General features: G+C 40.1%; 55 protein-coding genes and 2 pseudogenes (2 of these 57 running past the window's edge). 43 read left to right on the top strand and 14 right to left on the bottom strand.

Annotated elements, in window-relative coordinates:
• Together DK207_RS03325 and DK207_RS03320 are read left to right on the top strand one after the other, a co-directional pair.
• On the top strand, positions 1 to 1,438 hold the 3' portion of the coding sequence (locus tag DK207_RS03325; protein ID WP_109439976.1) for an RHS repeat-associated core domain-containing protein. 3,212 nt of this gene lie to the left of the window's left edge; the window shows 1,438 of its 4,650 coding nt (coding positions 3,213-4,650); its start codon lies off the left edge, out of view; it ends in the stop codon at positions 1,436 to 1,438.
• On the top strand, positions 1,428 to 1,886 hold the full coding sequence (locus tag DK207_RS03320) for a hypothetical protein (RefSeq protein ID WP_109439975.1): 459 nt from the start codon (positions 1,428 to 1,430) through the stop codon (positions 1,884 to 1,886). The genes DK207_RS03325 and DK207_RS03320 overlap by 11 nt, the downstream gene beginning before the upstream one ends.
• Before the next feature lie 243 nt (positions 1,887 to 2,129).
• Here DK207_RS03320 and DK207_RS03310 read toward each other — a convergent pair whose 3' ends face one another.
• Genes DK207_RS03310 through folE2 form a run of 4 tightly spaced genes read right to left on the bottom strand, consistent with a single transcriptional unit; the run spans position 2,130 to position 5,373 of the window.
• Positions 2,130 to 3,485, bottom strand: a complete 1,356-nt coding sequence (locus DK207_RS03310) for a dihydroorotase (protein WP_109439974.1) — start codon at positions 3,483 to 3,485, stop codon at positions 2,130 to 2,132.
• Positions 3,475 to 4,035 carry a carbonate dehydratase gene (locus tag DK207_RS03305; protein ID WP_109439973.1) on the bottom strand — a complete coding sequence of 187 codons (561 nt, stop codon included), beginning with the start codon at positions 4,033 to 4,035 and terminating at the stop codon, positions 3,475 to 3,477. The genes DK207_RS03310 and DK207_RS03305 overlap by 11 nt, the downstream gene beginning before the upstream one ends.
• Positions 4,036 to 4,057: 22 nt before the next feature.
• Positions 4,058 to 4,477: a phosphoribosyl-AMP cyclohydrolase gene (gene hisI / locus DK207_RS03300; protein ID WP_109439972.1), complete on the bottom strand. Its 420-nt coding sequence runs from the start codon at positions 4,475 to 4,477 to the stop codon at positions 4,058 to 4,060.
• On the bottom strand, positions 4,471 to 5,373 hold the full coding sequence (gene folE2 / locus DK207_RS03295) for a GTP cyclohydrolase FolE2 (RefSeq protein ID WP_109439971.1): 903 nt from the start codon (positions 5,371 to 5,373) through the stop codon (positions 4,471 to 4,473). Before folE2 ends, hisI begins: the two co-directional genes overlap by 7 nt.
• Before the next feature lie 110 nt (positions 5,374 to 5,483).
• Here folE2 and DK207_RS03290 point away from each other — a divergent pair, with 110 nt between their 5' ends.
• Genes DK207_RS03290 through zigA form a run of 3 tightly spaced genes read left to right on the top strand, consistent with a single transcriptional unit; the run spans position 5,484 to position 7,841 of the window.
• Positions 5,484 to 6,197, top strand: a complete 714-nt coding sequence (locus DK207_RS03290) for a D-Ala-D-Ala carboxypeptidase family metallohydrolase (protein ID WP_109439970.1) — start codon at positions 5,484 to 5,486, stop codon at positions 6,195 to 6,197.
• Between the two features lie 6 nt (positions 6,198 to 6,203).
• Positions 6,204 to 6,602, top strand: coding sequence for a transcriptional repressor (locus DK207_RS15865; protein ID WP_213066229.1), 399 nt, complete (start codon positions 6,204 to 6,206; stop codon positions 6,600 to 6,602).
• A 15-nt stretch (positions 6,603 to 6,617) separates the two neighbouring features.
• Entirely contained in the window at positions 6,618 to 7,841 is a 1,224-nt protein-coding gene (gene zigA / locus DK207_RS03285; RefSeq protein WP_213066228.1) for a zinc metallochaperone GTPase ZigA, read from the top strand.
• Positions 7,842 to 7,891: 50 nt separating this feature from the next.
• On the opposite strand, the gene pcaU is transcribed toward zigA, so the two are convergent.
• The gene (gene pcaU / locus DK207_RS03280; protein WP_109439969.1) at positions 7,892 to 8,716 is read right to left on the bottom strand and encodes an IclR family transcriptional regulator PcaU; all 825 of its coding nucleotides are present in this window, start codon (positions 8,714 to 8,716) and stop codon (positions 7,892 to 7,894) included.
• Positions 8,717 to 8,964: 248 nt separating this feature from the next.
• Here pcaU and DK207_RS03275 point away from each other — a divergent pair, with 248 nt between their 5' ends.
• The 21 genes and pseudogenes from DK207_RS03275 (at position 8,965) to DK207_RS03175 (ending at position 33,186) form a co-directional block, all read left to right on the top strand.
• Entirely contained in the window at positions 8,965 to 9,651 is a 687-nt protein-coding gene (locus tag DK207_RS03275; protein ID WP_109439968.1) for a 3-oxoacid CoA-transferase subunit A, read from the top strand.
• Positions 9,652 to 9,662: 11 nt separating this feature from the next.
• Complete coding sequence (locus tag DK207_RS03270) at positions 9,663 to 10,316, top strand: 3-oxoacid CoA-transferase subunit B (RefSeq protein ID WP_109439967.1); 654 nt, start codon at positions 9,663 to 9,665, stop codon at positions 10,314 to 10,316.
• Between the two features lie 132 nt (positions 10,317 to 10,448).
• Positions 10,449 to 11,657, top strand: coding sequence for a 3-oxoadipyl-CoA thiolase (gene pcaF, locus DK207_RS03265; protein WP_109439966.1), 1,209 nt, complete (start codon positions 10,449 to 10,451; stop codon positions 11,655 to 11,657).
• Between the two features lie 8 nt (positions 11,658 to 11,665).
• Positions 11,666 to 13,021 carry a 3-carboxy-cis,cis-muconate cycloisomerase gene (gene pcaB / locus DK207_RS03260; RefSeq protein ID WP_109439965.1) on the top strand — a complete coding sequence of 452 codons (1,356 nt, stop codon included), beginning with the start codon at positions 11,666 to 11,668 and terminating at the stop codon, positions 13,019 to 13,021.
• A complete protein-coding gene (gene pcaD / locus DK207_RS03255; protein ID WP_109439964.1) occupies positions 13,018 to 13,803 on the top strand; it encodes a 3-oxoadipate enol-lactonase in 786 nt (261 codons plus the stop codon). The genes pcaB and pcaD overlap by 4 nt, the downstream gene beginning before the upstream one ends.
• Before the next feature lie 42 nt (positions 13,804 to 13,845).
• Complete coding sequence (locus tag DK207_RS03250) at positions 13,846 to 15,198, top strand: MFS transporter (RefSeq protein ID WP_109439963.1); 1,353 nt, start codon at positions 13,846 to 13,848, stop codon at positions 15,196 to 15,198.
• A 26-nt stretch (positions 15,199 to 15,224) separates the two neighbouring features.
• A complete protein-coding gene (gene pcaC, locus DK207_RS03245) occupies positions 15,225 to 15,638 on the top strand; it encodes a 4-carboxymuconolactone decarboxylase (protein WP_005089936.1) in 414 nt (137 codons plus the stop codon).
• A 10-nt stretch (positions 15,639 to 15,648) separates the two neighbouring features.
• Positions 15,649 to 16,374: a protocatechuate 3,4-dioxygenase subunit beta gene (gene pcaH / locus DK207_RS03240; protein ID WP_109439962.1), complete on the top strand. Its 726-nt coding sequence runs from the start codon at positions 15,649 to 15,651 to the stop codon at positions 16,372 to 16,374.
• Between the two features lie 12 nt (positions 16,375 to 16,386).
• Positions 16,387 to 17,016 carry a protocatechuate 3,4-dioxygenase subunit alpha gene (gene pcaG, locus DK207_RS03235; protein WP_109439961.1) on the top strand — a complete coding sequence of 210 codons (630 nt, stop codon included), beginning with the start codon at positions 16,387 to 16,389 and terminating at the stop codon, positions 17,014 to 17,016.
• Positions 17,017 to 17,107: 91 nt separating this feature from the next.
• Positions 17,108 to 17,941: a type I 3-dehydroquinate dehydratase gene (aroD, locus tag DK207_RS03230; protein ID WP_162540199.1), complete on the top strand. Its 834-nt coding sequence runs from the start codon at positions 17,108 to 17,110 to the stop codon at positions 17,939 to 17,941.
• A gap of 20 nt (positions 17,942 to 17,961) precedes the next feature.
• Entirely contained in the window at positions 17,962 to 19,422 is a 1,461-nt protein-coding gene (locus DK207_RS03225; protein ID WP_109439959.1) for a right-handed parallel beta-helix repeat-containing protein, read from the top strand.
• Between the two features lie 59 nt (positions 19,423 to 19,481).
• Positions 19,482 to 20,810 (top strand): carbohydrate porin, encoded by a 1,329-nt coding sequence (locus DK207_RS03220; RefSeq protein WP_109439958.1) that lies wholly within the window; start codon positions 19,482 to 19,484, stop codon positions 20,808 to 20,810.
• Positions 20,811 to 20,826: 16 nt separating this feature from the next.
• On the top strand, positions 20,827 to 23,250 hold the full coding sequence (locus DK207_RS03215) for a glucose/quinate/shikimate family membrane-bound PQQ-dependent dehydrogenase (protein WP_109439957.1): 2,424 nt from the start codon (positions 20,827 to 20,829) through the stop codon (positions 23,248 to 23,250).
• A gap of 190 nt (positions 23,251 to 23,440) precedes the next feature.
• Complete coding sequence (hutC, locus tag DK207_RS03210; protein ID WP_109439956.1) at positions 23,441 to 24,193, top strand: histidine utilization repressor; 753 nt, start codon at positions 23,441 to 23,443, stop codon at positions 24,191 to 24,193.
• Positions 24,190 to 24,627: pseudogene (locus tag DK207_RS03205) on the top strand (HutD family protein); the annotation flags it as partial. The gene hutC and the pseudogene DK207_RS03205, both read left to right, overlap by 4 nt.
• Positions 24,628 to 24,888: 261 nt before the next feature.
• Entirely contained in the window at positions 24,889 to 26,565 is a 1,677-nt protein-coding gene (hutU, locus tag DK207_RS03200; RefSeq protein ID WP_109439994.1) for a urocanate hydratase, read from the top strand.
• An 88-nt stretch (positions 26,566 to 26,653) separates the two neighbouring features.
• On the top strand, positions 26,654 to 28,192 hold the full coding sequence (gene hutH, locus DK207_RS03195) for a histidine ammonia-lyase (RefSeq protein WP_109439955.1): 1,539 nt from the start codon (positions 26,654 to 26,656) through the stop codon (positions 28,190 to 28,192).
• 64 nt (positions 28,193 to 28,256) lie between these two features.
• Complete coding sequence (locus tag DK207_RS03190; RefSeq protein ID WP_109439954.1) at positions 28,257 to 29,669, top strand: amino acid permease; 1,413 nt, start codon at positions 28,257 to 28,259, stop codon at positions 29,667 to 29,669.
• Between the two features lie 50 nt (positions 29,670 to 29,719).
• On the top strand, positions 29,720 to 30,928 hold the full coding sequence (hutI, locus tag DK207_RS03185) for an imidazolonepropionase (protein ID WP_109439953.1): 1,209 nt from the start codon (positions 29,720 to 29,722) through the stop codon (positions 30,926 to 30,928).
• A 29-nt stretch (positions 30,929 to 30,957) separates the two neighbouring features.
• Complete coding sequence (hutG, locus tag DK207_RS03180) at positions 30,958 to 31,878, top strand: formimidoylglutamase (protein ID WP_109439952.1); 921 nt, start codon at positions 30,958 to 30,960, stop codon at positions 31,876 to 31,878.
• Between the two features lie 36 nt (positions 31,879 to 31,914).
• Positions 31,915 to 33,186: a Glu/Leu/Phe/Val family dehydrogenase gene (locus DK207_RS03175; RefSeq protein ID WP_109439951.1), complete on the top strand. Its 1,272-nt coding sequence runs from the start codon at positions 31,915 to 31,917 to the stop codon at positions 33,184 to 33,186.
• Positions 33,187 to 33,252: 66 nt separating this feature from the next.
• On the opposite strand, the gene DK207_RS03170 is transcribed toward DK207_RS03175, so the two are convergent.
• Both DK207_RS03170 and DK207_RS03165 read right to left on the bottom strand, forming a co-directional pair.
• Positions 33,253 to 34,080, bottom strand: a complete 828-nt coding sequence (locus tag DK207_RS03170; protein ID WP_109439950.1) for an SDR family oxidoreductase — start codon at positions 34,078 to 34,080, stop codon at positions 33,253 to 33,255.
• A gap of 35 nt (positions 34,081 to 34,115) precedes the next feature.
• Entirely contained in the window at positions 34,116 to 34,832 is a 717-nt protein-coding gene (locus tag DK207_RS03165; RefSeq protein WP_109439949.1) for an enoyl-CoA hydratase/isomerase family protein, read from the bottom strand.
• Between the two features lie 116 nt (positions 34,833 to 34,948).
• Between DK207_RS03165 and DK207_RS03160 the strand changes: the two genes are divergently transcribed.
• Positions 34,949 to 36,013, top strand: coding sequence for an AraC family transcriptional regulator (locus tag DK207_RS03160; protein ID WP_109439948.1), 1,065 nt, complete (start codon positions 34,949 to 34,951; stop codon positions 36,011 to 36,013).
• Here DK207_RS03160 and DK207_RS03155 read toward each other — a convergent pair.
• The gene (locus tag DK207_RS03155; protein WP_109439947.1) at positions 36,010 to 37,422 is read right to left on the bottom strand and encodes a PLP-dependent aminotransferase family protein; all 1,413 of its coding nucleotides are present in this window, start codon (positions 37,420 to 37,422) and stop codon (positions 36,010 to 36,012) included. The genes DK207_RS03160 and DK207_RS03155 overlap by 4 nt on opposite strands.
• Before the next feature lie 228 nt (positions 37,423 to 37,650).
• Between DK207_RS03155 and DK207_RS03150 the strand changes: the two genes are divergently transcribed.
• Complete coding sequence (locus DK207_RS03150) at positions 37,651 to 38,487, top strand: hypothetical protein (protein WP_109439946.1); 837 nt, start codon at positions 37,651 to 37,653, stop codon at positions 38,485 to 38,487.
• Positions 38,488 to 38,515: 28 nt separating this feature from the next.
• Complete coding sequence (locus DK207_RS15735) at positions 38,516 to 38,689, top strand: cbb3-type cytochrome oxidase assembly protein (protein WP_162540198.1); 174 nt, start codon at positions 38,516 to 38,518, stop codon at positions 38,687 to 38,689.
• 185 nt (positions 38,690 to 38,874) lie between these two features.
• On the opposite strand, the gene DK207_RS03145 is transcribed toward DK207_RS15735, so the two are convergent.
• On the bottom strand, positions 38,875 to 39,879 hold the full coding sequence (locus DK207_RS03145) for an AraC family transcriptional regulator (RefSeq protein WP_109439945.1): 1,005 nt from the start codon (positions 39,877 to 39,879) through the stop codon (positions 38,875 to 38,877).
• 157 nt (positions 39,880 to 40,036) lie between these two features.
• Here DK207_RS03145 and DK207_RS15730 point away from each other — a divergent pair.
• From DK207_RS15730 to fdhD, 5 genes and pseudogenes are all read left to right on the top strand, one after another.
• Positions 40,037 to 40,111 (top strand): annotated as a pseudogene (locus tag DK207_RS15730) (RND transporter); the annotation flags it as partial.
• Between the two features lie 69 nt (positions 40,112 to 40,180).
• On the top strand, positions 40,181 to 41,092 hold the full coding sequence (locus DK207_RS03140; protein ID WP_109439944.1) for a metal-dependent hydrolase: 912 nt from the start codon (positions 40,181 to 40,183) through the stop codon (positions 41,090 to 41,092).
• Positions 41,093 to 41,102: 10 nt separating this feature from the next.
• Complete coding sequence (locus tag DK207_RS03135; protein WP_109439943.1) at positions 41,103 to 42,110, top strand: putative solute-binding protein; 1,008 nt, start codon at positions 41,103 to 41,105, stop codon at positions 42,108 to 42,110.
• Positions 42,111 to 42,275: 165 nt separating this feature from the next.
• Positions 42,276 to 44,684, top strand: a complete 2,409-nt coding sequence (locus tag DK207_RS03130) for an FdhF/YdeP family oxidoreductase (protein WP_109439942.1) — start codon at positions 42,276 to 42,278, stop codon at positions 44,682 to 44,684.
• A 48-nt stretch (positions 44,685 to 44,732) separates the two neighbouring features.
• Positions 44,733 to 45,524: a formate dehydrogenase accessory sulfurtransferase FdhD gene (fdhD, locus tag DK207_RS03125; RefSeq protein WP_109439941.1), complete on the top strand. Its 792-nt coding sequence runs from the start codon at positions 44,733 to 44,735 to the stop codon at positions 45,522 to 45,524.
• A 107-nt stretch (positions 45,525 to 45,631) separates the two neighbouring features.
• Here the strand turns inward: fdhD and DK207_RS03120 are convergent, their stop codons facing one another.
• Positions 45,632 to 46,027 carry an acyl-CoA thioesterase gene (locus tag DK207_RS03120; protein WP_109439940.1) on the bottom strand — a complete coding sequence of 132 codons (396 nt, stop codon included), beginning with the start codon at positions 46,025 to 46,027 and terminating at the stop codon, positions 45,632 to 45,634.
• Positions 46,028 to 46,246: 219 nt separating this feature from the next.
• On the opposite strand from DK207_RS03120, the gene DK207_RS03115 reads away from it, so the two are divergent.
• From DK207_RS03115 to DK207_RS03080, 8 genes are all read left to right on the top strand, one after another.
• Entirely contained in the window at positions 46,247 to 46,795 is a 549-nt protein-coding gene (locus DK207_RS03115) for a lipocalin family protein (RefSeq protein ID WP_109439939.1), read from the top strand.
• A 195-nt stretch (positions 46,796 to 46,990) separates the two neighbouring features.
• Entirely contained in the window at positions 46,991 to 47,977 is a 987-nt protein-coding gene (locus DK207_RS03110) for an acyl-CoA desaturase (protein ID WP_109439938.1), read from the top strand.
• On the top strand, positions 47,974 to 49,275 hold the full coding sequence (locus DK207_RS03105; RefSeq protein WP_109439937.1) for an NAD(P)/FAD-dependent oxidoreductase: 1,302 nt from the start codon (positions 47,974 to 47,976) through the stop codon (positions 49,273 to 49,275). The genes DK207_RS03110 and DK207_RS03105 overlap by 4 nt, the downstream gene beginning before the upstream one ends.
• The gene (locus DK207_RS03100; protein ID WP_109439936.1) at positions 49,269 to 50,084 is read left to right on the top strand and encodes a DUF1365 domain-containing protein; all 816 of its coding nucleotides are present in this window, start codon (positions 49,269 to 49,271) and stop codon (positions 50,082 to 50,084) included. The genes DK207_RS03105 and DK207_RS03100 overlap by 7 nt, the downstream gene beginning before the upstream one ends.
• Positions 50,062 to 51,258, top strand: coding sequence for a class I SAM-dependent methyltransferase (locus tag DK207_RS03095; protein WP_416224656.1), 1,197 nt, complete (start codon positions 50,062 to 50,064; stop codon positions 51,256 to 51,258). The genes DK207_RS03100 and DK207_RS03095 overlap by 23 nt, the downstream gene beginning before the upstream one ends.
• Before the next feature lie 34 nt (positions 51,259 to 51,292).
• Entirely contained in the window at positions 51,293 to 52,069 is a 777-nt protein-coding gene (locus DK207_RS03090; RefSeq protein WP_109439934.1) for a DUF1295 domain-containing protein, read from the top strand.
• Positions 52,070 to 52,077: 8 nt separating this feature from the next.
• Positions 52,078 to 53,124 (top strand): SAM-dependent methyltransferase, encoded by a 1,047-nt coding sequence (locus DK207_RS03085; RefSeq protein ID WP_109439933.1) that lies wholly within the window; start codon positions 52,078 to 52,080, stop codon positions 53,122 to 53,124.
• A gap of 26 nt (positions 53,125 to 53,150) precedes the next feature.
• The gene (locus tag DK207_RS03080; protein WP_109439932.1) at positions 53,151 to 54,479 is read left to right on the top strand and encodes a sensor histidine kinase; all 1,329 of its coding nucleotides are present in this window, start codon (positions 53,151 to 53,153) and stop codon (positions 54,477 to 54,479) included.
• On the opposite strand, the gene DK207_RS03075 is transcribed toward DK207_RS03080, so the two are convergent.
• The 4 genes from DK207_RS03075 to DK207_RS03060 form a co-directional block, all read right to left on the bottom strand.
• Positions 54,476 to 55,171: a response regulator transcription factor gene (locus DK207_RS03075; RefSeq protein ID WP_171293619.1), complete on the bottom strand. Its 696-nt coding sequence runs from the start codon at positions 55,169 to 55,171 to the stop codon at positions 54,476 to 54,478. The genes DK207_RS03080 and DK207_RS03075 overlap by 4 nt on opposite strands.
• Positions 55,172 to 55,181: 10 nt before the next feature.
• Positions 55,182 to 55,682, bottom strand: coding sequence for a chalcone isomerase family protein (locus DK207_RS03070; protein ID WP_109439930.1), 501 nt, complete (start codon positions 55,680 to 55,682; stop codon positions 55,182 to 55,184).
• A gap of 20 nt (positions 55,683 to 55,702) precedes the next feature.
• Positions 55,703 to 56,275 (bottom strand): nuclear transport factor 2 family protein, encoded by a 573-nt coding sequence (locus tag DK207_RS03065; RefSeq protein ID WP_109439929.1) that lies wholly within the window; start codon positions 56,273 to 56,275, stop codon positions 55,703 to 55,705.
• 77 nt (positions 56,276 to 56,352) lie between these two features.
• Positions 56,353 to 56,970 carry a TetR/AcrR family transcriptional regulator gene (locus DK207_RS03060; RefSeq protein WP_109439928.1) on the bottom strand — a complete coding sequence of 206 codons (618 nt, stop codon included), beginning with the start codon at positions 56,968 to 56,970 and terminating at the stop codon, positions 56,353 to 56,355.
• A 487-nt stretch (positions 56,971 to 57,457) separates the two neighbouring features.
• On the opposite strand from DK207_RS03060, the gene DK207_RS03055 reads away from it, so the two are divergent.
• Positions 57,458 to 57,671, top strand: the beginning of a protein-coding gene (locus DK207_RS03055; protein WP_004953589.1) for a metal-dependent hydrolase. Its footprint extends 746 nt past the window's final position; the window shows 214 of its 960 coding nt (coding positions 1-214); it begins with the start codon at positions 57,458 to 57,460; its stop codon lies beyond the right edge, outside the window.

The raw sequence follows: 57,671 nt of genomic DNA, 5'->3' as shown, positions 1-57,671 counted from the left end.
TCGATATTATCATTACGACCAAAACTACCTACTAAACCAAGTTGAAGATAGCCGTTTGGGTAAGCTCAACTATCAATACGATCCAATCGGACGCTTAATCACAACACAAAGCGCACATAAAACTGAGAGTTTTAGCTTTGATCCTGCGGGTAATTTGATTGACCCTGTATCCGCATCTAGTACGGCACAAATTAAAAATAATCTGGTCAGAAGCTATCAAGGAAAACATTACCACTACGATGCTCAAGGCAATGTTATAGAGACTAAACAAGCAGGTAAAACCCTCAAATTGACATGGGACAACCAAAATCGATTGATTCGCAGTGATCACAATGGTCAAGTCACGGACTATGGTTATGACGTATTTGGGCGCAGACTCTACAAGAAAATGGTAGATGTGCTGACCTTGTTTGGTTGGGATGGCGATTTGATGATTTGGGAATCCCGCAAATCAGAACAAGACAGTTATACCAAGCACTATATCTATGAGCCGAATAGCTTCGTTCCACTGTTGCAAGCTGGATATAAAGGTTTTATTCAACTAATAGAAACACCTGATTATGCTGAATATCAAAATAAACCTTATTCGGTTTATAAAGATCCTGTATGGCGCAATGATACCCGTAAAAATCGAGTAGATTTAGAGCAGATCACTTTTTACCATTGTGATCAAGTCGGTACGCCACAAACTATGACCAATGCTAGGGGTGAGTGTGTTTGGGAAATTACTCAAGATACTTGGGGTAGCACACTCGACCTCAAAACAGTAAATTCAGACAATCCGTTTGAGCAGAGTAATCTCAGATTCCAAGGTCAATATTACGATCAAGAAACAGGATTACACTATAACCGTTATCGCTATTATGAACCCCATAGTGCAAGATATGTGAGTAAAGACCCGATAGGATTGGAGGGTGGGTTAAATATAATGAAATATGTTAGCAACCCGAATCAATTGACGGATCCAATGGGATTATATGTTGTATTAGATTTTTATAAAGATAAAAATATAATAGTTGCTAGAGATATTGAGAAAGATACTAAGTTAATTATTCGAGACGTGTATACTGGTGGGCAAATTAGTGATGCTGGTTTTACTTCCAATGGTACTGGATTACCGAATGGGAAATATTTTTTGGTGCCTGATGATAGACATCCAGACTGGTATGCTTTATATGGTGATGATGGTTGGATTGATGATTTTACAATTGATGGCAAAAGAAGTGGATTTCGACTACATCCTGGAAGGTTAAGTTTAGGATGTGTTACAGTTAAATCTACCGAAAATAATGAGCAGTGGAATAAGTTAAATGAAATGATTTCTACTACTAAAACTCAACAGAAATATGTTTGGAAAGGGGGGCGTTCAGATACTTGGATGAATTTTGGTTGGAAAAGAAAGGAAGTTACAAATTGGGGAGAACTGAATGTTAAATAAAATCAAAAAAACCTTATTTATAATAGGAATATTGTCATTTACAGGATGTTCTTCAATTGAAAAAAAATCTTGCATTAATAGTTTTAACAATAGGGTTGCTTTTTTAACACAGGATATTCAAATTATTAACTCAATCAATCTTATTGATAAGAATATTTTCTGTGGTAGTCAGCCCTACAGTGAGTTTTATAATAATTTAGATACATTTTTGTTAGGTTTAAGTGATAAGAAGAAAAAGATCTTTTATACAACTTTATTTTTTACTGAGTTTCATCGAAATGAAAACGGTGGGGAGTTTGTCGAATTCTTGTTAGAAAATAAGATTAATATTTATGATCAATATATTAAAATTATAAGTGATCATGAGCTTTTGTCGCAAATGAAATATACAGATGAAGAGTTACAGAATCTTAAAATATTAGGGGAAATATTAAAAGGAATAGATTGAACTTATAAATTAAATTTTAATTGCCTATTAAGAAAGCCCAATAATTTCTTTTTTGTAGAAAACTTACAAAGGATCAACCCCTTATTCAAAGATGAGCGTAGTGAGATTTTCTTAATTTTAAGAACTCAACTTCAATTTGGTCTAGTTTCAACGGGGCAATATAGTACTTACACCGTTGAGCAGACCAAAACTAGACTAAAAGTTGTAGAGCAAGCGAGTTCTGAATTTAATCAAATATCCTTTCTATCGGTCAATTTCTAATATTTTTCCTCGACAATTTAAAAACAACTGATTTTGATGCCACGCCAGTTGCCCTGAAACAATGGTGGTATCCACTTCATAACGAAAGGTTTTATCTTGGAATGGACTCCAACCACAATGCATATAATTTCTTTGGTCTTTGATCGCGATTTTATGCGCATTTTCTTTGAGTAGGACGAGATCGGCCCAATAGCCCTCACGAATATAACCACGATCTTTGATCTTAAATAAGTCGGCAACTTGATGAGATGTTTTACGTACCATCGTTTCGATACGGAGTTTTCCATCTGCAACCAGTTCCATCAATGCGGGCACAGCATGTTGTACCAGTGGCAGTCCTGAAGGCGCATTCATATAGGATTGTTGTTTTTCATCCCAAGTATGTGGTGCATGGTCGGTTCCAATAATATCCAGTTGATTACTGTTGGAAATTGCATGGATCAAAGCTTCTCTATCGTGTTGAGTTTTGATGGCGGGATTACATTTTATTAAATGCCCCAGAGCGGCATAGTCAGAATCATCAAAACTGAGATGATGGATACAGACTTCGGCAGAAATATGCTTTCGATTTAAAGGCAGATCCTTAAATAAACATAATTCTTTAGCTGTGGTCAGATGTAAAACATGCAGTTGCGTTCCATATTTTTCAGCCAATGAAACAGCCAGTCGTGAACTTTCATAACAGGCCCGTTTATCTCGAATTTTAGGGTGCATAGCTGCTGGAATATTTTCGCCATATTTTTCCAAATATAGTTTTTCCTGCTCTTTAATCCGAGGTGTATATTCACAATGCGTCAATAAGAGGGTTGGTACATTAGCAAATAAACGCTCTAGAATTTTAGGATCATCGACCAACATATTCCCTGTTGATGCACCCATAAAGACTTTGACACCACTGACTAATTTAGGATCAAGTTGTTCAATAATATCTAAATTTTCAGAGCTTACACCCAAATGAAATGCGTAATTTGCCATGCTATGTTGCGCTGCAATTTTCTTTTTTTGTGCTAAAGTCTCTAAGTTCAATGTCGCAGGATTGGTATTGGGCATATCCATATAACTGGTAATCCCACCAATGGCTGCAGCCATAGATTCAGAGGCGATACAGCCTTTGTGTGGTGAGCCAGGATCTCTAAAATGCACTTGATCATCAATCATGCCTGGGATTAACCAAGCACCATTAGCATCAATAGTTTTCGCATTGAAAACACCTGTGATATTGCTAGCAATTTTCTCGATTCGTCCATCTTGAATTAGTACATCGGCAATATACTGTTTATCTTCATTGACTAGATTGGCATTGCGAATAATGATCTTGGGGAATTGTCTAAAATTCATTGTGTAATGCCTTATATCCTTTGACTAACTCGATATTGGTGCTCACCACACTTTCAGAAAATTCACTGATCGCAATATCAACAGGAGGGTATTGGTTTAAATCTGTTTTAGGATGGATATAGCTCATGGCAGGAACATAAAAGTGACTTGGTAAATCACGACCATCGACCACTGCATTGTGCCGGATCGCACTATGATCTCCGACTTTGCAGTTGAATAAAACGCTATTAAAACCAACAAAAACATGGCACCCAATTTCACACGGACCATGAATAATTGAACGATGTGCAATGGATGAGTTTTCACCAATTTTTACCGCAGCGCCTGCTTTGGAATGAATCACCACACCATCTTGGATATTGGAATTTGCGCCGATAATAATCGGTTCCATTTCTCCATGTTCATCGGTTTCATCAGCACGAATTACGGCATAAGGACCAATGAACACATTGGCATGTACAATGACTTTGCCGCAGATAATAGCCGTTTGATCGACATAAGCAGATTGATCGATGACAGGCAAATGACCAGATGGATTTTTACGTAGCATAGAATTACCGTTTAAAAATAAGTTAAATCACAGGTTGAGTTAAGATCGTCACTTGATCTGTATTGAGACCAAGATAAAAACAAGTCGGACGTAGAGTGTGGCAAGCTGGACCTGTTTGATTGACAAAAAACAATAGACAGTCGCCATCACAATCGAGTCTGGCATCCGCCAAATATTGACGATGACCTGAACTCTCACCTTTACGCCATAAACACTTTCGTGAGCGCGACCAATAACACACTTGTTTGGTTTGCAAGGTTTCGATTAAGGCGTCTCGATTGACCCAAGCCATCATCAATACATCTTTGCTTGTTTGATCTTGAGTGATCGCGGGGATGAGACCTTCTTGGTTCCATTTGATCTGTTCAAACACACTTTCAAAATCAAATTGTTGTCCTAAATTTCCCTGTTCCATTTGCTCGAAAATAGAATGCTTTACCATTGCCATGAACCTTGAGCCACTGCATCATGTGCGTGTAAGCTTTCTGCATGAATGACTTTAAAATTAAAACCCTGAATGTTTTGATGGTGAATGAATGTGCCATAAAGCCGTCGTAAGGCATCTTCACAGAACATGAGATTTTGACCATTGGCAATTGCGAAAGCCTGCTCATCAATACGTTTAACTGCTGTTTGAACAGGGGTCATGAGGGCTTGTTCAGCTTGATTGATAAATAAAATCAGTGGGATATGTTGGATATTTTGATCAAGTCTAAGTTTAAGAATCGCAAAGCTTCTTTGACTATGCGGTGTTGCCGCAATGGCATCCGTCCTACTTAGCCAATTTAAGATTTCTTGCTGATCTAGTCTAATGTCTTGATTATTGAGTGCTGATTCAAAACGTTGTTGAATAATGTTTCTTGAAAGTGCAGCCGAGCATGGGCAGGTCGATGAATAGGGGATCTCAACTTTTAATTCTGCTAAAAACTGCCCATCTAAAAGTTGGCATGACAAAACAAAAGGATAACTTTTCCAACCTGAAAGCTTGCTGATCAATGCTGGTCGTTCGATATACAGTTCGCTATGAATTTCAATTTTTGCATGTTTGGATAGATCGCGATGACTAACTAAAAAGTCTTGTAATAATGACTGTAGATCGACCAAGCTCAAATTTTCAATCGAACTCAATTCTAACAATCGCGTATACAAGCGTGACATATGAATCCCCTTGGCCAAAGGGTCATCCAAACTGACATAAGCATTTACTTGGCTTTGACATAACGTATTTTCGATACGAACTGGCAATGCAATTTTTTCCATGCCAACCCAATCTAGGCAATGGCTATTCGCTTTGGGTAGAGTTGATTCAGCTGAAATATCTGGAAGAGCAAGATTCATTTGTCTAATGGCTTACGTTGTAATATTATTTGTAATGTTATAACATAACAATAAGTATCGACAAGCTCGTTGCGAAGTTAATTTGAATGAAGAGACGCTGCGAATCAAAAATGAAAAAAATCTACATGCTCGGATTCATTTGTGGTCTGCCTGCTTGTCAGTCTTCGTATCAAGAGATCCAACCGCAACCTCGACCAAAACTTGAATCGAAACATACGATTCCCAAAGTGATTCTGCAAGAAAAGCGTATCCCATCAGCGTATCTCCAGTGGGCAATGCAGGCGCAGCATCAACAGCAAATTCAAGCTTATAAAAATTTTTTGAAAACCCAAGGGATTGAATCTCTTATTCCAGATTTTGAGTTTTTTCAAACAGCGAGAGATTGGCAAAAATGTAATTACACTGAATATGAAATTCCACCTAGAGAACTCTGGAATAACATCATTCCGACTTTAAACATTCTGAAGCAATTGGTCGAACAAAAACGCATTGATCGGTTTACGGTGACATCGGTATATCGAAGCTATGCGCTGAATCAATGTGCGGGTGGGGCGGGTGGATCTAAACATGTTTTTAACGCCGCACTGGATTTTCGTATAGGCAGGGAGAATCCAGATCCAATTGAGCAAATCTATATCGAAAATACCAAAAAGAAGCTTTGTGAATTCTGGGCAGAACAAGGTCAAGCATTAAATATGGGTTTAGGTGTGTATGCATCAGGACAAATCCATATTGATGCAGCAGGCTATCGAACTTGGGGTGTTGACCATCGTTACACTTCATCTCCATGTATGAATAATTTTCTAAAAAATAACAATGAGTAGTTGAAAATGAAGATCACCTTAGCCCAACAAAATATTTTAGATATTTTAAAAACAGAAAACAAAGCTATGAGTGCTTATGAGTTATTGGAAAAGGCCAAACCCTATGGCTTTCAAGCGCCAATTCAAATCTATCGAATTCTGAAAAAACTCTCAGAACAGTGCCTGATCGTAAAACTAAATACCTTGAATATGTATGTGTTAGAGCAAGCCGAAATTACCGCAAATTATCGGCTTTTTACCGTGTGTACCGAATGCCAAAAAGTGCAGAGCATTGCAATTCCACAACTTAAAACTTGTGTGGAAAGCACCATCCAAGCAAAACAATTTAATCCGAGATACCCATATTTAGAAGTATTGGGTCAATGTTTTTCATGTCTTTCAAAACATGAACCCCAACATATTTAATCTGTGAGAACGCCAATGAATCATTCTATAGCCACTCCAACCAAACTTCCTGTCACTGTTTTATCTGGATTTTTAGGTGCAGGGAAAACCACGTTGCTCAATCATATTTTGAACAATCGTGAAGGGCGGAAAATCGCCGTGATCGTCAATGATATGTCTGAGGTGAATATTGATGCAGCTTTGGTTCGTGAGGGCGGTGCTGAATTATCACGTACAGATGAAAAACTGGTGGAAATGAGCAATGGCTGTATTTGTTGCACATTGCGAGAGGATTTATTGATTGAGGTACGCCGTTTGGCTGAAGATAATCGCTTTGATCAATTGGTGATTGAATCGACAGGAATTTCTGAACCTTTACCCGTGGCAGAAACATTTACCTTCGAAGATGAAAATGGCGTTTCACTGAATGAATTTGCGCGTTTGGATACCATGGTTACTGTGGTCGATGCCTATAATTTTTTAAAAGATTATAGTTCGCAGGATAGCTTAACTTCACGAGGTGAATCGTTGGGGGAAGATGATGAGCGTAATGTGGTTGATCTTTTAATCGACCAAATTGAGTTCTGTGATGTGATTATTTTAAATAAAGTTGATTTGATTAATAGTGAAGAAAAAGAAAAATTATTTGGCATTCTACATTCACTCAATCCAAGAGCGAAAATTGAAATTGCTGAATTTGGGCAAGTGAATCTAGATAAGATTCTAAATACTAATTTGTTCGATTTCAACGAAGCGGCTCAAGCGCCTGGTTGGCTGAAAGAATTAAGAGGTGAACATACGCCTGAAACGGAAGAATATGGGATCGGTAGTTTTGTTTATCGAGCACGAAAGCCTTTCCATCCACAGCGGTTCTTTGATTTTGTAAATTCTGAATGGCAAGGTGTGATCCGATCAAAAGGATTTTTTTGGCTCGCTTCAAATCCAGAGTTTGCTGGTTCGTGGTCACAAGCAGGTGCCATGGCTCGGCATGGTGTAGCAGGGTATTGGTGGGCAGCCGTACCAGATGAGCATTGGCCCGAAGATCAAAATAGTCGTGATGCAATTGAAAGAAATTGGGATGAATTAACAGGTGATGCACGACAAGAAATTGTTTTGATCGGTATGGATATGGATCAAGCTGCACTGACTGCGCAGTTTGATGCATGTTTATTAACAGAGGATGAAATGGCACTTGGCGCAAAAGAATGGGAACAGTTTGACAATCCGTTTACAGGTTGGACAGATATGATCTTAACGTAATTTGGGAAAATAAAGTAAAGCTCTAATGATTGAAATTAGAGCTTTCTTATTTAGATGACATGTCTTAGGTCACGAGAAGTTTCGAGTAGTAATGGCAAAATGTGAGTCACTAAGTAATCTTTAGTGGTTCGCATGGTTGGCGAGACGATATTTAAGGCTGCAACAACATCAGCATTTGAATCATAAATAGGCACCGCAACAGCATGTACTCCCAGTTCATGCTCTTCACATGAATAGCACCAGTCTTGTTCTTTAATTTCATGCAGTAGTGCCAAAAACTCCTCACTTTCGGTATGCGTATATTTAGTGAGTCGTTTAAGGGGGTATTTTTCTAACCATTGTTTCTGCTCATCTAAATCAAGATGGGCGAGTAAGATTTTGCCTGCTGATGTGGCATGAGCGGGCAACCGATTGCCTAGATGTAGGCCATATGGATTAACGCGATCTGTTTGTTGATGTGCTGCACTTCGTGCGATGGTAATTGCTTCATATCCATCTAACACCATCACTGAATAAATAAGCGAGGTCTGATTAGTCAATAAATTCAATAATGGTTGACAGATTTTTGGGAGTGGTGAGCCATCTAAGTAAGCACCTGAAAATTTTAGAATTTTAGGAGCAAGATAATAATAATGCCCATCGAATTCCAAATAGCCTAAGTATTCCAAAGTAAGTAGATGACGTCGAGCAGCCGCACGTGTCATGCCTGTCTTTTCAGCAGCTGTACTGATATTTAGACGATGACGTTCTGGACCGAAACACTCGAGGATAGTTAAACCTTTAGCTATACCTGCAATGAAGTCTTCATGTCGAATTGATTTCTTATTTTCACTGTGATGAATAAATCGAACAGTTTTCTCTTGATCATGATCCATATGATGATAACTCCAATCCGAAATTTCAGTTGTTCATTTCCATTCTAATCAAAAGCTGACTATTTTACTGGGATAATGTTCGATCATCGAACATAAAATATATATATCGAACAATAACGGCTTTGCAGCATAGAAGTCCCTAGAAAAATTATCAAGAATAAATAGAACAAATCCGAACAAAACACTCAGTTTAATTTCATCAATTTTCAGGATGAAGTTGAGTGGTTCTTAGTACAGGAAGTAGTTAGATGATTGATAAGAGTACAGCCTCGCTGGTTGAGGTTTTATCCCAAATAAAAGATGGCTCAACCATCATGATTGGTGGCTTTGGAACCGCAGGACAACCTGCTGAACTCATCGATGCTCTGATTGAACTTGGAGTTAAAGACCTTGTCATCGTCAATAACAATGCAGGCAATGGCGATTATGGTCTTGCCAAACTCCTAAAAACAGGTGCAGTCCGTAAAATCATCTGCTCTTTCCCACGCCAATCTGATTCATGGGTGTTCGATGAACTCTACCATGCCGGCAAGATTGAATTAGAGCTCGTGCCACAAGGCAATCTCGCTTGCCGTATCCAAGCTGCTGGGATGGGATTAGGGGCTGTGTTTACACCGACTGGCTTCGGAACATTATTGGCAGAAAGCAAAGAAACCCGTCATATCGATGGTAAAGACTACGTTCTTGAATATCCAATTAAAGCTGACTTCGCTTTAATCAAAGCTCACAAAGGCGATCGTTGGGGCAATCTGGTTTTTAATAAATCTGCACGTAACTTTGGACCGATCATGGCCATGGCTGCGGATGTCACCATCGCTCAAGTCTCTGAAGTGGTTGAACTTGGTCAGCTTGATCCTGAACACATTATTACCCCAGGGATTTTTGTTCAGCATGTGGTTGCGGTTGAAGCAACCTCACCTGTCGCTGCGCAATAAGGAGAATAACAATGAGCTATCAAAAACTCAGCCGTGACCAGATCGCTGAACGTGTTGCACAAGATATTCCTGATGGTGCCTATGTCAATCTAGGTATTGGCTTACCGACCAAGATTTCAAAATACTTACCTGCCGACAAAGATGTATTTCTGCATTCTGAAAACGGTTTATTGGCATTCGGTCCACCACCAGCTAAAGGTGAAGAAGACCCTGAGCTGATTAATGCTGGCAAAGAGTATGTGACCATGCTCACAGGGGGCTGTTTTTTCCATCATGGGGATTCCTTTGCCATGATGCGTGGTGGTCATCTGGATATTGCAGTATTGGGTGCATTCCAAGTTGCAGCCAACGGTGATCTTGCCAACTGGCATACAGGAGCAGCCGATGCGATTCCTGCTGTCGGTGGTGCAATGGACTTGGCTGTCGGTGCAAAGAAAGTGTTTATCACCACTGATCATGTGACCAAACAAGGTGAACCCAAGATTGTTGAAGCACTTTCTTATCCAGCAACGGGTCTGAAATGTGTCGATCGTATTTATACCGATCTGTGTGTGATTGATGTGACCAATGACGGTTTAAAGGTGATTGAGAAAGTAGATGGTCTCAGCTTTGAAGAACTTCAGGCTTTGACGGGTGCTCAATTGATTGATGCGACGCAAGGATAATGTTTACCAGCCACTAATTACGGGTTAAAGCAGAGGCTTTTTGTATAGGCATTGCCTACGCAAAGGAAGAATAACTAAACCCGTAATTTGTGGCAGTGATCACAACAGATTGAAATATGGAAGTGTAAGAATATGAAAAACGCTTATATCATTGATGCGATTCGTACCCCATTTGGTCGCTATGCAGGCGGTCTTGCCCCTGTACGTGCAGATGACCTTGGTGCAGTTCCGATTCAAGCCTTAATGCAACGTAATCCAACCGTGGATTGGCAACAAGTCGATGATGTGATCTATGGTTGTGCCAATCAGGCCGGTGAAGATAACCGTAATGTCGGTCGTATGTCTGCTTTGTTAGCAGGTTTGCCTTATCAAGTCCCTGCAACCACAGTGAATCGTCTTTGTGGTTCATCCTTGGATGCCATTGCCATGGCTGCACGTGCGATTAAAGCGGATGAAGCAAATCTCATCATTGCGGGTGGTGTCGAAAGTATGAGCCGTGCGCCTTATGTCATGGGTAAATCGGACAGTGCGTTTGGTCGTAGTCAAAAGATTGAAGACACCACCATGGGTTGGCGTTTTATCAATCCAAAGCTCAAGGGAATGTATGGTGTAGACACCATGCCACAAACTGCAGAAAACGTGGCAGAGCAATTTAACATTAATCGTATCGATCAAGACCAGTTTGCCTTGGTGAGCCAACAACGTACTGCAGCAGCGCAAGCCAAAGGCTTTTTTAAACATGAAATCGTTCCTGTCACGATTCCTCAACGTAAAGGGGACGCGGTTGTTGTCGATACGGATGAGCATCCACGTGCATCGACCACCATTGAAGCATTAACCAAACTCAAAGGTGTAGTGAAAGCAGAAGGTACGGTCACTGCAGGTAATGCCTCAGGCATTAATGATGGTGCAGCAGCCCTATTGATTGCCTCAGATGAAGCAGTTGCTCAATACCAACTTAAACCACGTGCCAAAATCATTGCAGCTACGACAGTGGGTGTTGAACCCCGCATCATGGGTTTTGCTCCTGCACCTGCAATCAAGAAGTTACTCAAACAAGCCAATCTGACATTAGAACAAATGGATGTGATTGAGTTAAACGAGGCCTTTGCAGCTCAAGCATTAGCAGTGACTCGTGATTTGGGTTTAGCTGATGATGATGCCCGTATCAATCCAAATGGTGGGGCAATTGCCTTGGGTCATCCACTCGGTGCTTCAGGTGCAAGATTAGTGACCACCGCTTTGAATCAACTTGAACAGATCAAAGGACAATATGCTTTGTGTTCGATGTGTATCGGCGTGGGTCAAGGGATTGCCTTGATTATTCAGCGTGTTGAGTGAGGTATAGCATGAGCCAGTTATATGCCAGCTTGTTTTACCAGTCTGAAGTTACCGCAATTTTTAGTGATCATCGTTTATTGAGTTATATGATCCAAGCCGAAGTGGCTTTGGCTAAAGCACAGGCGCAAGTCAATGTCATACCAGTATCAGCAGCCACCATTATCGAACAGGTTGGTGAATTTGCATTAGACAAAATTGATTTAGATGCATTAGCTGTGGCAACGGGTTTAGCTGGAAATATTGCTATTCCCTTGGTGAAGCAATTTACCGCCATCGTAAAACAGCAAGATGAACAAGCTTCTCGCTATGTGCATTGGGGAGCAACCAGTCAAGACATTATTGATACGGCAACGATTTTACAGTGCCGTGATGCTTTGGCCGTGATTGAAAAGCAACTTCATTCAGCTTATCAAATTTCGCTACAACAGGCTGAACGTTACCGTGACCAAGTGATGATTGGGCGTACATGGTTGCAGCAAGCTTTGCCGATTACTTTAGGGCACAAGTTTGCACGTTATGCAGCCGCATTAAAGCGTGATCTTGATCGTTTGCAAGTAATGAAAAGCAGAGTATTCACTGCCCAGCTTGGTGGCGCAGTAGGATCATTGGCTTCATTACAAGAGCAAGGTTCTACAGTTGTTGAAGCTTATGCAAATCAATTAGGGCTAACGGTACCTGAATGCACTTGGCATGGCGAGCGTGATCGTTTTGTAGAAATCGCCAGTCTACTTGCCATGATTGTGGGCAATGTTGGCAAGATGGCAAAAGATTGGTCGCTACTGATGCAGACTGAAATTGCAGAAGTTTATGAACCAACAGCAAAAGGGCGTGGTGGTTCATCGACAATGCCTCACAAGCGCAATCCAGTTGCAGCCGCTTCAATTCTTGCAGCTGCAAATCGCGTACCTGCACTGATGACCAGTATCTATCAGAGCATGGTTCAAGACCACGAACGGGCTTTAGGTGCATGGCATGCAGAATGGTTAGCAATACCTGAAATTTTTCAGTTATGTGCAGGCGCATTAGAACGTAGCAATGAAGTATTACAGGCTATAGATGTGAATGTTGAAGCGATGCAACGCAATCTTGATACCACACAAGGTTTGATTATGGCTGAAGCAGTCATGATGGCGTTAGCTAGCAAGATTGGGCGTTTAAATGCTCACCATTTGGTTGAGCAAGCATGTCAGCAAGCAGTCGCACAAGATGCTCATTTAAAAAATATTTTATCGAATCTAGATGAAGTGAAAGAACATTTTTCAGCACAAACCCTAGATGAGCTTTTTAAGCCTGAGTCTTATTTGGGCAACATTCAAATGCAAATAGATTCTGTCCTCAAAGCAGCTCAAGGAGATTCGAAATGATGATCAATATTCTTAATCGTCAAGGATATCAACTTGCAGTTCAAGTGCAGGGTCAGAAAGATGCGCCTGTGATTATGTTTTCTAATTCGCTTGGAACTGATCATGGAATGTGGCAAGCGCAGGTTGAAGCATTGTCAGAACAATATCGAATCGTAACTTATGATACACGTGGTCATGGCGCGAGTCGTGTGATTGAGCAAAGTACTTTGCAAAATCTTGCTGAAGATGTTGTGGATATTTTAGATGCACTCAAGATTGATAAAGCACATTTCTGTGGAATCTCCATGGGTGGTATCACTGGATTGTATCTTGCGATACATCATGCCGATCGCTTTTTGAGTGTCACAATCGCAAACTCTGCCGCAAAAATTGGAACTGCTGAAGCATGGAATAATCGTGCGGACAATGTAGAGCAACACGGTTTAGCTGAGCTTGTTAAAACTACCCATACTCGCTGGTTCAGTGAACATTTTGATTATGCTCATGATGTTTTAGCACAGAAGACTATACAAAGTTTAGCACTCACACCAGCCCAAGGTTATGCCAATGCATGTCGTGCTTTAGCAGGGGCAGATCTAAGCGATCAACTTCAACAGATTCAGATTCCGACTTGCATTATTGCCGGTCAGTTTGATCCTGTAACGACGGTTCAAGATGCTGATTTTATGCATCAGTCTATTTCACAAAGCCAGCTTGAAATTTTGGCAGCTTCGCATTTATCGAATATCGAGCAGCCTCAGGTCTTTAATCAAGCATTGTCTAAGTTTATTCAGAAAATATAACCGGTTCAGGTTAGAAAGGAATTCGCCTACAAGGAGGCAACCATGGCACAGGAATTTGCTGCTCCCGCAAATAGTATGGATGCACAGAAACTGATTGATCATGCACCAATCAGTAAATATCAGTGGTTAATCGCAATTGTCTGTTTTCTCATCGTTTTTGTAGATGGAATTGACACTGCTGCGATGGGGTTTATTGCACCCGCATTAACTCAGGATTGGGGAATCGATCGTTCACAGCTTGGCCCCGTAATGAGTGCAGCTTTAGGCGGGATGATTATTGGTGCATTGGTGTCAGGTCCCACAGCCGATCGTTTTGGCCGCAAGATTGTATTGACCGTTTCCATGCTGATTTTTGGAGGCTTTACGCTTGCTTCTGCCTACGCAACGAATTTGGATCAGTTGGTGGTATTGCGTTTTTTAACGGGAATTGGTTTGGGCGCAGCGATGCCGAATGCAACCACTTTGTTCTCTGAATATTGCCCAACCCGCGTACGTTCATTAATGGTGACCTGTATGTTCTGTGGCTATAACTTGGGGATGGCAACAGGGGGATTCATTAGTAGTTGGCTTATCCCTAATTATGGTTGGCATAGCTTGTTTTTGCTAGGTGGATGGACACCATTGTTTTTAATGGTTCTGGTGATTTTGTTCTTACCTGAGTCTTATCGCTTCTTAATTGTAAAAAATAAGAACCCTGAGAAAGTACGTCGAATTTTAACGCACATTGCACCATCACAAGTTCAAGGTGTAACGGAATTCCATATCCCAGAAGAGCAATCAAATGTAGCTCAGAAAAAGAGTGTATTTGGCATGTTGTTTTCAAAACAATTTTCCAAAGGCACCGTTTTATTGTGGTCAACCTATTTTATGGGGTTGGTGGTGATTTATCTACTGACCAGTTGGTTGCCGACCTTAATGCGTGAAACTGGGGCAACCTTGGAACGCGCTGCATTTATCGGTGGTTTGTTCCAATTTGGTGGTGTACTCAGTGCTTTATTTATCGGTTGGGCAATGGATCGCTTTAATCCGAACCGAATTATTGCAGGCTTTTATTTTGCCGCAGGTTTATTTGCCATTGCAGTCGGTCAAAGCTTAGCAAATCCAACTTTACTTGCTGTTTTAGTTCTATGCGCTGGTATTGCGATCAATGGCGCGCAATCAGCAATGCCCGCTTTAAGTGCTCGTTTTTATCCTACCCAATGTCGTGCCACAGGAATTGCATGGATGACAGGTATCGGTCGTTTCGGTGCTGTATTTGGTGCTTGGATAGGCGCAGTGTTACTTGGGAATAATTGGTCGTTCACCATGATTTTAAGCATGTTGTTTATTCCAGCAACGGCTGCTGCTGTGGCGATCTTTGTGAAATCTCTAGTTGCGCATACGGATGCAACCTAACTTTCTTTCAATTCGGGACAACCTCAATGAATGATGAACAACGTTATCAACAAGGTCTGAAAGTCCGTACAGAAGTACTGGGTGAAAAACATGTCGGGCGTTCTTTAGAGAACCTCAATGACTTTAACCAAGATTTTCAGAATTTTATTAGTCGATTTGCTTGGGGGGAAGTGTGGTCACGTGACGGTTTGCCACGCCATACCCGCAGTTTAGTCACCATTGCTATTTTATTGGCATTGGGGCGAGAAGATGAACTCAGAATGCATTTACGTGCTTGTTTTAACAATGGCGTGACTAAAGATGAACTTAAGGAGTTGATTTTACATAGTTCATTGTATGCAGGCTTACCCGCTGCAAATGCTGCAATGCATATGGCAGAAGAAGTCTTTAAGGAAATTGGAATCGAAGTGCAACCCGTTTCGGCACAACCACAGGATTAAGGAGATAAGGATGTTAAATCATACACTAGGTGCATATCCGCAACGTAATTCAGAGGATCACCCGCCAGCATATACACCGGGCTATAAAACCAGTGTATTACGCTCACCAAAGAATGCGTTGATTTCGATTAATGAAACTTTAACGGAAGTGACTTCACCACACTTTTCACCGAATCTTTTTGGTCCTAAAGACAATGATCTGATTTTGAACTATGCCAAAGAGGGCTTACCTGTTGGTGAACGGATTATTGTGCATGGATATGTACGTGATCAGTTTGGTCGTCCTGTTAAAAATGCCTTATTAGAAGTATGGCAGGCCAATGCTTCAGGTCGTTACCGTCATCCAAATGACAAATTTATTGGTGCCATGGATCCGAATTTTGGTGGTTGTGGTCGTACTTTAACGGATGAAAATGGGTTCTATATTTTCCGTACCATTAAACCAGGTCCATATCCGTGGCGTAACCGTATCAATGAATGGCGTCCAGCGCATATTCATTTCTCATTAATTGCAGATGGCTGGGCGCAACGTTTAATTTCGCAGTTCTATTTTGAAGGCGATACATTGATTGACTCTTGTCCAATTTTGAAAACGATCCCATCTGATGATCAACGTCGTGCCTTAATTGCGTTGGAAGATAAAAACAATTTCATTGAATCAGATAGCCGTTGCTACCGCTTTGATATTCATCTTCGTGGTCGTCGTGCGACTTACTTTGAAAATGATTTGACTTAATGGAGTAACACAATGAACGCGTGGAATTTTCAGGAATTGAAAGAAACCCCATCACAAACAGGTGGTCCTTATGTACATATTGGTTTGTTACCGCAACAAGCCGATATTGAGGTGTTTGAACATAATTTTAACAATCAGCTGGTGAGTGAAAAAACGCAAGGTCAGCGTATTCGTCTTGAAGGACAAGTCTTTGATGGGCTGGGCTTGCCATTAAGAGATGTGTTGCTGGAAATCTGGCAAGCCGATGCCAATGGTGTTTACCCAAGCCAAGCCGATACGCAAGGTAAAACAGTTGATCCAAACTTCTTAGGCTGGGGACGTACGGGTGCAAACTTTGAAACAGGTTTTTGGAGTTTTAACACCATTAAACCGGGTGCTGTAGCAGGTCGTAAAGGTACAACCCAAGCGCCACATATTGCGGTCATTGTATTTGCGCGCGGTATCAATCTTGGTTTGCATACTCGTGTTTACTTCGATGATGAAGTTGAAGCAAATGCCAATGATCCCGTTTTAAATAGCATTGAGTGGGTGAAACGTCGTCAAACCTTAATTGCTAAACGTACCGAAGTGGATGGTGAAGTTGTATATCGCTTTGATATTCGTATCCAAGGTGATGATGAAACTGTGTTTTTTGATATTTAAAGTTTTTTAAGTTTTAAGTTTTAAGTGAATAAGTAATGATTGCTTGCTCTTGGAAAAGGCAAGCAATCCATTAAGGACGATGATGATGAAAATGAAAACACTGGCAGCATTAACGTTGCTTGTTAGCCCTTTATTTACGGTTCAAATGGCACACGCTCAAGAAAATGTTCACAGCCCAGTTCAATTGGCTGAGCTTGCCAAGTCATCAGTTAAAACGATTGTACCGATTACTGCAAAAACTAAAGAACAAGCGATCGCTCAAGCTAAAGTGATTGCAGCCAATCAAGATGCAGATCTAGCAGAATTTCGTATTGATTTGCTCGATTTTGCTGCTGATACCAAACAGGTGATTGCTTTAGGACATGAATTAAAAAAGGTATTAGGCAATAAACCAGTGATTGCGACCATTCGTACCCATAACGAAGGTGGTCAACTCAACATTAGTGATGCTGATTACGGCAAGACCTATCAGGCATATTTGAAACAACCATTCATGGACATGTTGGATGTTGAAATGTTCCGTGATCAGCAGATCGTCAAAAATACAGTTCAATTGGCACATGATAAAAAAGTGCTGATCGTGATGTCGAATCATGATTTTAAGAAAACACCAAGTGAAGATGAAATCGTTAAACGTTTATTGAAACAAGATGAGCTTGGTGCCGATATTTTAAAAATCGCAGTGATGCCGCAAAACAAACAAGATGTTTTCACGTTGATGAATGCCACGCTAAAAGTTAGCCAACTTTCAAATAAACCATTGCTGACGATGTCGATGGGCAAACTCGGCACTATTTCAAGAATTGCGACAGCCAATATGGGCGGTAGTTTTAGCTTCGGTATGATTGGTGAAGCCTCAGCACCTGGTCAAATTGATGTGACCCAACTGAAACAGTTGTTAAAAACAGTGCAACCGACAGAATAATTGAAAAGGATTTCTAGAAAATGAAAGCAACTTCTATACGTTTAACTGCTTTAACAATGGGTTTAGCTGTATCAGGTTTGGCAGCAGCTCAAACCTATGTTGTTGACCGTTATCAGGATGATACTGAAAAAGGTTCATTCCGTTGGGCGATTGAACAAGCCAATAGTAATCCGACAGAAGCCAGCGAGATTCTGATTCAGGCGGTAGGGAAAGCACCTTATGCAATCAAGGTAAATAGCCCACTTCCTGAAATTAAAGCACCAGTCAAAATCATTGGTACACAATGGGCGAAAACAGGCGAACATATTGCCATTGATGGTTCAAATTATATTAAAGGTCGTGGCGTTGAAGCGTGTCCCGGAGCTGTAGAAGGGCAATACGGGACGAATGTTCGTACAACCACTTTACCGGGAATTGTGTTACGAGACATTAATGGTGTGACCATTAAAGGTCTAGAAATTCGTCATTTCTGTATTGGTATTTTGATGAATCGTGCCAGCAATAACCTGATTCAACATAACCGCATTATGCACAACTATGGTGGTGCGGGCGTGATGTTGACAGGTGATGATGGTAAAGGCAATCCAACCGCAACCACCACCAATAACAATAAAGTCCTCAATAACTATTTCCAAGACAATGGTGATGGGTTAGAGCTAACACGTGGTGCTGCATTTAATTTAGTTGCGAATAACCATTTTATTTCAACTTCAGCAAATCCAGAGCCATCCCAAGGGATTGAAATTCTTTGGGGGAATGATAATGCGGTTGTGGGAAACAAATTTGAAAATTATTCAGATGGTTTACAGATTAATTGGGGCAAACGCAATTATATCGCCTATAACGAGCTAACCAATAACTCATTAGGATTTAACCTAACGGGGGACGGTAATATTTTAGATAGCAACAAAATTCATGGTAATCGCATTGGAATTGCGATTCGTTCTGAAAAAGATGCCAATGCACGTATTACCTTAACAAAAAATCAAATTTGGAATAATTCAAAGGATATTAAACGCTGTGAAGCAGGCGGAAGCTGTGAACCAAACCAACGTTTAGGTGCAATCACTTTTGATATTCCGGGCTTAGAGCATGCACATTTTGTTGGTTCTCGTGGGCATGGAGTCAAGATTGATCCTGAAAACTTGCAAAAAACTTGTCAGCGACCAAATGAACAAGGCTGTAATCCACAACCGAATCAAGCCATTCAGGCACCAAAACTTACACTCTCAAAAGGTCAACTTGCTGTTGAAGTAAAAGGACAACCAAATCAGCGTTATCAAGTCGAATTTTTTGGAAACTCGGTAGCAAGTTCAAATGAAGCCGAGCTTTATTTAGGTTCAGTGATTGCTGTTACCAACGCTCAAGGTGTAGCAACAGTTTCATGGAAACCAACTGCTAAAGTTGCCTCCATAACCGCCAATGTGACGGATCATTTAGGCGCTACCTCTGAACTGAGTTCAGCCGTGCAGGTCAAATAAGAAAAAAGTAGCACCTTTCTTGAGGTGCTACTTAGATTAGAAAGACAAGGAATTTATCGATGAGACAGCATTTGTTTTTATTTAAAACGACGTTACTGACATTTTCAATTTTATCTGTACAGCATGCTTTAGCGGATCAACCATGGTCACAAGATCGTCAATGGTTATTGGGTGATTGGAATGGACAACGCCAACAACTAGAAAAAGAGGGTTATAAATTTACCACATCGATCATGAGTCAATCAGCAACCAATTTGGATGGTGGCTACAATGATGACAATGCCATTAAAAATGCAGCGCAACTATCTTTAGGTGCAAATTTTGACTTAGAAAAAATTGCAGGTTGGAAAGACACGACTGCTAATATCTTGATCACTAAACGAGATGGTAATGCCTTAACTTTAGATCGTATTAAAGATCCACGTTCAAGTGCTTTGGGAAATAGCCAAGAAATATATGGACGCGGCAAAATCTGGCGTTTATCACAAGCATGGATTAAAACCGGTTTTGCGGATAATTCAGTCCAATTCAAAATCGGTCGTATGGGCATGTCTGAGGACTTCAATGGTTCTCAATGTGAATTCCAAAACTTATTACTATGCGGTAGCCAACTCGGGAAATCGATCGGCTCGATTTGGTACAACCTACCTGTTGGCTTGTGGGGCGCAAATGTGAAATACCAGTTTGCACCTGAGTGGACGCTCGGTGTAGGTGTTTACGAAGTTAATCCTGATAACGTTAAAACAGATAAAAACAGTGATGGGTTTAACTTGGATATGGACAATGTCAAAGGTGCAACGATTCCTGTTGAATTGGCTTGGCGACCTAAATTAGCAGTTTTTGACGGTTTAGCTGGTGAATATAAGGTAGGAGCATTGTATTCAACAGCAGAAGCGAATGACATCGCGATTACAGATAAAGTCCACAATAGCAAACACAGTTTTTGGCTCAATGCTCAACAACAATTGACACAGAACGGCGATGATCCAAAGCGTGGTCTATATGCCAGTGTGAATGTCGTGGTAAACGATAAAGAAACAACAGCAGTTCGAAGTACGCAACAACTTGCACTTTGGTACAAAGGACCATTTGATAGTCGCCCAAATGATTCTATTGGTTTGGGTGTTGCAAACTACTTAGTCAATGATCGTTATAAAGATCGTCAAATCGATATTAATCATAGTCGTGGTTACGATCAATATGATGCATTCGCAGTAGATTATATTCCTGTTCAACGAGATGAACTCAATGTTGAGTTGAACTATACCTATCAATGGTCATCTGCTGTCATGTTACGACCGAATCTACAATATATTCATCAACCTGCTGGTGTAAAAGAAGTAGCGGATGCTTGGGTTGCTGGATTGAGCGTGCGAGTGAATTTCTAGTTGAGGAGTATGACCCATGTCAGAGTCTACCAATAGTCATATCATCTTAAAGATATGGTGTTTTATTTTAGGTCTTGCATTATTGCTGATGGGACTATTCTTCACAATCGGCGGTGGAAAGCTGATTGCTCTCGGTGGTTCATGGTATTTCCTGATAGCAGGTCTATTCACTTTAGCATCTGCGATTTTTATTTTTAAGAAGAAAGCGCTAGGGGTTTGGTTATTTAGTCTTGTTTTTGTCGGCACAATTATTTGGTCGTTAATTGATGCAGGTTGGGAATTTTGGCCATTATTTTCGCGTCTCATGTTCCCAGCAGGTTTGTTTGCAGCACTCGTGCTGACTTTGCCTGCAATCCGTCGTTATCAATTTCAACCTGCTGCTAAATTTCCTGCTTATGCCGTTGGTGGTTTGACTGTATTGGGTATGATCTTTGGTTTTTATCAAATGTTTGTACCACATCCAACTGTTGCTGCCTCAGGTGAGCAATTGCCTTTGATTCCTGTAAAAACAGATATGAAACAAACCAATTGGCAACATTATGGACAGGATACTGGGGGGAGTCGTTTCGCAGCTTTGGATCAGATTACCCGTGACAACGTACATCAGTTAAAAGAAGCGTGGCGCTTTCGTACAGGTGACTTCACCACGGGTTCGGGCAATGGCGCAGAGGATCAAATGACGCCTTTGCAAGTTGGAAATAAAGTCTTTTTATGTACACCACATAACAATATTTTTGCTTTAGAAGCGGATTCTGGTAAACAAATCTGGAAGGCAGAGGTGAATTCCAAGGCCGATGCATGGGAGCGTTGCCGTGGTGTGGCTTATTTTGATACAACCCAGCCATTACAACAGCCGACTCTAGCTGGGGCCACACCTGTCAAAGCGGTTGCAAATAATACTGCATGTTTACGTAGAGTCTATACCAATACACCAGATGGACGTTTAATCGCGATCAATGCGGATACGGGAGAACGTTGTAACGATTTTGGTGTGAATGGTACGGTCGATTTACATCAAGGATTAGGTGAAGGTACAAAAGCACCGCGTTTCCAAGTCACCTCCGCTCCAACAGTGGCAGGATCAGTCTTAGTTGTAGGAAGTCGTATTGCTGATAACTTTGCAGCAGACATGCCAGGCGGGGTGATTCGTGCATACGATGTGATTACGGGTGAACTGCGTTGGGTGTTTGATCCACGTCATCCTGATCCTAACTATATGTTGAAAGAAGGTGAAATCTATAAGCGTAGTTCAGCCAATGCATGGGCGGCATTATCTTATGATCCTGAAATGAATACCGTATTTTTACCGATGGGTAGCTCATCAGTTGATGTATGGGGAGGGAATCGTCAACCACTCGACCATAAATACAATTCTTCTGTATTGGCTTTAGATGCAACCACAGGTAAAGAAAAGTGGGTTTATCAAACTGTGCATAATGATTTATGGGATTTTGATTTGCCGATGCAACCAAGTTTGGTTGATTTTCCTATGCCAGATGGTTCAAATAAACCTGCTGTTGTCATCGGTACAAAGTCTGGCCAATTCTTCGTTCTTGATCGACTAACAGGAAAACCTTTAACGAAAGTGATTGAACAACCTGTTAAACCAGCCAATATCCCAGATGAGCAATATAGCCCAACACAACCTCGTTCAGTAGAGATGCCACAAATCGGTAATCAAACTCTAACTGAATCAGATATGTGGGGCGCGACACCCTTTGATCAATTGATGTGTCGTATTAACTTTAAATCAATGCGCTATGAAGGTTTGTTTACTCCACCAGGAACAGATATTTCACTCAGTTTTCCTGGTTCTCTGGGAGGAATGAACTGGGGCAGTATTGCATTCGATCCAAGTCATCAATACATGTTTGTGAATGACATGCGTTTAGGCTTATGGATTCAGTTAATTAAACAAACACCTGAAGATTTGGCACTTGAAGCCAGTGGTGGTGAAAAAGTCAATACGGGTATGGGTGCTGTACCAATGAAAGGAACACCCTATAAAGTAGACAAAAACCGTTTTTGGTCAACATTTAATATTCCATGTCAAAAACCCCCATACGGTACGATGACCGCAATTGATATGAAAACACGCCAAATTGCTTGGCAGGTTCCGATGGGAACAGTAGAAGATACGGGGCCAATGGGAATCAAAATGGGACTTAAAGCACCAATTGGTATGCCAACGATTGGAGGTCCAATGGCAACCCAAGGTGGTTTAGTCTTCTTTGCAGCAACTCAAGACTATTACTTGCGTGCGCTTGATTCTTCAACAGGGAAAGAACTATGGAAATCTCGTTTGCCAGTCGGCAGTCAAGGTACACCGATTAGTTATGTTTCGCCTAAAAATGGTAAACAGTATGTGGTTATTACTGCCGGCGGTGCTCGTCAGTCACCTGATCATGGGGATTATGTGATTGCCTATAGTCTAGATTAAGTTCATTTCAACCTTTAAAAAGCTGTAATAGCTTAACTATTGCAGCTTTTTTCTGTTCTAAGAGCTAAATAAATTTTTTTGTTTTTAATAAATAGAGACTACAAAACGACTTGATTGTATAAGCTTGTATATACAAATTGGCGTGAAACCCTATACAATAGTTCAAAGTATTTTGTATGAGTTTTATTCAATGTCAAGAACATCCAAGCAAAATGATTTGGATCTATCACTCGGGGAAGATAGTCCTGTACCATTATACTTGCGTGTAAAGCAAATGATTTCACAAAAAATCTATGAAGGCACGTGGACAGTCAATAAAAAGATCCCTTCTGAGAGTGAATTGGTCAATTTGCTTGGTTGTAGTCGTATGACTGTCAATCGCGCTTTACGTGAACTAACCAGTGAAGGCTTGCTTGTACGTATACAGGGCGTGGGTTCTTTTGTTGCAGAAGGGCAAGGAAGAACGGCTTTATTCCATGTCAATAACATTGCTGAAGAGATTATTGCCCGAAATCACAAGCATTGCGCAGAAGTGTTAGTGTTAGAACAAATTCAAGCTGACTCAGAGCAAAGCGTATTAATGCAAATACGCGAGGGTCAAAAGCTATTTCATTCGATCATTGTGCATTATGAGAATGATGTGCCTGTTCAAATTGAAGATCGATTAGTTGATCCCGTGTTGATTCCAGATTATTTAGCACAAGATTTTACGACAATTACACCAAATGCATATTTGATGTCGAAGGCTCCAGTGACTGAAGGTGAGCATGTCGTGACAGCGATTCTAGGGTCTGCTCAAGAATGTAAATGGTTGAAAATTAATAAAACAGAACCATGTCTATTGATCCGCCGCCGTACATGGTCAAATAAACAACTGATTTCCAGCGCGCGTTTGATTTATCCAGGAAGTCGATATTATCTGGAAGGTAAATTTACGCAATGATTCAGCATTTAAGCTCAGCAGATTATAAACAAATGCTGTGGAAAAATGGGGCAGGTTATACAGTTGAACTTGCTCGTAGTGAAGGAAACTCTCTTGAGGAGTTCGACTGGCGTATTTCCATGGCAGACGTCAAAACGGCTGGGGTTTTTTCCAAATTTGAGGGTATGCAACGTATTCTGACTGTTTTGCAAGGTCAGGGCATTATGCTGAATATTGATCATCATCTTAAGCATTTGCAGACTTTGGAATCTGTAACCTTTAGTGGTGACAGTGTGGTTAGTTGTGAATTGCTCAATGGAGAAATTCGCGATTTTAACCTCATTTATGATCCCAAAAAATTCCATGCAGATTATGAATGGATGTTTGAGTCTGTCTTTTCTGAAATAAAGAGTTCTGCTGATCTGATTTTTATCTTTAATCAAAGTCTAGAACCTTTCTTATTAAACTCACAAAAATTTAAATAATTTGTTTTTTCTTAAAACCCATACAAATTGTAGTTGTATGGGTTTTTTATTGCCTTGTAAAAAATAAAACTTTTTATTTCATAGTCTTAAAAATTATTTTTATAAATGGAATGAAATGCATCTTTTCAAGATAAAAGTTTTGTGTAGTATATAGATGTATATACAAGTTAATACATGCTATCTCTTAAAAGCAGTTTAATTTGCAGGCCAAATTCCATCGAAAGGAGTCTCATCGTGACAACGACAACAAAATTTCGTGACGTAGAAATTCGCGCACCACGTGGTACACAACTGAATGCTAAAAGTTGGTTGACCGAAGCCCCATTACGCATGTTGATGAATAATCTCGACCCTGATGTCGCTGAAAATCCGAAAGAACTTGTTGTTTACGGTGGTATTGGACGTGCGGCACGAAACTGGGAATGTTTTGATAAAATCGTTGAAACTTTGAAAGACTTAGAAGCTGATGAAACTTTATTGGTTCAATCAGGCAAACCGGTCGGCGTATTCAAAACCCATAAAGATGCGCCACGTGTTCTGATTGCGAACTCGAATTTGGTTCCACATTGGGCGAATTGGGAACATTTTAATGAGCTAGATGCAAAAGGTTTGGCAATGTATGGTCAAATGACAGCAGGTTCTTGGATCTACATTGGTAGCCAAGGGATTGTACAAGGTACATATGAAACCTTTGTTGAAGCTGGCCGTCAACATTATAACGGCGATCTAAAAGGTCGCTGGGTACTCACTGCTGGTTTAGGTGGTATGGGCGGTGCTCAACCATTAGCAGCTACATTGGCTGGGGCATGTTCTCTAAATATTGAATGCCAACAAACCAGTATCGATTTCCGTTTACGCACACGTTATGTTGATGAACAAGCAACTGATTTAGATGATGCGCTCGCACGTATCGAAAAATATACCAAAGAAGGCAAAGCAGTTTCGATTGCATTACATGGTAATGCGGCTGAAATTTTACCTGAGTTGGTGCGTCGTGGTGTGCATCCAGATATGGTCACTGACCAAACTAGCGCTCATGACCCACTTAACGGCTATTTGCCAGTGGGTTGGACGTGGGAAGAATATCGTCAACATGCTCAAACTGAACCAGAAGTTGTGGTAAAAGCGGCTAAACAATCCATGGCGAAACATGTACAGGCAATGCTTGATTTCCAAAAAATGGGCGTTCCGACATTTGATTATGGCAACAACATTCGTCAAATGGCACAAGAAGAAGGTGTTGCAAATGCCTTTGATTTCCCAGGTTTCGTACCTGCTTATATTCGTCCATTGTTCTGTCGTGGTGTAGGTCCATTCCGTTGGGTGGCACTTTCAGGTGATCCAGAAGATATCTATAAGACAGATGCGAAAGTTAAAGAATTAATTCCTGATGATGAACACCTACATCGTTGGTTAGATATGGCACGTGAGCGTATTAGTTTCCAAGGCTTACCAGCACGTATTTGCTGGGTAGGTTTAGGTTTACGTGCAAAACTCGGTTTAGCTTTTAATGAAATGGTCCGTAGTGGTGAACTTTCAGCACCAATCGTCATTGGGCGTGATCATTTAGACTCTGGATCGGTCTCAAGTCCAAACCGTGAAACTGAAGCAATGCAAGATGGTTCAGATGCAGTATCAGATTGGCCGTTATTGAACGCATTACTCAACACGGCTGGTGGCGCAACTTGGGTATCGTTGCATCATGGTGGTGGCGTAGGTATGGGATTCTCTCAACACTCTGGTGTCGTGATTGTATGTGATGGTACCGATGAAGCTGCAGCACGTATTGCACGTGTATTGACCAATGATCCTGCAACCGGGGTAATGCGTCACGCAGATGCGGGTTATGACATTGCGATTGATTGTGCTAAGGAGCAAGGTTTGAACTTGCCAATGATCACTCGATAAAAATCGCTCAATAACATTTACGGCGTTTTTTGCAATTGTGCAAGAGACGCCGTAAGAGAACAATATATTGCAAAATAGGACGCCAATCATGGAACTTCTCATTCAACCCGGCAAATTAACGCTAGCTGATCTTCGCCAAGCTTATTTAAATCCGATTAAAGTCAAACTTGATGAAAGTGCATCGGCTGCGATAGATGCCAGCGTTGCTTGCGTGGAAAAAATTGTCAATGAAGGTCGTACTGCCTACGGGATCAATACAGGTTTTGGTTTACTTGCTTCAACTAAAATTGCGCCTGAAGATTTGGAAAAACTGCAACGTTCATTGGTACTTTCTCATGCTGCGGGTGTCGGTGAGCCATTAGATGATGCGATGGTTCGTTTAATCATGTTGCTCAAGGCAAATAGCTTGGCACGTGGTTTCTCTGGTATTCGCCGTAAAGTGATTGATGCCATTCTTACCTTGATCAATGCAGAAGTCTATCCACATATTCCCCTTAAAGGTTCAGTCGGTGCCTCAGGGGATTTAGCGCCATTAGCACATATGTCTTTGGTGTTGTTGGGTGAGGGTAAGGCTCGTTATAAAGGTGAATGGCTATCAGCTGTTGATGCATTAAAAGTGGCTGGTTTAGAGCCAATTTCTTTGGCTGCGAAAGAAGGTCTAGCACTTTTAAACGGTACGCAAGTTTCAACAGCGTATGCGTTACGTGGTTTATTTGAAGCTGAAGATTTGTTTGCTGCTGCCACTGTTTGTGGTGGTTTAAGTGTTGAAGCAATGTTAGGTTCACGTGCACCATTTGATGCCCGTGTCCATGAAGTACGTGGTCAACGTGGTCAAATCGATGTTGCTGCGGCTTACCGTGACTTATTGACTGACTCAAGTGAAATTGCACACTCACATGAAGATTGTAGTAAAGTGCAAGATCCATATTCACTTCGTTGTCAACCTCAAGTGATGGGTGCCTGTTTGACTCAAATTCGTCAGGCAGCAGAAGTTTTAGAAATTGAATCAAATGCTGTATCAGATAACCCATTGGTTTTCGCAGCAGAAGGTGATGTGATTTCAGGTGGTAATTTCCATGCAGAGCCTGTGGCAATGGCTGCTGATAATTTGGCACTGGCAATTGCAGAAATCGGTTCGCTGTCTGAACGCCGTATTTCAATGATGATGGACCGCCATATGTCACAACTTCCACCATTTTTGGTTGCCAATGGTGGTGTCAATTCAGGATTTATGATTGCTCAAGTCACAGCTGCGGCATTGGCAAGTGATAACAAAGCTTTAGCCCATCCTGCAAGTGTAGATAGTTTACCGACATCAGCAAACCAAGAAGACCATGTTTCCATGGCACCAAATGCAGGCAAACGTTTGTGGTATATGGCAGACAACGTTCGTGGCATCTTGGCGGTGGAATGGCTAGGCGCGTGTCAAGGTCTTGATTTCCGTGAAGGCTTAAAAAGTTCTCCGAAACTTGAGCGTGCTCGTAAAGTATTGCGTGATCAAGTGCCGTATTACAGTGAAGACCGTTTTTTTGCACCTGATATTGAACAAGCAAGCGAATTGCTTGCGAGTGGATGTTTAAACGAGTTAATTATTCCAAATCTCTTACCAAGTTTAGTTAAAGGCTGATTAACAAAACGGCCACATGGAGTGGCCGAATCTAACTAAATTTACTCAAGGATTGGAGATTACAATGTCACAGCACTCCACATTACAGCGGGGGTTAAACACCCGTCATATCCGTTTCTTAGCATTAGGATCAGCAATTGGAACGGGACTTTTTTACGGTTCTGCAACTGCTATAAGTATGGCAGGCCCTTCAGTCATACTCGCTTATATTATTGCAGGGATTGCAATTTATATCGTGATGCGGGCACTTGGTGAAATGGCGGTAAAGAACCCGGTATCGGGTTCATTTAGTCATTATGCGACACAATATATTGGTCCATTTGCTGGTTTTACCACAGGTTGGACCTATGTGTTTGAAATGATCATTGTGGCACTGGCTGACGTGACAGCATTCGGTATTTACATGGGATTCTGGTATCCCGATGTGCCAAGGTGGATCTGGATTTTGTCACTGATTATGTTCTTAGGAGCAATTAACTTAATCCACGTAAAGGTTTTTGGTGAACTCGAGTTTTGGCTATCTATTGTTAAAGTTACCGCAATTATTGCCATGATCTTAGGTGGCTTGGGACTTATGTTTTATGGGTTTCAAGCGGATAACAGTGGTTTTACCACAGGCATCCAAAACCTATGGATACATGAAGGCTTTATGCCTAACGGAATAGCAGGGTTAGTCGCTTGTTTATCGGTGGTGGTGTTTGCGTTTGGTGGTATCGAAATTATCGGTATTACTGCGGGTGAATCGAAAGATCCAAAGTCCTCGATTCCTAAAGCGATTAATGCTGTGCCAGTTCGTATCTTACTATTTTATGTACTCACGATCTTTGTATTGATGTCGATTTTCCCTTGGAATCAAATTGGCAGCCAAGGTAGTCCATTTGTACAAATATTTGAGAATCTTGGAATTGGATCTGCTGCAACGATTTTAAATATCGTTGTAATTACCGCAGCTGTCTCAGCCATTAATAGTGATGTGTTTGGTGCAGGACGTATGCTTTATGGTATGGCAGACAAAGGACAGGCACCACAGGTGTTCCAAAAAGTATCTCGTAATGGGGTGCCCTGGATGACAGTGGTTGTGATGGCAGGTGTTCTCTTGATTGGTGTTCTATTGAATTATCTTATCCCAGAGAATGTATTCCTGATCATTGCTTCAATTGCAACATTCGCAACAGTTTGGGTCTGGTTAATGATCTTGCTTTCTCAGATAGCGATGCGCCGTAAACTTTCAACAGCAGAAATTAAAGCACTCGATTTCCCTGTGATTGGTTGGCCATATGCACCTGCATTTGCCATTGCATTTATGGTGTTTATTTTGGTGATGATGGGATATTTCCCTGACTCTCGACCTGCGATCTATGTTGGCATTTCTTGGTTAATATTACTTTGGATTGCTTACAGTATCTGGGTAAAACCTAAACAAAACACTGTACCAGTAGAACACAGCCTGCCACACAATATCGGAATAGAACGCTAAAAACAAAATAGCCTAAGCATCTAATGCTTGGGCTATTTGAGGATAATTGCATGAAAAAGCTTTGGAAAAACTGTCACATTGCCACGATGCAAAATGGACAATATTCCAGTATTGAAAATGCAGCCATGGTGACAGATGGACAGCATATTGATTGGATCGGCGCAGAGAAAGATGTGCCTTCAGTAGAATATGCGGAATCAATTGATCTCAATGGTGCATGGGTAACACCCGGTATGATTGATTGTCATACGCATAGTGTGTTTGGAGGCAATCGTAGTGTTGAATTCGAACAACGTTTGCAAGGCGTGAGTTATGCAGAGATCGCAGCAAATGGGGGGGGAATTGCAAGTACAGTACGAGCAACGCGCGAAGCAACGGAAGCGCAGTTACTTGCATCAGCCCTAGAACGTATCCGCTGTATGTTAAAAGATGGTGTGACTACCATTGAAATCAAGTCAGGTTATGGCTTGGATTATGAAAATGAAAGAAAAATGTTGCGTGTCATTCGTCAGGTTGCACAAACATTACCGATGACTGTGAAAAGTACTTGCTTGGCTGCACATGCATTGCCGCCTGAGTTTAAAGATCAAAGCGATGCTTATATTGAGCATATCTGCACGGAAATGCTGCCGAAATTACATCAAGAGGGACTTGTTGATGCTGTCGATGCGTTCTGTGAGTATTTAGCATTTTCACCTGAGCAAGTTGAGCGTGTGTTTAAAACAGCACAGGCATTAAATCTGCCGATTAAATTACATGCAGAACAGCTATCTTCGTTAGGTGGCTCTAGTTTAGCAGCACGCTACCATGCCTTATCCTCAGATCACTTAGAGTTCATGACGGAAGATGATGTCAAGGCAATGGCTGAGGCTGGAACCGTTGCGGTGTTATTACCAGGTGCATTTTATTTCTTGAGAGAAACCCAACTTCCACCACTCGAAAGTTTGCAAAAGCATGGTGTTCGAATCGCATTGTCTAGCGATTTAAATCCTGGTACCTCGCCAGCATTATCCTTGCGTTTGATGTTGAATATGGGAAGTACCTTATTCCGTTTAACACCTGAACAAGCTTTAGCTGGCGTCACTATCCATGCTGCTCATGCATTAGGTTTACAGAAAACCCATGGCAGTCTAGAGCAAGGCAAAGTGGCTGACTTTATTGCATGGGATATTGAACATCCTTCTGAAATTGTGTATTGGCTCGGCGGTGATTTAGCCAAAAGAATCATACGTCACGGTACTGAAATTTCGATTGGCTAAGTGAATAACTTTTTAAGTAGCGATTAATTATGAAACATTCATTTAAGTGGCAAGGACGACATGATGGAGAAGGTGAGTCACATTTACGTATCCATCAGGTGGTCAATACCAGCCAGCAAGCCGAATATGCCTTCATTGGGTTTGGTTCAGATGAAGGGGTGAAACGAAATAAAGGTCGTGTTGGTGCTGCGGATGCGCCAGATATGATTCGTGCTCAACTCGCGAACTTACCTGTGCATCAACCTGTCACAATAGCGGATCTAGGTACTGTGGTTTGCGAAAGTGACCAGCTGGAAAATGCCCAAGCTGAGTTGGCAGATCAGGTTGAGCGTTGCTTAAAACAGGGTATGAAACCGATCGTCTTAGGTGGTGGGCATGAGGTTGCTTTTGGTAGTTTTTCAGGATTGTTTCAATATATTCAAAATCACGAACCTAAGAAAAAGATTGGAATTATCAATTTTGATGCCCATTTTGATCTTCGTGAAGCAACGCAAGTCACTTCAGGTACACCTTTTCTAAATGCAGCAACATTATCAGAACAACACCAACAAGAATTCCATTATCTATGTATCGGTGTGGCGAAGCATTCAAATACGAAGATTTTGTTTGAAACAGCAGATCGGTTGAAGTGTACTTATATTTACGATTATGAACTACAACAGAAAAATGTCGAAAATATAATCTTAAAAATACAAAAATTTATCGGAAAAGTTGACTATTTGTATATTACAGTTGACCTTGATGTATTTAGTGCTAGCATTGCGCCGGGTGTAAGCGCACCGGCGGTAAAAGGAGTTGATTTATCGGTATTTGATCCATTATTAGAAGCCATTAAGGAAACTGGCAAAATTAAAGTTTTTGATGTGGCTGAATGTAATCCACGGTTCGATTTGGATAGCAGAACTGCCAAATTAGCCGCTTATATAATTTTTAACTATATATTTGATTGATGGTTCACGTGAACTTATCAAAAGGATAAGGCAAAAATGTCTAATTTATCTTATATCTCTCAAAATGACGGTCCATGGGCAACTTATCTCGAACAGATCGAGCGTGTTGCTCCATATCTAGAAGGTCTAGAAGGTTATGTGGATACATTGAAGCGCCCAAAACGTGCTTTGATCGTTGACGTGCCAATTGTTATGGACGATGGCACAATTCGTCATTTTGAGGGTTATCGTGTACAACACAACTTGTCACGTGGTCCGGGTAAAGGCGGTATTCGTTATCACCCAGATGTAGATTTAAATGAAGTCATGGCACTTTCAGCATGGATGACAATTAAGACTGCGGTGGTAAATCTACCATTTGGCGGTGCAAAAGGCGGTATCCGTGTTGACCCACGTCAACTTTCTCCACGTGAATTAGAACGCTTAACACGCCGTTATACCAGTGAAATCAGCCATATCATTGGTCCACAAAAAGATATTCCTGCACCAGACGTGGGTACTAATCCAAACGTTATGGGCTGGATCATGGATACTTATTCATCGGGTCAAGGTCATACCGTAACGGGTGTGGTAACAGGTAAACCTGTGCATTTGGGCGGTTCTTTGGGGCGTATCAAAGCAACAGGTCGAGGTGTATTTATTACAGGTCAACAAGTTGCTGAAAAAATTAAATTACCTTTAGATGGCGCTAAAGTTGCGGTGCAAGGTTTTGGTAACGTAGGTAGTGAAGCTGCGTATTTATTTGTTGAATCAAAATCTAAAATCGTCACGATTCAGGACCATACAGGTACGATTTACAATCCTGACGGGATTGATCTTGCGGCATTAAAAACTCACATGGAAACTCATCAAGGTGTGGGTGGCTTTGCTGGTGCGCAAGCGATCAGCGATGACGCGTTCTGGACTGTAGACATGGATATCTTGATCCCTGCTGCATTAGAAAGTCAGATCACGGTTGAACGTGCGAAAAACTTATCAGCAAAACTGGTACTTGAAGGCGCGAACGGCCCAACATATCCAGAAGCGGATGACATCCTCGTTGAACGTGGTATCACGGTTGTCCCAGACGTAATCTGTAATGCGGGTGGTGTGACCGTATCTTATTTCGAATGGGTTCAGGATATGTCGAGCTATTTTTGGTCAGAAGAAGAAATCAATGAACGTCTTGATAAACTCATGATTCAAGCGATTAATGATGTATGGCACAAATCAAGTGAGAAAGAATGTACTTTACGTACAGCTGCCTTCATTTTGGGTTGTGAGCGCATTTTAAAAGCACGTAAAGAGCGTGGTATTTTCCCAGGTTAATCATTTAACTTGGTGAATTAAAACGCTCTTAAGATGAAAGTTTTAAGAGCGTTTTTTATAGTGGAGCTAATCTAAAAAGAAATCTTTCTGGATGTTATTATTGCCATCTATACATGCATAGTTTTCAAGATTAGTAATCCCAATTCTTGCTAGAGCTTGTTCATCTGTTAAGCTCATTCCTGTTAGCTCACCACGATTGGTTGTAAAAATTGAATAAGCTGCATCAGCCATAATTTCTGGTTTTCGGCTCACTTGTAAGGTATTTTCTTCCCCCAGCTTTTTTGAGACAGCAGCAGTTGCAATATAGGTTGCTGGCCATAAGGTATTGCAAGAAATACCGTATTGACGAAATTCTTCTGCCATCCCCATAGTAAGTATGCTCATCCCATATTTCGAGAGCGCGTAGGGTGAAAGCATACCTAACCATTTCGGTGACATATTTACAGGTGGGGATAAACTGAGAATATGAGGGTTGTCGGATTTTTTTAAGTAAGGTAACGCGGCTTGAGCACAGATGAATGTAGCTCTATGATTAATCGTCTGAATTAAGTCATATTGTTTGAGGGGAGTTGTTTCTACCCCTGTAAGTGCAATTGCACCTGCATTATTAATGAGCACATCAATTCCACCAAAAGTTTCAACTGTTTGTTGGATGGCAGAATAAATTTGTTGCTCATCTCGTACATCTAAAATAAGAGGAAGTGCCTTGCCGCCCGCAGCTTCAATTTCCTCCGCAACGCTGTATATGGTGCCTGATAATTTTGGTGTTTCGATAGCAGTTTTCGCTGCAATCACGACATTTGCACCTGCTTGAGCCGCTTTTATAGCGATTGCTCGACCGATGCCACGACTTCCACCTGTAATAAAAACAGTTCTTCCTTGCATTATTTTCACCGTAATTTCTATTTCTGATTCTTGCGCAAATAAAGTTAATTCATGAAAGGATGCGCAAACTTTTCAGGATCATATAACTGACGTTGTTTGGCAATTTCTACGATTCGATGACGTAATTGACGTTTAATCACAGCATAAGTCAAACGATGCTTTTGCGACATATCCTCTGCAAATCTTAACGTCTCATTTTGTAGCGACTCGCTTGGATGTATTTGACTGACGACTTGCGCTTGTAAGCATTCAACTCCTGTCATCGCTTTTCCAATTAATGACATTTCCCAAGTCGCATACTGATTTGGTAGTAGTTGTACAATTTCTGCAATGATATCGGTAAAAGGAATGGTGAGTTTGATTTCAGGAAAACAAAAACGTCCCTTATCTGATCGCATAAATCTAAAGTCACAGGCTGATGCCAAAATTGCCCCGCCTGCATAAGCATTGCCATTGATTTCTGCTATCACAGGGAGATTCAATAATGCTAGGCGAAGTAACATATCTTCCAGTTGTGAAGTAAATGCTTTTTTATCTTCGATAGATTGTTGCATTAACCATGCAAGGTCTAATCCATTACAAAACGTTTTGTGATGATCACTACGAATAATTAGACTGGCGTTATTTTGATCGTTTTCAATTTCATTAAAAACTGAAATATATTCCTCTAAAACGTCTTTGTTCAGTGCATTTTCCTGATCACCATTGATTAAGGTAAGCACATAAATAGATTGTTGTTTGTCGAGATGTAGGCTTGCCATTAAGCAATTCCTCTATGTTTATTCATTTATCTATGACTGATTATTCAGAATAAACTTTTCGCTCAATAGGGGAGACTATGCCATATTAATAATCATTTTAGGACACAGGATGTGCCATGCGTGATCCTTTCGGGTTATTTCAAGAAAATATTTCAGTCTCTTATGCCCATGTATTATTAGAAATAGTCGAAGAATATGGCATCGAGAACCAAACAGTTTTGCATAATACAGGGTTGGTTCTTGCAGATATGAAGCATGCTGATGCCAAAATGAGTGCTCATCAATGGTCTAAGCTGGTTGTGAATGCTCTACAACTCACAGGCAATCTTCGATTGGGTATTGAGTATGGACTCAAACTCCGTCCAACCTCACATGGTGCATTGGGTTTTGCTTTTTTAAGCTGTGCTGATGTTGAAACTGCCTTGACGCTATGCCAGCAATATTTCTGTACGCGGATTCAAAATTTCATACATGAATGGAGTGTGGATGAACACTTTGTTTACGTTTACTTAGATGATGTGCATCCCGTTAAATTGGGTGGTGAGCAACAATCGGCGCAATTACGATCTTTTTTAGTTGAATGTTTGATTTTTGGAGCAATTCATTTTTTAAGTTTATTTTCGAAAGAACTTATTGAACAGAGTGAAGTTTTCTTAGATTGGAAAGAAACCAATGATTATCAGTATATTGAGCTTTCAAAAATCAAAATACATTTTAATCAAAAACGAAATGGTCTGCGTTTTCCAAAACAATTTCTTCATTGCAAAAATCAAAATGCTGATCAAGTCTCTTATCAGCAAGCGCTTTTATATTGCGATAATGATAAAGAAAAGTTAGTCAGAGAAACTCATCGTGACTTACAAAAGAGTATTCGCTCGGAATTACTGTATAACTCAAGCAATGGTTATCCCACATTGCCAATGATTGCTGAGCGTTTGAATATGTCTGAACGAACCCTTAAAAGACATTTACAGGCACAGGGAACGACTTTTTTACAGCTTCTAGCTGATGTACGTTTTACTGAGGCTAAAAAAATGCTACAACAAAAACAATATAGTATTCAGGATATTGCAAGTATTGTGGGATATGAAGAAGCCACCAATTTTATCCGTGCTTTTAAAAAGACCTTTGGAGAAACACCTAGTCAATATCGAAAGCGCAATCTTGTGAAGCCCAATTAAATCGAGGCTTCTGTTTCAATAGCTAGAATGAACTGCTCCACGGCATGTTGAATTTGTTCAGTCCATTCAAAAGAACAATTCATCCGAATAAAATGTTGATGCGATGGCAGTACATTAAAAAGCGGACTTGGCGCGATTCCAATTTGTTGCTGGATCAGTTGTTCATAAATATTCATGCTGCTGACTTTTTCAGGCAGTTGAATCCATAGAAAATAACCGCTTGGGTAGTTAAAAACTTTACAGCCTTTAGGTAAATGTTGTTTGAGATATTGAAAGAATTGCTTCTTATTCTTTTCTAGAGCTCGTCTCAACGTTCTTAAATGCTTTTCATAATGATGATTAGATAAAAACTCAACCAGTGCGTTCTGAATAAGTGCGTTTGCGGAAATGGTACTCATCAATTGTAAATGCTGGATGTGTTCTGAGAACTTACCTGCATACACCCAACCCATACGAAAACCAGAACCCAAAGTTTTAGAGAAAGAAGAGCAGTGCAAAACCAAATGTTGTTGATCAAAATACTTCATCGGCAGGGGTTTTTGACTGCCATAAAATAATTCTTCATAAACATCATCTTCGATTAAATGGATCTGATGTTCGTGTAGAAGCTTGGCAATTTTATACTTAATTTCATTGCTAACCGTAAAGCCAATTGGATTATGTGCATTTAACATGAACCAACAAACTTTAATTGGATAATCTCGGATCACTTGCTCAAAAGCCTCAAGATCAAAGCCATGTAGAGGATGTTCAGGCAAGGTAATGACTTTTAATCCTAAACGTTCAGCCGCTTGCCATGCACCATAGAAAATTGTCTGCTGCAAAAAAATATAGTCACCAGGTTGAGTGATGGCCTGTAAGGATAGATTTAACGCTTCCAAGCCCCCAGAAGTGATGACAATATCATCAGCATCGGTTGGGATCCCTTGCATACAATAGCGCTGAGCAATCAGTTTTCTTAAGGCGAAATTTCCTGGGGGAAGATTGGATGTTTGATCATAACTTTTCCGATTACGGGAGAGTTGTCCCATGATTTGAATCAGTTTGGGCGGATAAAGCAATTGGCTATCTGGAAATGCTGAGCCTAAGGGACAGATCTGTTTTGACTGAATCGACTTTAGATACTTAAACACCAGAGAGTTGATTTCAATTTTTGGATTTAATGACACCACTGTGGATGTTTGGGGAATTTGATGATGATTTTGTTCAGCAACAAAATAGCCCGATTTTTCTTTTGAATAAATCAGGCCTTGTGCTTCCAATTCTTGATAAGCATTCATGACAGTAATGAGACTAAAACCAGATCGTTGTACTTGTTCTCGCAAGGACGGCAATTTGCTATGGGGTTCCCATGATCCATTTTCGATGAGAAGTTTTAGCTGATGCGCTAACTGTTCTGATTTATACATAAAATACCTAGATCAAGCTTTTTCTGTTTATGAGTCATATGTTCTATTTTAATAATTTTATAGCAGATGAGTGAAAAAGAAATGATCTGTTATATTTTTTTAATAAAACTCTGTAGCTACTCAACAATTTGTATCTGCTGCACACTACAGCTATCAACCAAGCAGTTAGTTTAATTACTCAAAAACTAAATTGTTGGAACTCAAGTTTCGTATTTGGCTGGAGCATCAATGAAGTTTATAACCTCAGAACTCAATGCAATAACTCAGCTTTTTCCAGAGCAGCAACCTTCTGAATGGATACAGCAGAAGTTATGTCTTGAATATGTCAATTTAGAAGCGACGCTACTCAGAGCAAAAGTTTTAAGAAATTTTTCTAAATCACGTGTGATTTTTATTGCTCAAGCCCAAATTGCTAAGAATGACAATAATCTTGCGTACCTTTTTGCACCATTGATCATAGCTAACTTAAATCGGTCTGTGATTTATAACACATTGTATTCACCGCCTGTATTTAAGATTCTAAATCAATATTATCAATCAGATAGAAGTGTTAATTTAAAAATTGAAGAAACCCTACACAGCTTAAACTTATATGTTGATCTTGTTGATGAGCCTAGAAAAGAGCTAGATTTTTTGTATCGTGGTTTGGTTAAAGCCTTGTGTCGAAGCGATGTATCAGAGGTATTTTTGATTACACATTTGAGTATAGATGAGGCGCAACTTTGTATTTTACAGGATTATTTTGAGGTCAAAATCCATGTGATTTATGCGGATAAGCAGCCTTCTATTGTAAATGATGAAGTGATGAATACCCGAAAATTATTGTTTAAAACGAAAGATGAGTTTCATCGAAATCTTTGTGCATTGTTTTCTCAATTGAATACGCCGTTGATTGCCCAGATAGGCCAGTTTAGCGAACTGCAAGCAACACATCTCATTGAGGATATGTTTTATTCCGAACATATCTTTGAAAAATTATCGGTTTATGGCGAATACATGCAAACACGTATTCAAAATGGTGCCAATTTTAGAGCTTTATCTATAAACGAGTTGTCATCGCATTGAATTTTTGGATTTGAAGAGGAGAAATGATATGTCTCAATCACAATCGAAGTTCCCGTATCTTACTGTCGGAATTAGTATTTTCCTAGGATGTCTATTCTTGGTGTTTTTCTTTTTAGCAGTAAGCCATCAGCCTGATTATATGCCTTCCCAACAACAGAAAAATGTGAACCAAGTTCAGCATTCAGTCCAACACAACAAGTAGCATGAGTACGTATTTAATTCTTCTGTTCATTTAATGGTGAGTTGAGTGCTCGCCACTAACGACATTTGATGATCGTCTTATCCCATATTAATTGTACAATGGGTAGTCTTAACAAAACCCTGTCTACCCATTTGTGAATATAGCTATAAAAATAGCTGGGAGTAATAGACTTAAGCCTTCTTAAATTAGTGTTTTCTAGGCGTTGATCCTGTCCAGCGCTTAAATGCGCGAGAAAAATTTTTAGCGTTTGTATATCCAAGGTGATGGGCAATATTTTCAATAGATAAATTAGGATTGTTAAGGAGTTGAATTGCTTTTTCACATCTTACTTTGTCAACAAGTTCTCTAAAGTTGGTTCCTTCATTTTCTAACTTTCGTTGTAAAGTACGCTCTGAAATTTTCATTTTCTCAAGTATTTCTGTTAAAGAACTAATTCCCATACTTTCATCGTAAATAAGATCTTCAATAATATTATTAAAGCTATTTTGCTGTAATAACTTACGTAACTGTAATTTACATTCTTCTCGAGCAAGACGTTCAGCAATTGGGTCTGAGTGCAGTAGTGGAAGGTCTAAAATTTCTTTTTTGAATTCTAGGCGAGTAATGGGACGATTAAATCTTACTTCACCGGGAATTAAGGGGAGCAATTTATCAAAATAGTCAGGTTTACTAAATTGGACATCAGCAAAGCCTGTTAATGGCTGCCCAGAAATACTTTTTCCCATTTGTGCGAATCCAAGCAACAACGCAATTTGAATCACTTCATCTAGATAATAAGTCTCAGTTTGTTCGAATGAAATGATTGCATGATTCCCTTGAACGTCCAGTTTGATTGTATGTATGTTGGATTGGAGTGAAATAAATTCTTGCGCAATATTCAGTGCTTGTTTGACATCCTTAGCCAGCATAGCCGCCATTCCCATCAGACCATGGCAAGTGATAGTCATTTGCATCCCTAAATAAAAACCAAACTCTAAAGCAGGAACTTGGGTGAGTGTAAGCGCACGCTTAAGGATGTCCATCACAGTTTTGGCATCAGCACGCCACAAGGGTTGCACTAATTGTTCTGGCTGAAGTCCTGAGTCTTTTAATAATTCATCTGCAGAAATATCCCAACGAGATACCACATCAACCATCAAGGCGATATAGGTACCAGGAACAGTTTTTTCTAATTTTTTATTTAGCGTCATAACATGCAATGTCGGAAAATGATACCAAAATGGCTTACCAAGAACTATTACAACATTTTTTTTTATTTAAAAATAGCCTCATCAACACATGTGTAAATAGGCTCTGTTTTAAAACGGATTATTGCTTTCAATGGAGTTGAGTCGTTTGAAAATCATTATGATGAGTGTTTTGAAACGGGCTCGTTGTACGGTTGAACGGACGAATTTTGAGTGTTCTTTGAGTGGAGAATAGTTAAGTAAATCTTGGCTATTTCTAATATTCGAGAAATTTTCTGAATTTAGCTGGAAAGTTGAGGCAATTATGAATGCAACTGCTCATCATCACAAACTTGTTGCAAGATTTGTAAGGTTTGATTTTTCTAATTCTCCTGTCCAGTGGATTCCGAATGATCCTGTATGTTCTCATTTAATTAATGGTATTAACTTAATTTTACCAGCAGGCGAATTTTGGTTTTGTCGTGTTTATAACGAAGCTTTACCTTATGTAAATGATCCAATTCTAAGTGACGATGTCAAAGGTTTTATTCGACAAGAAGCAACACATGCACGTGCTCACCAAGGTGCCCAAGAATTTCTTCGGCAGCATGGCTATGATCTTGAGCCTGCATTTAAAAAAATTAACTGGATTTTTGGTGTTTTTTTGGGTGAAAGCCCTTTAGGTATTAAGGCTTTAGCAATACAACCGCTTGAACATTTTTGGTTAATTACGAGGGTAGGTGTGGTTGCTGCAATCGAGCACTTTACTGGTGTGCTTGGGCAGTGGTGTATGGATAACAAGTCATGGGATAAGGCTGATCCCGTGATTGCAGATATGTTCCGTTGGCATTTAGCTGAGGAAGTTGAACATCGCTGTGTTGCTTATGATTTATTTAAATCCATGCTACCGAATCCGATTCTTTTTTATCTTTATCGTCAGTTTTTAATGGCTTTAGTCTTTCCTATTTTTATTTATGTATTAGCAGATGTGGGTCGCCATTTAGGTAGACAGGACCCAGACCAATCAGTAAAAAAGATTGCCAATAAGGGCTTAATCGCGCTGTTGGCAACTTATCATAAACAGGCCAAAGCAACAGACAATGGCCCCACACTGACATTTTTAGTGAAAGCTACGATTCGTTGGATTTCACCAAAATTTCATCCTGAGTCTGAAGGAAATACACAACAAGCCTTGGATTACTTAGCACGTTCACTAGCGGTAAAGGCCGTAAATTAAAGGAAAACTTATGAAAAAAATTGCACTTACTATCATGACAACTTCTTTAATGGGAGTATCAATTTCTGCTCAAGCGAAAATTGATGTGTGTGTATTTGATATTTTGGGAAAATCAGGTGAAGCATATAAGATGATGCAGGATTGGACTTTGGCAGCAAAAGGTTGGGGTGCTGACATCAATCTTTTGGCAATCACCGATGAGGCTGTTGCTGATAATAATTTTAAGGCGGGTAAATGTGATGGTGTAGCAATGACGTCTATGCGCGCACGTCCATATAATAAGTTTGTCGGTTCTATTGACTCTCTTGGCGGTGTACCAAGTGATGAAATTGCAAAGCGTGCAATTACCTTCGTTTCTGATCCTCGTAATGCTGCTAAAATGACCACTAATCTCAATGGTAATAAATATGAAGTTGCTGGAATTTCACCTTTAGGTTCGGCATATATTTTTGTACGTGATAAAAGCATTGATTCAATTGAAAAAGCAGCGGGTAAGAAATTTGCTGTACTGGGCTATGATGATGCGCAGAAGCTGATTGTACAACGTGTAGGCGCACAAGCTGTACTTTCTGATATTTCAAACTTTGCAGCTAAATTTAATAATGGTCAGGTAGATATGATTGGCGCGCCAGCTTATGCTTATAAACCTTTAGAGTTACATAAGGGTTTAGGCACTAATGGGGTGATGTATAACTTCCCAGTACTACAAGTCACAGCCAATATCGTGATACGCCCTGAAAAATTCCCAGCAGGCTTTGGTCAGAAATCCCGTGATTTTTCTGTTAAACAACTTCCAAAAATTTTTGCGACAATTAAGCGTTTAGAGGCAGAAATTCCAGCAAAATATAAAATGAATTTAACGCCTGAAGATAAGTTGAAGTATCAAAAAATGATGCGTGATGGTCGGATTGAGTTAACTCAACGTGGTATCTACGATGCAAGCATGATGTCTGTTTTGAAGAAAGCACGTTGTTCGGTTGATAAGGCGAATTTTGAGTGTGCTTTAGCTGGTGAATAATGCATACAGCCTATTTTCAAAAATGATAAAAAGGCCTAGACGATCTAGGTCTTTTTTTAAACAAAGAATGGAAGACCTAAGGCAAAATTTGAATAGTCAGACAAGCTGCTTTCATCTTAACTCTACTCATGTAAAAATGAGAAAAGCTGATATGAGGGTAGCTTGATGGATAACTCAGAACAACCTATTCATAAACCACAAAACAATGGTTATGCCAGAATTGAGCCATATGATCAACCTGCTGGCGGTTGGGGAGCTTTACTTAGTGTTGCCCGTAATCTCAAAAGGCAAGATATTTTAAAGAAGGGTTCAATTACGCTACTCAATATTAATCAGCCTACAGGTTTCGATTGCCCTGGTTGTGCTTGGCCTGAGAAAAAAGATGTTCATGCATTTAATTTCTGTGAAAACGGCGCTAAAGCAGTCGCCTTTGAGGCAACCAGTAAGACAGTAACCCCTGAATTTTTTGCAGAGCATACCGTCAGTTGGTTGGCTGAGCAGAGTGATTTCTATTTAGAAGACCTTGGTCGTTTAACTGATCCGATGCGTTATGATTCTGGCTCGGATAAATATGTCCCAATTTCTTGGGATGAAGCTTTCCAACTTATCGCCAAACATTTACAAGCCTTGGATCATCCAGACCAAGCCGCATTCTATACCTCTGGTCGTGCCAGTAACGAAGCAGCATTCTTATATCAACTTTTTGTAAGAAGTTTCGGTACCAATAATTTTCCTGATTGTTCGAATATGTGCCATGAAACTACGAGCGTTGGCTTAAAGGATTCAATTGGATTGGGAAAAGGTACGGTTACTTTAGATGATTTTGATCAGGCAGACGCGATCTTTAGTTTCGGTCACAATCCAGGCACCAATCATCCGCGAATGCTGGCAACGCTGAGAGAGGTTTCAAAGCGAGGCGGTAATATTATTGCGATTAACCCTATTAAAGAGCGTGGCTTAGAACGTTTCCAAGATCCTCAAGCACCTTTGGAAATGATGACCAATGGCAGTACGCCAATCAGTCGCTATTATTTCCAGCCTAGAATTGGAGGAGATTATGCGCTGCTATTTGGTGTACTCAAGCATTTATCTGAATGGGACAAAAAGGCTTTGGCTCAAGGAAAACCAAGTGTATTTGATCGTGATTTTATTGCGACAAATACGATTGGTTTCGATGAAATGTTAGCTGAAGTTGATCGCACGGACTGGCAGCAAATTCATAAATATACAGGGCTTTCACCAGAGCATTTAAAATCGATTGCAAAAATGTATCGGGATGCTAAAACCGCAATTTTCTGTTGGGGCATGGGCATCACGCAACATCGTCATGGGACTGCCAATATTCATATGCTTGCTAACCTGATGTTAGCCAGAGGACATATTGGACGTCCGGGTTCTGGCTTATGTCCTGTAAGGGGGCATAGTAATGTACAAGGTGATCGCACCATGGGCATTAATGAAAATCCAAGCGAAAAATTGTTAGATAGCATTGACCGTGTGTTTGGGATCAAATCGCCACGAAAACATGGTTTTGGTGTAGTCAATACGATTAAAGCGATGCATGAGGGAGAGGTAAAAGTCTTTATTGGTTTAGGTGGAAATTTTGCGGTTGCTACACCCGATACACCTTATACTCAAGAAGCACTCCGACGCTGTAATTTGACCGTTAATATCACTACTAAACTTAATCGAAGCCATTTGGTGTGTGGCAAAAATGCATTGATGCTACCGTGTTTGGGGCGTACTGAAGTTGATATGCAAGTGCATGGACCACAGGCAATTTCTGTCGAAGACTCCATGAGCAATGTTCATTTATCTGCAGGACGTAATCCACCGATCTCAGACAATATTTTATCTGAACCTGAAATTGTGGCACGGATGGCAGAAGCCGCTTTGCCAGACAGCCAAGTCAAATGGCGTTGGTACATTGAAAGTTATGATCGCATCCGTGATTCGATTGCCGATGTGTTTGATGAATTCCATGACTTCAATCAACGGGTTTATCAACCGGGTGGTTTTCATTTAGAGCATCCTGCCAATCAACATGTTTGGAATACCTCAAGTGGTAAAGCCCAATTTTTGATTACGCCATTGGCAGAAGTTTATGAGAATGCAGAAAATCAATATGCAGCAGCATATAGCGAACAACAGGTTTATACCTTAATGACCACGCGTTCGCATGACCAATACAATACGACTTTGTATGGTCTGGATGATCGTTATCGAGGGGTCTATGGTCAACGCCGTGTGTTGTTTATGAACCAAACGGATATCGATGCGGCAGGTTTTAAGGCTGATCAATGGGTGGATATTGAAAGTGTATTCTCTGATGGTGTGAAACGGATTGTACATAGTTTCCGTATCGTGCCATATAACATACCCGTCGGAAGCTTGGCTGCATATTATCCTGAAACTAATCCATTGGTTGCATTAGGAAACCATGATAAATATGCCAAGACGCCTGCATCGAAGAGTATTCCTGTCATTCTTCATGCTGGAAAAGCACCCGAACATTTTAATTTGGCAGATGAAGTTGATCCAGAGCATGCCAATCAGCGGGTCAGTGGGGTATAACTCATTCGATGTTTAATTTTTGAATGAGAAATATCAAAGAGGTTATAGTTGACTACCAAAACACGCGGTTATGAAGCGGTGCAAGTGCACCGTATCCATCAAAATATTTCTGAACATGAGCTAGATTATATTGTGCAGGAATATCCTGTTGCTTTGATATATAACGGAATTTCTCATGCAGTGATGATGGCAACACCGTCCGATATCGAGGTTTTCGCCAAAGGCTTTAGCTTGTCCGAAGGAATTTTACAGCATTTAAATGAATTATATTCTGTTGAAATCAGTCAAAATGATCTGGGTGTGCAGGTCGAAATGACGATTTCATCTCGAGCTTTTATGGCATTAAAAGAACATCGGCGTATGATGGTGGGACGTACTGGATGCGGATTATGTGGCATTGAAAGTCTTGAGCAATTCTATTTTGATCTGCCGAGTGTCACTACCCAATTAAATTCCTCTTGGTTAAGTCAAATTCCCAATGCCATGGCGCAACTAAAAGTGCGACAAACGATCAGTGAACTGACGGGTGGGGCACATGCTGCTGCTTGGGTGGTTAAAGGTCAGATCATCGCTTTATTTGAAGATGTAGGTCGACACAATGCATTGGATAAATTATTAGGTTATTTGGCAGAACAAAAACTAGATGTTGCGGATGGCTTTGTTGTCATGACCAGCCGCGCTAGTTATGAGTTGATTCGCAAATGCGCTCAATACAACATTGCTTTGCTGGCCACGATTTCAGCCCCAACCAGTATGGCGATTGAGATGGCAAAAAAATTAAATTTAACTTTAGCAAGTTTTTGTCGTGGCGATAATTTTGTCATCTATACGGATGAATAGATCAATCTGATTCAAATCATAATTCACGTTTCAAGATGAGTAACATCGTGCTCTTAATGTCTTATCCCTAAAAGATGACGTTAAATGAGTGAACAACATGTGACCACTTAAACCAAGATAACATGTTGTTGTAACTGTATACGGTCTGGCTCAGGAATCGGGCTTGATTTCTGTGTAATGAAATCAAAATAAACTTGTACTGCTTTGCCGCGGGCAACGCATTGATTATTTTGCCACGCTTCATGTGCGACAATGAAAGAAGAATTTCCAATGTGCTCAATCCACGTTTTTATTTCGATATCAGCACCGTAATAGATTTGGGCAACAAAATCGACTTCAACGCGCGCCAGAATCAAAGGTAGATTTTTGATTACCATACTCGGGTTAAAAAGACGGAAGATGGGTTCGCGTGCAGTTTCAAACCAACCTGTGATCACAGTATTGTTGATATGGCCAAAAGCATCTGTTTCATAAAATCTTGGTGTAATCGAAAGTGTAAACATAGATTAACTGTTATTTTCTGACTTAAACATAAACACTATACGGGCTGAATCTTTAAAAAACAGCCCTAATAAACGACTTAAGCGTTTATAAATGTCGATATAATTCTCTGACTTAAATCATTTTGCGACAGATTTTGATTTCTCGTAAATTTCACATCACAGAATGTTCACATAGGATTGATTAGGCTTATTGCTATTCAAAGCAAATGGATAGGTCTTATGTATCAAAAATTATTTTTTAGTAGTTGTTTAGCCCTGTTTTCAAGTTTTGCATTTGCTCAATCAGAAGTATCCAAAAATCAAGCTGTGGAACGTATTGATATTCAACAATATGCTGGAAAATGGTACGAAATTGCTCATTTCCCGATGTTCTTCCAGCGCAATTGCATGGGTGATACGACTGCTGAGTATAAATTAAATCCAGACAATACAGTCAATGTGGTGAATCGTTGTCGTAATAAACAGAATCAAATTGATCAGGCAGAGGGTGTCGCTTATGCCCAAAATGAAGGCAAAAGTAAATTAAAAGTGAGTTTCCTGCCAAAAGGTTTACGTTGGGTTCCATTTACCAAAGGTGATTATTGGGTTTTACGTGTAGATCCAAACTATCAGGTGGCATTGGTGGGTGGACCAAGTCAGAAATATCTTTGGATTCTGTCTAGAACCCCTACACTTGATGAGCAGATCTACAATGATTACGTCCAAACAGCGCGTCAATACGGTTACGACGTAAGTCAATTGGTCAAAACCTCACATAAGAGTCCCTAAATTTCAATCCATTAAATCGTTTTCTTTAGATGAGTTATGAGGTATAAGTGCTTCATAACTTGCTAAAAATATGAAATAAAATGAATCCAAAATTTAGTTCGGTGCGGCATCCAGTGAAATGGCTTCACGCAAAATTCATATCAGTATTATTAACATCATAAAAAGAATATTTATGATCCGAACTAGGATGCCAAAATGCTTAAATTTTTTCTGCTATGGATCGATAGTTGGTCACCGAATGCCAATTTAAATACAAAAGTTGATTCTATACATACAGCGAAAGATACTCACATTCAATGGTTTAGAATTTTGCCATTTATCTTGTTGCATGTAGCTTGTTTGGCGGTGTTTTGGGTTGGTGTGTCTTGGTTTGCCGTTATTTTTATGGTGTTTTTTTACCTGATTCGCATGTTTGCAATCACTGCTTTTTTTCATCGCTATTTGTCCCATAAGACGTTTCAAACCTCCCGCATAGTTCAGTTTATCTTTATTTTGATTGGCACAATGAGTGCTCAGCGCGGTCCTTTATGGTGGGCAGCGCATCACCGTTACCATCATCGTTATACTGATACTGCACAAGACCCGCATTCTTCGACATATGGCTTCTGGTACAGCCATATTGGATGGTTTCTCAATGAGCAGAATTTTACAATCCGTAAAGAAGTCGTGAAAGATTGGCTTAAATATCCTGAACTTATTTGGCTTGATCGCTTTAGTTTACCTGTGGTTCTGCTAACGGCTGCGTCCATTTATGGACTTGGAGAATGGTTAGCGGTTGCACAGCCACAATTGGCAACATCTGGGTTACAGCTCTTGGTATGGGGATTTGTGATTTCTACCGTGTTATTAACTCATGCCACCTTGTGCATTAATTCTATGGCCCATTTATATGGTCGCCGTGATTTTGAAACTTCAGATAACAGTCGGAATAACTTTATTTTATCAATTATTACTTTAGGTGAAGGCTGGCATAACAATCATCATTTTTATGCAGGTAGCGTACGTCAAGGTTTTTACTGGTGGCAAATCGATATTACTTATTATTTATTAAAAATAATGAGTTATATGGGATTGGTTTGGGGGATGAAACCTGTTCCTCAACGAGTATATGACGCAAGAAAATCTTATTCTCAACAAATAAATCTCAATAAACAGAAAGTCGAACAGGGGGAGTCCTCATGAAAATCGCAATTATTGGATCAGGTATTTCTGGACTCTATGCTGCATGGAAGCTTTCACCACGACATCAAGTCACTATATTTGAAAAGAATGATTATTTTGGGGGCCACACAGATACGCATCATTTTCATCTCGAAGGTCAGTCACTTGCAGTAGATAGTGGTTTTATCGTATTCAATGAATACAACTATCCTTTGTTTAGTGAAATGCTTGCTGAGTTAGGGGTCAAGTCGCAAAGTAGTGATATGAGTTTTTCAGTAAATAACTTTGTGACAGGCTTGCAGTATAACCCTTCAAAAAAATGGTCATTATTTGCTAAGCCGCAGAATTTTTTTAAAAAAGATTTTCTACAAATGTTAAGGGATTTGATTCGTTTTTATGACAACAACAAAGAAGTGGTGGTTGCAGATTGCGATACACAATTGACCCTTGATCAGTACTTAAATCGGCATGCATATTCAGAAGCTTTTAGACATGAACACTTGTATCCGATGTGCGGTGCATTGTGGTCGAGCCCAGTCGATCAGGTCGGGAAAATTCCCTATAAATTTGTCGTCAGTTTCTTTCAGCATCATCGCATGTTACAGCTGAAGCAACGCCCACAATGGCAAACGGTGCAAGGTGGTTCATCTGCATATATCGCGGCGATCCGAAAATCGTGCCCAAATATCCGATGGCGAGCGATGGCAGTCGACGCTGTGACACGTCACTTAGATCGGGTGAGTGTGACAACTCAGCAAGGTGTAGAACAGTACGATTGGGTAATTTTTGCCAGTCATGCGGATGATACTTTGGCGCTATTAACGGACGCGACGCAGTTGGAGCAAAATGTATTAGGGCAGTTTGGTTATCAAGATAACCATATGGTGGTTCACCACGATCAATCCATCATGCCGAAGCGTCGTTCTCAGTGGGCGAGTTGGCATGTTCATGTTACTCAAGATCAAAATACAATATCGTCATCATCGCAACACTTACATTACGGCTTTAGTTACTGGATGAATAAGTTGCAGAACTTATCCTGTAAAACTCAAATCTTTGCAACATTAAATCCCAATTTGAACATTGCTCAAGACAAAGTTTTAATTGAACGACATTATCGACATCCCGTATTTAATGCTGAGGCGATTGATGCACAAAAACGTTGGCTGGAAATCAATGGGCAGCATCGTAGCTCTTTTTGTGGCGCGTATTGGGGATGGGGTTTTCATGAAGATGGTGCAAGAAGTGCAGAGCGTGTCGTGACACAGATTGAACAGATGTCTGCAGTGTCTGAGCGGCAAGGGGTTGAGCTATGCTAAATAGTTCTTTTGCCATCGCTTCCGCTCAGATACGGCATCGGCGTTTTCAACCCAAAGCACACGAATTCTCAGCTGATCTCAAATATCTTTGGTTTGATCCTGAGCAACTCTCGAGTTTACTCAGTCAATCCAGACTATGCTCAGACCGCCATTGGAGTTTGTTGAATTTATATCCTCAAGATTTTTTGACCGACCAATCAGGTTCAATTCGAGAAAAAATTAAGCGGATCATTTTACAACAGACTGACAGCATATTACCCAATCATACGAATATTCGAATACTGGCATTGCCAAGAAGTTTAGGATTTCGTTTTAACTCAGTCGTGTTCTATTTTATTTTCGCTGCACAGCAACGGCCTTTATTTATTTTAAGTGAGATTACCAATACGCCTTGGAATGAACGGAAGGTGTATGTGCATGATTGTAGAATACAAGCTCAGCAGCGTTCAGACTTCCAAGGTTATCAATTTGATTTTGAAAAATCTTTCCATGTTTCACCTTTCATGCCGATGCAGCTTGATTATCGCTGGCGATTTCATTTTTCAATGCAGCAGCATGTAATCTATATGCAGCTCTATCAACAACAACAAAAGATATTTGATGCAAATATGCGCTTTACCCTATCGGACATCACGCAGCCTTCACAACTACGTCGATATGCTATTTATCATGTCTTTGAACCTTTCAAAATGTTAGCGCAAATTTATCTACAAGCGTTTCGTTTATGGAAGAAAAAAGTTCCATTTTATCGACACCCAAATAAAGAGAAGGATAGAAAAGAACATTATGAAAACTCTCATTTTCGGTGAACAAGATTCGCTCCCTTGGGTACTTAAAAGCTTATTTAAGCTGCGCCATGGTCAAATTACATTTCGTGGTTTATGGAATGGTACCGTGGGCGAACAGGCTGATTTACATGTCGAGGTCGATGTTCACGACAAACAATTGTTCGATCTCATTTTAAAGAACGGTGTACTCGGCGCTGCTGAGGGTTATATTCGTGGCTATTGGCATTGTGAAGATTTAGTTGGTTTGATCCAGCTTTTGTCTCGTAATCGTCATTTGCTTGATAAAATCAATCAAAATGTAATCTCTCAAGCCAGCCAGTTTTTACTGAAAGCTTGGTATAAAACGCGTCATAACTCAATTTCTGGAAGCCGTAAAAATATTGCAGAGCATTATGATCTTAGTAATGATTTTTTTAAATTATTCTTAGATGATTCTATGATGTATTCCAGTGCAGTATTTCAAAATGAGCAGATGAGCTTGGAACAAGCATCTGATTATAAAAAGGAATTGATCTGTCAAAAGCTGAAATTACAACCCATGGATCATTTGGTTGAGATTGGTAGTGGCTGGGGTGGCTTTGCCATATATGCGGCACAAAACTATGGTTGTAAAGTCACAACGATTACGATTTCTGAAGCCCAGTATCAAGAAGCAAAGCAACGGATCGAAGCAGCTGGGTTATCGCACCGTGTGGATATTCAGCTCAAAGATTATCGTTTGCTTGAAGGAAAATACGATAAATTGGTTTCGATCGAAATGGTCGAGGCAGTGGGTGAGGCATATTTATCAACCTATCTCAAACAATGCCGCCAATTATTAAAACCAAATGGTTTGGCTTTGATTCAAGCCATTACCATTGAAGACGCACGTTATTTAAAAGCCCTAACCACGGTGGATTATATTAAACGATACATTTTCCCCGGTAGTTTTATTCCCTGTATCAGTGTGTTGACTCAGAAAGCTTCCGAACAAAAACTGGCACTGAAACATCTCGAAGATATTGGACAAAGTTATGCTGTAACGATCCACCATTGGCGTGAACGCTTTTTGGCAGCCCGTGAGCAAGTTTTGGCTTTAGGGTTTGATGATAATTTTATACGGATGTGGGATTTCTATCTTTGTTATTGTGAAGGCGGCTTTAAAGAAGGCGTGATCAGTGATGTACATATGCTTTTTCAAGCAAATTCATACTAGGTCATTTTTAGAATTGAATGCCTGAGGTTGACCCATGTTGACACTACTACTGATAAATGTCTCGATCATGTTGTGCTGCTGGTTATGGGCAAGTGTGAACTCTCGTGCTGGAGTAGTTGATGCAGCATGGAGTTTTTGTATCGCACTCAACGTTGGATTAACTGCCCTGATTCAAGATCATGCTCCACTTGCGGTTCGATGTTTTCTTGGAATCCTGAGTTCGATTTGGTTTTTACGTTTAGCCGGACATTTATTAAGACGTTATCTCGATGAACAAGTTGAAGATCGTCGCTATGCCAATATGCGCCGTGCGATGGGCAGATATCAGCACTTGGGCTTTTTTGCTTTTTTTATGTTTCAGGCGGGATTGGCAATTTTATTCTCGTTTCCTATGGTGATCTTACTAAATACACCTCTAGCGCAATGGAGTGATTCGACAAGTTGGTACTTATGGATTGCTGGTGTAGTCATACTAATCGCATTTTGTGGCGAAGTGATTGCAGATCAACAACTGTACCGATTTAAGCAAAATCCTAACAATCATGCCAAAACAATGGATCAGGGTTTATGGCGTTACTCACGTCATCCCAATTATTTTTTTGAATGGTTACATTGGTTTGCTTATCCAATCATAGGTCTAGCAGCAGGACAGTATTTGCTGTGGATTTACCCTGTATTGATGTGGCTATTTTTATATTACATCACTGGCATTCCTTTTAGTGAACAACAAGCCCTAAAAAATCGAGGGCAAAATTATCTCGACTATCAACAACGGACTTCTATTTTTATTCCGTGGAAACCCAAACAGTAGGTGCGCACATGGACTTTATTATTCAACAATCATTAAAATTGGTAGAGACAGGAATCGTTCCTGATCAAGCCATTCGCGCGGCAATTCGTGCGCTCAGTAAAAAACGCTTAATTCAGGAAGGACGTTATGATCCTGAACAGTCCGCACAACGATATATGGATGTGTTGGCTATGCTCAAGCAAAGTGATATTGCGATTGCCACAGATATTGCCAATGAGCAGCATTATGAATTGCCGACAGCGTTTTTTCAGGCTGTACTTGGAAAACGCTTAAAATATAGTGCCTGTTATTTTCCACATGAAAAAACCAATCTAGATGATGCGGAAGAGTTTGCATTGCAATTATATTGTGAGCGTGCGCAATTACACGATGGGCAAGATATTCTAGAGCTAGGCTGTGGTTGGGGCTCACTAACACTATGGATGGCAGAGCATTATCCAAACGCCAGAATTACCGCCGTTTCAAACTCCGCAACACAACGGGAACATATTTTATCGCAAGCAGCGCAAAGTAAATTAAATAATTTAGAAGTGCTTACCTGTGATGTGAATGTACTTGAGTTGAGTTCGAATCGTTTCGACCGAGTTGTTTCAGTGGAAATGTTTGAGCATGTTCGAAACTATGAAAAACTGTTTGAAAAAATCCACAGGTGGTTAAAAGCAGATGGTTTATTGTGGTGCCATATTTTCTGCCATCGTTTTATGCATTATCCTTTTGAGATCAAAAGTGAATATGATTGGATGTCAAAATACTTTTTTACTGGCGGTTTAATGCCAGCGACATCAACATTTTTACATTTCCAACAACATTTAGAATTAACCCAGCAATGGCAATGGTCAGGTAGTCATTATGAAAAGACTGCAAATGCCTGGCTGGCAAATATGGATCGACAACAACAGTATTTAAAACCAATCTTTGAACGAGTCTATGGGCAAGATGCTGCTGCATGGTGGCAACGTTGGCGTATATTCTTCATGGCTTGTGCTGAGTTATTTGGTTTTGAGCAAGGGCAGGAGTGGGTGATTGGCCATTTCTTATTTAAAAATAATAAATGATTAACCCCATAAATGATTGAGTTGATATGATAAAAACAACCACTGCAACCAAAAAATCGCATGCTTTAGGTGAGATATTCAGTCGCCATTATTGGTTGCAGATTGGTTTAATTGCGCTGTCGATCGTCATCGGGATTTCATGTAGTGCCTGGGTGATCAAAGGTTCGTTATTAAAAACTGCCTTAGAACAGGAAATGGCACATTATTGGATGCGTATAGAGCGAAATCCCAATGCAGATTTACCTGATACCAAAAATCTGTATGGTTATCGCTGGATGACGGATATTCCACCGCAGCCATTTAGACAAATGTCCCTCCAATCTGGTGTGCACCGTATCTTCATTGATGGTAAAGAACGCATGACCGTCTATGGCGAACGTAATGGTCAGCATGTGTTATTGGTCTTTGGCGAAAGTAATGTGAATAAACTAGTGTGGCTATTTGGTCTTGCGCCATTGATGTTTAGCTTATTTATTCTATATAGCTTTTTATGGTGGTCAAATCGCCGTGCGCGTCGTTATTTCTCTCCAATCACCCGTTTGGCAAATGCACTTGAGCAGATAGATTGGGAACATCAGAGCAAAGAAGCTTCTCCATTTCAGGATATTTCTACAAATGGCAATATGGAAGCAGAATATTTAAAGCAAGCTTTGGAAAAATATCATGTGGTCTTGAGTGAGTTTATCCAGCGAGAACGTGAGTTTACAGGCGATGTTAGCCATGAGTTACGTACACCCCTTACGATTTTAAAAGGAAATGTACAGTTATGTCAGGCACGTTATGGACAAGATAAGGCTCTCACTCGACTGCAAAATACCATTGAGGACATGCAGCTTTTAGTCGAAACTTTATTGGCGATTGCTAGAAATACAACGAATACTTTGACGATCGAACAAGCCAAGCTCTCTGAAATCGTGCAGGATTTGGTATTTGATTTAGAGTCGGTAAGTCAGTCAAAAGGGATGCAGATCCATGTGATTAAAGAGGATGGCGAGCAGTTACGTGGGTTATATCCTTCGATGACCAAAATGGTCCTTAGTAATATATTACGTAATGCGCTTAACTATTCTGAAGGCACAGATATTCACATTATCCAACAAAAGAACAGCATTTTGATTGCGGATAATGGCATAGGAATTAAATTACCCGATGATTTAAAAGTACAACAACTCTCGGATCGACAATTGCAGCTCAAAGCCAAAGGGCATGGCATTGGTTTACAACTGGTACAAAAATTATGCAAGCAGCTGGGGTGGCGAGTAGAATTATATGATCGCCAATTTTATCTATTAACCCATCCACAGCTTGATTTGGAATTCACCACAGGTTTGATTGTCGTGGTTTATTTAAACTAATCTGATGCAACAGCAACTTTAAGACCAACACCAGACACAGTATGGATCAGTTTTTGCTCGAAGGGTTTATCAACCATTTTACGCAAGTTATAAATATGGCTTCTTAACGCATCACTTTCTGGTTCTTCATCGCCCCAAAGTTCCATAACTATTTCTTGTTTGCTGATCACTTTAGGTGAGTTTCGCATCAGGATTTTTAATAATTTAAACTGAATTGGCGGTAAATCAATGATTTTGCCTGATCGAGTGATTTGTTGGGTGGAACTATCAAGGATAAGATCATGTATTTGAAGTTTACTATTTGACACTTCACCCATGGCGCGTTTGATCAAGGCTTGGATGCGAACAACTAACTCATTAAAATCAAAAGGTTTAACTAAATAATCATCTGTTCCAGAGGCGAAACCTTTGAGTTTGTCATCTAATGTATCACGTGCGGTCAGCATGAGTACAGGAAGATCTAACCCGCGTTCTGTTCTTAACCACTCGCAGAGTTCATAACCAGAACCGTCAGGCAAATTGATATCTAATAACAAGAGGTGATAGGGTTGTTGTTTTAGGAACTGGCGAGCAGCATCGAGATTACGTGCATGATCAACGACGTAACCGTGTTCTTCTAAAAATTCACAGACGGTTGAGGCTAACTCGTAATGATCTTCAACCATCAATATGAAATAACTTTTATTCGGCATTGTATTGGATTTATTCATTTAAAAGTTCTTGTTTTAATTTAGCATTAAATGGGGATTGCCCAAACCATATTTTAAAATATTGATTGACTTGCGCGTGCTGAATGGAGCCTAAAACTTTTTGGTTTAAGCTAAGTGAAAGTGTTTGTGAGGATGCAGTATATTCAAGACGATAAAGATCACCTTTTTGTACAGGGCGATAAAGTTGGGTGATACGATTGAGTGGAGAATTAGAACTATAATTATCAACATTCTTTTTGAGGAAATGTTGAGCTGCCCGTTTAAATGCCCATTCAGGAATATCGTGACTGTAGTTGAAATCTAAACGAATACTTTGGTCTTGCCAATTTTTATTACAATCTTCAGCAAAATAACGCACAACGCCCACATTTTTCTTGGTCACAATTAAAGGCGCTGAAGTACAAGCTTGCAAAGAGGCATGACTCATTGTGGTTGTTAGTAGTGTAAACAATCCAAGGGATAACAAGCCTAAATGTCTTTTTAAGATCAGCATTTTATATCCTCTAAATTTTGTTAAGTCGCTTTCTTAAAAGGCGTTAACCAAGCATAAATCCCACTGACGTATGGAAGTGAGCGGTACAGACCATTGGCAGGATCCCAGTAATCTTGCTGGAACACGATTTGCTTTGACTCATTGATTTTGATTTCACTTATGCCATAAGACGACAAGGTTTTGTTACGGCCTAAAAATTTAAAGTCGTATGACATATGCCAGTGCACATATGCAGAGTCCTGTTGATAAGTCGTATTCAATAACTTTACTGTGACATTGCTAACACGTTGGTTCATTCCTCTGAAATGCTTGAGTAATTCAGGTTTAGAGGAGAACTGAGCTAAGGTGTCATTTATAAATAATTGCTCAGCATAGAGTTGACCTGCTGTGTCAACAAACTGTGGGGTACCAAGCGTATTGAAAGCTGCAACAAATCGTTGACCTACTTCCAACGCTTGTTGTTCGTTCAAGTTAATCCCTGTGATTTGCTGACGAGCTTGACTGTAATCAGGAGTGTAGCTAGGGATGCTTTTGCAGGCAGATAAAGAAATGACGCTGAGCGCAGCAATCGAAAGCTTTGTAACTGTAGACATCATTGTTCTCCTATATTCACTGTATTCAGCTTAAGGCTAGCTACGTGAAAAAGTTGTGAACGATGAATGCTTGCTCTTTAGGCTTCTGCTTTGGCCAATTCAGCTTCAATATAACTAATAATCATGGTACTTAGACCTTTGATCATTTCATCGAAAGTGATTTGTGGATTTGGCAAAATGAGATGACGTGCCACATTGAAGATACTGCTATTGATACTGATATAGGCTGTGACGCTCAGGTTATTCACTTTTAAGTATCGTGGATGACGCATCATATATTTCATTAGCACCTCCATCAGTGCCATCTCGATCTGACCAATATAACGTTCATATTTGAGTTCTGTGGCATAGCGTAGACAAATCAAATAACGATCATTGTCGCGGGTGAGCAGATCACGAAATGTATAGAAAATCATTTCAAATAAAGGCTCTAATTCCATTTCAACAATGATGGGGGTGAGCTCTTTCACCATGTCTAGGACTTCTTTGACAAAAGTTTTAGCCATGGCATCATAAATTTCTTCTTTATTTTTAAAATATTCATATAAGGAACCAACACTTACCCCAGCTATATCAGCAATATGACGGGTGGTTGTTCCACTCGTACCATTCGTTGCAACAGCAATAAAACCTGCCTCAATAATGGTATCTACAGTGACTTTTGAGCGAGACTGACGGGGTTTTCGAGTAGCCATAATTCATTATTATTAAAATCCGAACATATTGTCAGATTAACATGTGGTTGTTTAAAGTTAAAGCCGGGTTGAAATAATCCGAACAGATAAAATTACTGTTTTTAAAAATTACATTTTTTATGTGTAATATAAATGAAATTATGGAAACTTTTTTATAATTTCACCAAATTTGCTTTTTAAATATACTGTTGTTATATATAAATTATTTTGGATATTTGCTTTATTTTACCTTATTTATATCATGTTCTAGAAATTTAAAAAGAGAAGAATGGAAGCTCGAAAAATAAGCGATTTTACCCGAATTGAATCCGAACATAAGATCGGTTTACATTGGTTCTAGTAGGGAACTAGGTTCAGAAAATTCTCCCGAATCTTTTTTCGTAAATTAAAAAGAAGATGATTTTTTAATTTCTACGAAAAATGAAGAACCTAATCCAAAGAATATTAAAGGGCAAATGACGCTCAAGTGAAGTAGGTAGGTGTAGCCATGATTAGCAGCACGTTGAACAAAGGTTTGAGTTTATTTAAATCCAACCCAATAACTGAGCAAATCGATTTTGCGAGTAAAAAGAGCATACCCATTCGACACTTGGCAATTGGATTTGAAGGTAAACAGATTGATTTATCATTCTATATGAATAACCAGTTTGCAACGATTTTCTTTGCAACGCTTTCTGTTTTCTTGACTTATGGTGAAGACT

The organism is Acinetobacter haemolyticus, assembly GCF_900406815.1.
GTDB lineage: Bacteria > Pseudomonadota > Gammaproteobacteria > Pseudomonadales > Moraxellaceae > Acinetobacter > Acinetobacter haemolyticus_A.
Note: the sequence above shows the minus strand (reverse complement) of the source record. Positions and strands in the feature narration are given on the sequence as shown.

What these genes read in the sequence shown, in the direction of transcription:
- DK207_RS03320 (WP_109439975.1), top strand. Translation starts at nt 1,428, where the DNA reads ATGTTAAATAAAATCAAAAAAACCTTATTTATAATAGGAATATTGTCA.
- DK207_RS03310 (WP_109439974.1), bottom strand. Translation starts at nt 3,485, where the DNA reads ATGAATTTTAGACAATTCCCCAAGATCATTATTCGCAATGCCAATCTA.
- DK207_RS03305 (WP_109439973.1), bottom strand. Translation starts at nt 4,035, where the DNA reads ATGCTACGTAAAAATCCATCTGGTCATTTGCCTGTCATCGATCAATCT.
- hisI (WP_109439972.1), bottom strand. Translation starts at nt 4,477, where the DNA reads ATGGTAAAGCATTCTATTTTCGAGCAAATGGAACAGGGAAATTTAGGA.
- folE2 (WP_109439971.1), bottom strand. Translation starts at nt 5,373, where the DNA reads ATGAATCTTGCTCTTCCAGATATTTCAGCTGAATCAACTCTACCCAAA.
- DK207_RS03290 (WP_109439970.1), top strand. Translation starts at nt 5,484, where the DNA reads ATGAAAAAAATCTACATGCTCGGATTCATTTGTGGTCTGCCTGCTTGT.
- DK207_RS15865 (WP_213066229.1), top strand. Translation starts at nt 6,204, where the DNA reads ATGAAGATCACCTTAGCCCAACAAAATATTTTAGATATTTTAAAAACA.
- zigA (WP_213066228.1), top strand. Translation starts at nt 6,618, where the DNA reads ATGAATCATTCTATAGCCACTCCAACCAAACTTCCTGTCACTGTTTTA.
- pcaU (WP_109439969.1), bottom strand. Translation starts at nt 8,716, where the DNA reads ATGGATCATGATCAAGAGAAAACTGTTCGATTTATTCATCACAGTGAA.
- DK207_RS03275 (WP_109439968.1), top strand. Translation starts at nt 8,965, where the DNA reads ATGATTGATAAGAGTACAGCCTCGCTGGTTGAGGTTTTATCCCAAATA.
- DK207_RS03270 (WP_109439967.1), top strand. Translation starts at nt 9,663, where the DNA reads ATGAGCTATCAAAAACTCAGCCGTGACCAGATCGCTGAACGTGTTGCA.
- pcaF (WP_109439966.1), top strand. Translation starts at nt 10,449, where the DNA reads ATGAAAAACGCTTATATCATTGATGCGATTCGTACCCCATTTGGTCGC.
- pcaB (WP_109439965.1), top strand. Translation starts at nt 11,666, where the DNA reads ATGAGCCAGTTATATGCCAGCTTGTTTTACCAGTCTGAAGTTACCGCA.
- pcaD (WP_109439964.1), top strand. Translation starts at nt 13,018, where the DNA reads ATGATGATCAATATTCTTAATCGTCAAGGATATCAACTTGCAGTTCAA.
- DK207_RS03250 (WP_109439963.1), top strand. Translation starts at nt 13,846, where the DNA reads ATGGCACAGGAATTTGCTGCTCCCGCAAATAGTATGGATGCACAGAAA.
- pcaC (WP_005089936.1), top strand. Translation starts at nt 15,225, where the DNA reads ATGAATGATGAACAACGTTATCAACAAGGTCTGAAAGTCCGTACAGAA.
- pcaH (WP_109439962.1), top strand. Translation starts at nt 15,649, where the DNA reads ATGTTAAATCATACACTAGGTGCATATCCGCAACGTAATTCAGAGGAT.
- pcaG (WP_109439961.1), top strand. Translation starts at nt 16,387, where the DNA reads ATGAACGCGTGGAATTTTCAGGAATTGAAAGAAACCCCATCACAAACA.
- aroD (WP_162540199.1), top strand. Translation starts at nt 17,108, where the DNA reads ATGAAAACACTGGCAGCATTAACGTTGCTTGTTAGCCCTTTATTTACG.
- DK207_RS03225 (WP_109439959.1), top strand. Translation starts at nt 17,962, where the DNA reads ATGAAAGCAACTTCTATACGTTTAACTGCTTTAACAATGGGTTTAGCT.
- DK207_RS03220 (WP_109439958.1), top strand. Translation starts at nt 19,482, where the DNA reads ATGAGACAGCATTTGTTTTTATTTAAAACGACGTTACTGACATTTTCA.
- DK207_RS03215 (WP_109439957.1), top strand. Translation starts at nt 20,827, where the DNA reads ATGTCAGAGTCTACCAATAGTCATATCATCTTAAAGATATGGTGTTTT.
- hutC (WP_109439956.1), top strand. Translation starts at nt 23,441, where the DNA reads ATGTCAAGAACATCCAAGCAAAATGATTTGGATCTATCACTCGGGGAA.
- hutH (WP_109439955.1), top strand. Translation starts at nt 26,654, where the DNA reads ATGGAACTTCTCATTCAACCCGGCAAATTAACGCTAGCTGATCTTCGC.
- DK207_RS03190 (WP_109439954.1), top strand. Translation starts at nt 28,257, where the DNA reads ATGTCACAGCACTCCACATTACAGCGGGGGTTAAACACCCGTCATATC.
- hutI (WP_109439953.1), top strand. Translation starts at nt 29,720, where the DNA reads ATGAAAAAGCTTTGGAAAAACTGTCACATTGCCACGATGCAAAATGGA.
- hutG (WP_109439952.1), top strand. Translation starts at nt 30,958, where the DNA reads ATGAAACATTCATTTAAGTGGCAAGGACGACATGATGGAGAAGGTGAG.
- DK207_RS03175 (WP_109439951.1), top strand. Translation starts at nt 31,915, where the DNA reads ATGTCTAATTTATCTTATATCTCTCAAAATGACGGTCCATGGGCAACT.
- DK207_RS03165 (WP_109439949.1), bottom strand. Translation starts at nt 34,832, where the DNA reads ATGGCAAGCCTACATCTCGACAAACAACAATCTATTTATGTGCTTACC.
- DK207_RS03160 (WP_109439948.1), top strand. Translation starts at nt 34,949, where the DNA reads ATGCGTGATCCTTTCGGGTTATTTCAAGAAAATATTTCAGTCTCTTAT.
- DK207_RS03155 (WP_109439947.1), bottom strand. Translation starts at nt 37,422, where the DNA reads ATGTATAAATCAGAACAGTTAGCGCATCAGCTAAAACTTCTCATCGAA.
- DK207_RS03150 (WP_109439946.1), top strand. Translation starts at nt 37,651, where the DNA reads ATGAAGTTTATAACCTCAGAACTCAATGCAATAACTCAGCTTTTTCCA.
- DK207_RS15735 (WP_162540198.1), top strand. Translation starts at nt 38,516, where the DNA reads ATGTCTCAATCACAATCGAAGTTCCCGTATCTTACTGTCGGAATTAGT.
- DK207_RS03145 (WP_109439945.1), bottom strand. Translation starts at nt 39,879, where the DNA reads ATGACGCTAAATAAAAAATTAGAAAAAACTGTTCCTGGTACCTATATC.
- DK207_RS03140 (WP_109439944.1), top strand. Translation starts at nt 40,181, where the DNA reads ATGAATGCAACTGCTCATCATCACAAACTTGTTGCAAGATTTGTAAGG.
- DK207_RS03135 (WP_109439943.1), top strand. Translation starts at nt 41,103, where the DNA reads ATGAAAAAAATTGCACTTACTATCATGACAACTTCTTTAATGGGAGTA.
- DK207_RS03130 (WP_109439942.1), top strand. Translation starts at nt 42,276, where the DNA reads ATGGATAACTCAGAACAACCTATTCATAAACCACAAAACAATGGTTAT.
- DK207_RS03120 (WP_109439940.1), bottom strand. Translation starts at nt 46,027, where the DNA reads ATGTTTACACTTTCGATTACACCAAGATTTTATGAAACAGATGCTTTT.
- DK207_RS03115 (WP_109439939.1), top strand. Translation starts at nt 46,247, where the DNA reads ATGTATCAAAAATTATTTTTTAGTAGTTGTTTAGCCCTGTTTTCAAGT.
- DK207_RS03110 (WP_109439938.1), top strand. Translation starts at nt 46,991, where the DNA reads ATGCTTAAATTTTTTCTGCTATGGATCGATAGTTGGTCACCGAATGCC.
- DK207_RS03105 (WP_109439937.1), top strand. Translation starts at nt 47,974, where the DNA reads ATGAAAATCGCAATTATTGGATCAGGTATTTCTGGACTCTATGCTGCA.
- DK207_RS03100 (WP_109439936.1), top strand. Translation starts at nt 49,269, where the DNA reads ATGCTAAATAGTTCTTTTGCCATCGCTTCCGCTCAGATACGGCATCGG.
- DK207_RS03095 (WP_416224656.1), top strand. Translation starts at nt 50,062, where the DNA reads ATGAAAACTCTCATTTTCGGTGAACAAGATTCGCTCCCTTGGGTACTT.
- DK207_RS03090 (WP_109439934.1), top strand. Translation starts at nt 51,293, where the DNA reads ATGTTGACACTACTACTGATAAATGTCTCGATCATGTTGTGCTGCTGG.
- DK207_RS03085 (WP_109439933.1), top strand. Translation starts at nt 52,078, where the DNA reads ATGGACTTTATTATTCAACAATCATTAAAATTGGTAGAGACAGGAATC.
- DK207_RS03080 (WP_109439932.1), top strand. Translation starts at nt 53,151, where the DNA reads ATGATAAAAACAACCACTGCAACCAAAAAATCGCATGCTTTAGGTGAG.
- DK207_RS03075 (WP_171293619.1), bottom strand. Translation starts at nt 55,171, where the DNA reads ATGCCGAATAAAAGTTATTTCATATTGATGGTTGAAGATCATTACGAG.
- DK207_RS03070 (WP_109439930.1), bottom strand. Translation starts at nt 55,682, where the DNA reads ATGCTGATCTTAAAAAGACATTTAGGCTTGTTATCCCTTGGATTGTTT.
- DK207_RS03065 (WP_109439929.1), bottom strand. Translation starts at nt 56,275, where the DNA reads ATGTCTACAGTTACAAAGCTTTCGATTGCTGCGCTCAGCGTCATTTCT.
- DK207_RS03060 (WP_109439928.1), bottom strand. Translation starts at nt 56,970, where the DNA reads ATGGCTACTCGAAAACCCCGTCAGTCTCGCTCAAAAGTCACTGTAGAT.